This window comes from Brenneria izbisi (genome assembly GCF_025840185.1).
Classification (GTDB): domain Bacteria; phylum Pseudomonadota; class Gammaproteobacteria; order Enterobacterales; family Enterobacteriaceae; genus Brenneria; species Brenneria izbisi.
Map to the genome: position 1 here is coordinate 1 of NZ_JAMPJU010000017.1, position 52,679 is coordinate 52,679.

A 52,679-nucleotide genomic window follows, 5' to 3' on the forward strand; every position below is an offset into this window, starting at 1 on the left:
GCCGAACTCAGCAGTGAAACGCCGTAGCGCCGATGGTAGTGTGGGGTCTCCCCATGTGAGAGTAGGGAACTGCCAGGTTTCAATAAAAACAAAAGGCCATCCTTTTACTGGATGGCCTTTTGTTTATCTTATTTTCAATGTCTACTGATTAAAATAGAAAGCCCCGGCGTTGTGATTCAACGCCGGGGCTTTCTATTATATTAATATCGCAGCAATATCAGAGAATACGGCTAATTAACCTGTCTATGCGAATGCGGCGCAAGCGTCGAATGAGTTTACGGACTTTTACCGGATATTGCGCAATGCTTTCCAGTTCCATATAACTTGTGACAACCTGAGTATGAACTCTGATTTTGTCCAGTTCTTCCAGGCGCTGTGCTAACAGAACCTGTTTGGGATCGTGAATCAATATCGCGTTTTCCAGATCCAGACGCCAGGCACGAGGATTGAGGTTATTACCTGTCAGCAACTGCCATTTATCATCTATCCACATGCCTTTCAGGTGGAAGCTATTATCGCCATCTTTCCATAATCTTACGACAAGTTGCTGAGCATCAATATAGCGCTGTAGCCTGCTCAGGAAACGGCGCAGGTTGATTTCATAAAGATAAGGCAAGGCACCAATAATTTTAAACGGTTGATTTTCCGGGATATAAAAATCATTAGCCGTCTTATCGCCAATAATGATTTCAACTTTCTTACCTTGCCGCAGTAGGCGGATAATATTCCGCACCAGTAGAGCAGGGAGATTAAAATACGGAGTACACATCACCAGATGGCTGTCTGTACAGTACATCAAATGGTGAATGGTTTTGTTCAGCGGGCTCTGTTTGCCCAAACCAACCAGCGGCGTGACAGTCAGTTCACCATCAGCGATATTACACTCGGGGATATTATAGCCTGTTGTGCGTAACGCCTGACGAAACTGTTTGGTTTCGTTTTTAATTTCCAGGCTCTTGGGGCGATCGATGTGATCCAATCGTTGGATTGCCGGTGCCGCCAGGATCTTGTGAATATATTGCGCCATGGTATCAGCCAGTATCGAGTTACGAATTATCTGATAGCGATCATAACGATACTTGTCATGCTGATGCAGGTAGACATCGTTCAGGCTGGCGCCGCTATAGATGACGGTGTCATCAATGATGAAACCTTTCAGATGCAGCACACCCAATGCTTCGCGGGTGTTGACCGGTACGCCATAGATAGGAAACTGGATCTCCGCATATTTATGCGCCATATCGCAATACCAGTCAGCGTTGGTATTTTCTGCCGCTGCCCCAATCCGCCCACGTTGGGCACGATGCCAGTCAACCAGAATGCGGATATCAAGTTCGGGACACTGCCGTTTCGCCTCATATAACGCAGACAAAATACCCATGCCAGCATCATCACGCTCAAGATACAGCGCCACCAGATAAATGCGTTTTCTGGCTCTCAGAATAGCCTCTATCAGCGTTGTGCGAAAAAGTTCAGGTGTGTGAAGAGTCTGAACATCATCTGCTGTCTGAGGGATTTTGGGCAATTGTGCAAGGTGTTGTTGGTATTTATTGCGTTTAAATTTTGACAACATCACAGTGCGTTTCTTCTCTCATCAGTGTATGGCCCTGAGGCCATTATCAAAAGTTAAGGAATAGCCGAATCGGGCGATAATACCATTACTTCCCAGCTGTTGTGAGCAAGTTTTACCATTGAGTGGTAGAACATATCCTGACAGCGGGAGCGATATCATGAAGTATGATTAATTTTTCAACGGCAATTCCAGCGCCACAATGCCTTCTTCCAGTTGAACATTGATGCTAAACCCCAGTTTCTTTGCCAGCGCGATCATACCTTGGTTGTAAGGCATAGTGATACCATTCAGCCGTCCCAATCCGTGAGCCTGAGCATACCGGATAAGCTTTTCCAGCAATCGTCTGCCCAACCCCAGTCCTTTCAAATCCGAGCGTACCAAAACGGCGAATTCAGCGTCAGTATTGTCGGGGTCTGAAATCGCACGTGTCACACCGATTATCTCCGGCCCTGCCACGGTCTGGCGTATGGCGACAAACGCCATCTCGCGATCGTAGTCAATCTGGGTCATATTGGCTAAATCTTCATGATTAAATTCATTAATTTCGCTGAAATAACGGTAATAGAGGTCTTCTTTCGTCACTTTTGCAATGAATTTACTCAGCAGCGGTTCATCTTCAGGAAGGATGGGACGGAACAGACAAGCAGTATTATCTTTGAGTGTCACCGTCTCTTCCCATTCCTGCGGATAGGGCCGGATCGCCAACCTTGACTGGGGATCGCCGCTAAAAGGCGACAGGTGCAGCGTGACATCCAATAAGGTGAATTCACTTCCTGAAGCCAGCAGCGGATGGATATCCAACCGGGAGATTTCCGGGCAATCAAGGATCAGGTTGGAAACCTGTACCAGCAAACGGCTGAGGGCCGGAATATCCAACGGCTGTAGCGCACTGCTGGCACGAATTTTATCGCCTTTGACGGCCTGTAGCACCAGATAACGCGCCAGCGTCATATTGAGTGGCGGCAGGGCAACGGCAGCCTGTTTTTCACGCCATTCGACGCCGCCTTCTCCCAACATAATCAGCGGTCCAAATACCGGATCCTGTTCGACGGCGATACGCAATTCCTGAGCGCCGGCGCGGTTTGCCATCCCCTGAACCAGCAGGCCGTGGATTCTTGCCTGAGGATAAGTTCGCTTGACACGATCGAGGATGGCATCCGCCGCTTGTTGAACGTCTCCGGCGGTTTGCAGGTAGAGCATCACGCCCTGAACTTCCGACTTATGAGAGATATCGGGGGAACGTAGCTTGATGGCGACCGGATAACCGATTTGTTCCGCGATATGCACTGCTTCTACGCTGTCATTGGCAATCCAGGTTGGCAAGGTATGCAAACCGTAGGCTTGCAGGATGGGCTGAACTTCATGGGTATCCAACTGAGTAACGCCATCTGACAGCGCCTGACGGATCAGTTCATGCGCCTGGCTGGTATTGATGGCCAGATCCAGCGGCAGCGCTGGCGTTTCCATCAGTTGTTTTTGGTTACGCCGATACTCGACAATATGCATAAACGCGGTGACAGCGCCTTCGGGCGTGCGGTAGGTGGGAATACCCGCGTCGTTGAACAAACGCCTGGCTTCCAGAGAAGAATATTCACCGCACCAGTTCGTCAGCAGCGTAATGCGTTTGCCGCGCGGATGGTGTTGAAACAGGTTGATCAATTGTTCCGCGTTTTCGGTGCCTGGCGCCGCCGCGCTGGGCGCATGAATAATCAGCAATGCATCGGCATCATCGCTATCGAGCAGTATCGATAGCGCATCCTGATAATGTGCTGCCGTAGCGCCATCACGCAGGTCGAGCGGATTGCCGATGGCGACATGCGCAGGTAATTTTTCCCGCAACAGTTTTTGCGTTGATTCGCTGAGTGTCGCAAGTTTTCCTTGTCGGCTGAGCAACTGATCCAGCGCCTGTGCCGCGGGTGACGCTCCGTTGCTGACGATGATGAGTCGTTCGCCGCGTAATGGGCGCAAGTGGCTCAGGGTTTCCACCGCTGAAAATAGTTCATGGGTATCACGTACCCGCAACAAACCGGCACGTTGAATGGCCGCATCGTAGGCGGCATCCAAACCGTGGCGCTGGCTGTTCAGTAGCCGTTGCGCCTGCTGGCTGCGCCCGCTTTTTATCACCAGAATCGGCTTGTTTCTTGATGCGCCGCGCGCCGCGGAAAGAAAACGGCGAGCATCGCTGATATGTTCGAGATGCAGCAGAATGGCGCTGGTTTTGCCATCACGCGCCAGAAAATCGAGCACGTCATCGACATCAATATCCAGGCTGTCGCCCAGCGCGATAAAGTAGGAAAAGCCAATCCCTCGTTGTTGCGCCCAGTCCAGGATCGTATTGGATACTGCGGCGGATTGGGAAATAAAAGCCAGTTTGCCTTTCATGATCGGAACAGGGGAAAAGCTGGCGTTAAACCCTTGCCAAGGTGCGAGCAGACCCAGACTGTTCGGACCTAATAAACGCATGTGGTAGCGAACCGCGCAGGCTTTCAAATCGCTGAATTGCGACGGCTGGGCCGAAAGAATAATGACGGTTTTACAGCCGCATTGTCCCAGTTCTTCCAGCAACGTCAGGTTGCGGCTGGCGTTAGTGCAGAGCACAGCCAAATCGGGTTTCATTGGCAGGCTGGCGACATTCGGATAAGCCAGAACACCGCAGACGGCGCGATATTTCGGCGTGACAGGGAGCACCGGACCGCTGAAGCTACCATCAAGCAGGTTCCGCATCATCAGAAAACCTGCCCGTCCCGCTTTTTCCGATGCCCCTAAAACAGCTATCGATCGCGGACGCAATAATGCTTCCAATCCACGTTGGCTCATAAGTCACTCCTGTTGGATAAGACTATTTGATACTAAACGTTTTCTGGCGATTATGCTGTGACGGTGGGTAAAGTTTCCCGTAAGGTATGATGCGACTTCCCGGCCAGATAATGTTTTCTAAAACGGTCAAAGTGAGTGGACAGACCGTTCGCGGCCATATGATCCCCAGCCTGTGTGAGTAAGGCGATCGCAATTTCGGCGGTACAATGCTGTCCGGCGCCACTGGCCTCACGTAACTGGTAGCGGGATAGCGCATCCACATTCAGCGACAGAATAGGCAAAGCATCCAGATACGGGCTTTTGCGGAACATTTTGCGAGCTTCCGGCCAGGTGCCGTCCAGCAGCACAAACAACGGCGGTTTCCCCTGAGGAGGTAACTGGCGCAACACCTGACGTCCGCTTTCGGCTTCATCGGCCAGAAAGACCAGATAAGGCTGATAATCCGGGGCGTTCAACACTTGCAACAGTTGTGGGGCCGGTGACGTGCGTGACCAGAGAAAGGCTTGCGTGTCCGGTAAAATATCGGCGATTAATCGTCCGGTATTGCTTGGCTTAAGCGGTTCGGTATCAAACATCACCAGACAAAAACGACTGCGTGAGTCAAATGACCGAATGGTGTGACACAGGCAGGCCTTAACCGGCAGCAGGCAGTGTTGGCAGCGCACCACGCGGCAACCACGGGCGCGAAATGGTTTGGTTGACTGCTCAAGACGTTGCTGGCGCAGTTGGAGCACGGCGTTATTGGTCATCACGTATTCGACACGGTTGAGTGTTGCCGGGAGCCGGTCAAAATTCGGCCTTCATGGGCAAAACAGATTTAGAAGTTCGTTATTCTAATCGACTGCGCATCCGACCAAAAGAGCCGGGGCGATAATGCCCCGGATTAACGTGATTTTTTACAGCGATTCATCCAGCCAGGCTTCAAAAGCGGCTTTCGGCAGCGCGCCATTGAGCATATCCACCAGTTGACCTTGTTTGAACAGCATCAGCGTTGGGATGCTGCGAATGCGAAAGCGGGCGCTGAGTTGCGGTTCCGATTCGGTATTCACTTTAATAAAGCGTATTTTTTCGCTGCGCTCTTGTGCGACACTTTCAAACACGGGGGCAAAGTTGATGCAAGGTCCGCACCAGGGCGCCCAGAAGTCGACAACGATCGGTAAATCGTCCTGTAACAGCTTGTCCAGCGTCTCTTCTGTCGCATTCACCACGTCGCCGGTGAACAACGGATCGCCGCAGCGTCCGCATTTTGCGTGGTCGTCAAGACGTTCTGCCGGCAGACGATTGGTTGTGTGGCAAGAGCCGCATACCGTATTCATAAATAGGGCCTCAAATGGAAAGGGGCTAAAATAAGGATGTTGTTGAGTAAACGGATTGCAATGCCGTAATAAAAGGTCAACAACCGTGCGTTAAGTATGGTGGGCCGCGGGATTGTCAACAATGTGGTTTACTCAATAGCTACAATAGCTACGGACTTTTAGCCAGCGTAATGACAAGTTGGTAGCTAAGCGGGTGTACATGAGGTAATCTTCGCGCCCAGCGCGTAGGTGGAGAGAACGATGAGCGATTCATTCAATAGTAAGAGCGGCAAAGTCCGAGTGATGTACGTCCGTAGCGAGGATGAGGGCGAGAAAGATAACAAAAACAAGCGTCCTGAAAGTAAAGATCGCCGTAGTGAGAACCGTGGTGGTCGAGGCGCAGTGAGTGGTTCACGCGATAATCGTGTAAAACCTCCGCATCCGCGTGATACCAACCCACGTTATGCTCGTGAAAACCCGTCGCGTGATGGCGACGCGCGTGAAAAAAGTCCCTGGGGCAAAGCGCGTAATGATCGTGCTGGCGAGGTTCCTCGTCGCCCGCACAACGAAGATGTCGCCCATGATTCCCCTTGGAAAACGGTTTCTCGCGCTCCTGGCGAAGCCTCTGAACCCGATCACGGCGGCATCAGCGGTAAAAGCCAGATTGATCCCGCGCAAATTCGCCGCCAGCGTCAGGAAGAGACGCGTGTTTACGGTGAGAACGCCTGTCACGCGTTGTTCAAGAGCCGTCCAGAGGCGATTGTCCGCGCGTGGTTCCTGCAAGAAGTGACGCCACGTTTCCGTGAGGCCTTGCGCTGGATGGCGGCAAATCGTAAAGCCTATCACGTGGTTGAAGATGAAGAACTCATCAAAGCGTCTGGTACGGAACATCACGGCGGCGTTTGTTTTCTGATTAAGAAACGCCAGGGGATGGATGTCCGTGAGTATCTGCAAACGGCTGGCGAGAGTGATTGCGTGTTGGCGCTGGAAGATGTCGGTAATCCGCATAACCTCGGCGGGATCATGCGCAGTTGCGCGCATTTTGGCGTGAAAGGCGTGTTGATGCAGGATGCGGCGCAACTGGAGTCAGGGGCGGCGGTGCGTACCGCGGAAGGCGGTGCTGAGCATGTGAAAGCCATCAATGCGGATGATTTTCTGTCGGTATTAGGCGAATTCCGCCAGGCGGGTTACACCATTGTGACCACCTCCAGCCATAAAGGTGCGGCACTGTCGAAAACCACGTTCCCGGCTAAAACGGTGATCGTGCTGGGACAGGAAAGTGATGGCTTGTCTGACAGCGCGTGGCAACAAGGCGACGTCAACGTTTCGATCGGCGGCACCGGTAAGGTGGAAAGTCTGAACATTTCTGTGGCCACAGGCATTCTGCTTGCTGAGTGGTGGCGGCAGAATCAAGCCTGATGTACAAACGTTAGAGGCATTCCCGGATGCCTCTTTCTGATCCTGCACAGTGGACAGTGGAATACATTTTTAATCAGCGGACGACCGACTGGCGAGCATAAGCCGATCAGTGCGCACCGCCGCCGCTGGCGGAGTTAAAGGGCGGACGGGCGAACCACACCAGGACCACCAATATCAGAAATATGCCGGCGGCGGCCCAGAAGATTTCATTAGCGGAAATAATCAGCCCTTGTGCGGTAATTTCCTGTGCGATATAGGCGGAAGCCTGGGATTGGCTCATCCCCATCGCCTGCAACTGCTGATAGGTTTCTTGCGCCAGCGGATTGTAAGGCGTGACCGATTCCGTCAGATGCGCGTGGTGCAAGGATTCACGTTGCGTCCATAAGGTCGTGGTGATGGACGTACCGATCGATCCGGCCAGCGTTCGGGCAAAGTTGGACAGGCTGGAAGCTGCGGCCAGTCGTTCCGGCGGCAATCCCGACAACGTGATGGTGGTCAGCGGCATGAAGAAACAAGCCACGGCAATCCCCTGTACGAACTGCGGCCACGCCGATGCGCCAAAATCCATACCCGGCTCAAAGGTGTAAGCGCGCCAGTAAAAACAGACGGCATACACGATAAAACTGAAGCTGACCAGCTTGCGCATGTCCAGATGCGGCGCGAAGCGGCCAATGAGCGGCGACAGCACCACCGGCATCAATCCCACCGGGGCGGATGCCAGACCAGCCCAGGTTGCGGTATAGCCGTAGACCTCTTGCAGTAATTGCGGCAGCAACACAATCGCGCCGAAATAGAACATGTAGGCCAGACTGATACACAAACAGCCGATAGTGAAATTACGCGATTTGAACAGCGACAAATCCACGACCGGGTGATCGTCCGTTAGCTCCCAGACGATCAGAAAGGCCAGCGAGATAACGGCGACCACCAGTAGGATAATGATTTCGCTGGAGTTGAACCAGTCGAGTTCTTTGCCTCTGTCGAGCAGCATCTGCAAGCTGCCGATACCGACAATCAGCAGCGCCAGTCCAATTGTATCAATGGGTCTGATTTCGGTTTTGGTTTCCCGCCCGCGCAAGGTTTGCAAGGTGAGCAGGACAACCGCGCCCCCCAGCGGTACGTTGATGAAGAAGATCCAGCCCCAATGATAGTTATCACTGATCCAGCCACCCAGAATCGGACCGCAGATCGGCGCCACCACCACCGTCATAGACCAGAGCGCCAGCGCAATGCTGCGTTTGGCTGGCGGGTAATTGTTGAGCAACAAACTTTGTGACAGCGGGATAAGCGGCCCGGCGGCAATCCCCTGTAAGACGCGGGCAAAAATCAACATTCCCAGACTGTTGGATAGGCCACACAGCCAGGAAGTTAGCGCAAACAGGATGGTAGACCAAAGAAACAGGCGAACCTCACCGAACCGTTTGGCCAGCCAGCCTGTAATCGGGATGGAGATTGCGTTGGCGACTCCGAACGAGGTGATCACCCACGTACCCTGCGAGTTAGATGCCCCCAGATTACCGGCAATAGTCGGAATGGCGACGTTGGCGATAGTGGAGTCCAACACCTGCATGAACGTCGCCAGTGATAAGGCGATGGTCATCCAGGCCAGACTCGCACCTTTAAGTGGCTCTCTCGGCACGTTGCTCTCCTGACGGATTAACCCGCGTTGGCCTGGATGATGCTGCGAATCATTTGGTTGACCGGCGTGAGATCCAGCGACAAGGCATCACTGAAATAGGCTGGCGCGCCGCGTGGCGTTTCGGCTAACGCTTTACCGTCGGTATTCGCGGTATCGACATTAACCAACGTTGATAAACCGATACGCAGCGGGTGTGTCGCGATTTGTTGCGGTTCCAACTCAATACGTACCGGCAGACGCTGGACAACCTTGATCCAGTTGCCGGTGGCGTTTTGTGCGGGCAGTAACGAGAACGCGCTGCCGGTTCCCATATCCAGGCCAACCACCTTGCCCTGATAAACCACATCGTCGCCATAGATATCGGCGATAACGGTGGCCGGCTGGCCGATACGCATATTGGCGAGTTGGGTTTCCTTAAAGTTGGCATCAACCCACAGATGATCGGCTGGGACCACGGCCATCAATGCGGAAGTGGGAGAAATGCGGGCGCCTACCTGAACGCTACGGCGTGAAACGTAGCCGTTAACCGGGCTGACGATTTTGGTCCGCTGCAAGGTCAGCCAGGCATCACGCATTGTAGCGGCGGCTTGTTGCACTGTGGGCTGCTGTTCCAGCGGAGTATCCCTCACCATAGCCTGATTCGCGAGATATTGCTGTTTGGCCACTTCCAGCGATGCTTTGGCGCTGGCGACGGCATCACGGGCATGCTGGACTTCTTCACGACCAATGGCGTTGGCGTTGCCCAGGGCCTCCCGGCGAGTTAAGTCGCTTTGCGCTTTGTTCAGTTCAGTCTGGCGCAACTCGATATTGGCCTGATACTGCTTGCTGTTAATGATTAACTGGCGTGTTTGACGCACGCTGCTGGCGAGCGAGGTTTCCGCGCGTTCAAACGCCTGTTGCGCATCCGTCGGATCCAGTTCGACCAGGACGTCGCCTTGTTTAACAAAATCGGTATTATCGACATTCACGCGGGTGACGCTGCCGCTCACCTGCGCCATCACCTGAACCTGATTACCGGCAACATAGGCATCGTCCGTGCTTTGATGATGTCTGAGAACCAGAAACCAGTAAATAAACCAAACCGCGCCAAGCACAATAAAGATAAAGGCCAGCAGAGTCATTATCCATTTACGCTGTTTTTTCCTGCTTTTCCCCGCAGGTTGTTGAGGCGTCTGATTTTCCACGTTTTCACTCATGGGGGTTCTCTCTTGATTTCTTTTTTGCCGGGTATCGCGGTTGCCGCCTCTGGCAATCGCCTTGTCATGGTTGAAATTTCACATCGCGTCACGATGATGCGCTGGTAACAAAATCAGCGGTTACGTTAACCGACCGCAACCTGAGCTAAGGAAATGCAAATCGATCTTTTCGGCGGAAAATATGACCGCCCGATGAAACTGTCATCGGAAGTATCAGATACGATGAAGACGTGATATCTTTATTAAAATTAGTTAGTTATATTTTTTTATTTCATCCATTTCATCCAGTCTGGTCAGGAGTTTGCGCATCAGCACTTCCAACTGTTTTTGTTCGTCACCACTGAGCGCCGACCAGAGAAAATGGAGACTTTTATGTTGTGGAGGCAGCAACTGCTCAAGGAACGCTTTACCGGCTTCCGTCATATGCAAATGCAGACAACGACGGTCGTTATGGCTTTCACGTCTCTCTATCCAGCCTTTTTTCTCCAGATCGTCAGCGATGCGCGTGGCATTGGTGCGCGATGAGCCCAGCGCGGCACTAAGTTCGGAGGGTTGGATACTGTAAGATTCCTGGGATTGCAGCGTAATTAATGCCATAAACAAGGTTTCATTAATCCCTTGCTCTTTAAGCATTCTGTTTCTGTGCTCCAGGATTTTGCTCTGCATGTGCATACACAGACGCAACAACAGGACTTCCTGGTGGGGGAAGTCGGGTTTACGTGAAGCTCGCAGGCTTAGCATTTGTTCGATGGGAGTGAAGGAACTATCCATTTTATATAAACCTCATTAATCACGGTCCGTATAGTAACTAATGTTACTAAATGGGTAAACGAGAAAGCGCGTTTAATTCTGTGTCAGAAAGTAAGAAAAAGGCATCCAGGAAACGGATCAATCCCCTGTAATGTCATCAATATTGGTACATTGGTCGGCTATTTCAAAACCCAACAGACTGATAATTGGATCAGCGCATTATCGGGAACTCGCGCTTTGCCGACGCTTTAATATACGTGTTTACCGACCTGAAGGCGCAGCGGTGATCGGGTGTTCATCATGGTTACCTCGCCACCAGACCAGCAGATTCAACAGACTGGTCACACAGCCTGCCGCACATACGCCCAGCCACCCCCAGTGCTGATAGGCTGAGGCGGAAATCATCGATCCCAGCGCGCCGCCGATAAAATAGCTGGTCATGTACCCGGCTGTCAGGCGGTTACGTGCTTCCGGCATCATGCGATAGATCACGCTCTGGTTGGTGACATGAACGCCTTGAACGGCAAGATCCAATGCGATGATGCCGATTAAGAGCGCGATGACTGATTGAGCACCAAACGCGACAAACAGCCATGACAGTAATAATAGTAGCAGACCGGCGAACGTGGTTTGTCGGGCTTTCCCCTGATCGGCCAGACGTCCCGCACGTGATGCTGCCAATGCGCCAGCGGCGCCGACCAGACCGAACAGCCCAATCTTCCCTTCGGAATAATGATAGGGTGGGGAGGCCAGCAGAAAAGCCATGGATGTCCACAAGATGCTGAAGTTGGCAAAAGAAAAACAACCCAGCAATGCACGGGTACGGAGCAGTGACGACGTGGCGAACAACCGGAATATCGAGGCTAAGAGTTGCGGATAATTCAGCTTGTTCTCTTGCGGGACGCGCGGTAACGCCCGCCAGAGTATCAACGCCATGATGGTCATCAATGTACTGGCGACCCAGTAGACGGTGTGCCAGTCGCCCAATGAGGCCAGCGCCCCGGCGACGGTTCGAGCCAGCAGGATACCCAGCAGCAGGCCGCTCATGATGGTGCCGACCACCTTGCCTCTGGTTTCTGGCGTTGCTAGCGTGGCGGCGAGCGGCACCAGAATTTGCGCGACGACAGAGAATAGCCCGGTTAACGCGGTGCCGGTGATCATCAGCCAAAGCGTGCTGGCGGAGGCGGTAATCAGCATGCCGCCAGCGGCGAGCAGCGTCATACTGACAATCAGAGTCCGCCGTTCAAACATGTCTCCGAGAGGAACCAGAAACATTAAACCCACGGCGTATCCTAGCTGAGCGGCGGTAACGATAAAACCCGCCTGATTGACGGAGAGTTCAAATGCTCTTGCGATGGTTTCCAGCAGTGGTTGAGCATAGTAATTACTGGCAACGGCGAGGCCGGTTGCCACGGACATGGTAAGAGTCAGAGGCAGGCTGAGGCCCGATTTTTTCGGCTGAGATGACATAGTTTGGTGGTTAATGTAATGTTAATAATGCTAATGGTTGCGGGCAGTATGAAACAGGTGGTAACGAGATACCAGAAGATATTGCGGTTGCGGTAGGACTTGGGGACGCTGACATGGGTTAAACGTTTTTAGCGTCTATCTGTCATTATTTATACTAAGCATATAATTAAGCGTCTATCAAACTAATATTTGGTTCGTTCAGTTGGAAAATATAAAATTTTTAACCATCTTGATATTAAAAATGAAAAAGCGGTAAATAAAGAAATAATAAGTAATTTGAATTTAACTTGTTTACTTATTGCACACAGGCAAGAAACCATTTCGATGGCAGACCGTGTTATTAAATTAGAACAAGGTAGGATAACTACAGACACAATGCAAAATTGTCAAATGGAAATGATTAACAAAGAAGCAGGCCATATACCATGTAAATCTTTATAGCGGATCACTATCAGGCCGAAGATCCTTTTTTTATCTAATATAGGCAGACAAGCAGTGAATCTTACCTGAAAAAAGGCCGCTCGTTCTTAAGCAAGCGACATTAACTCCAACTATCCCTGCACAGATATCATGAACGGGGCTATTTTTCAATTTTACCGATATTCGATATTTGCCCAGGTCGCAGAACGCGATTTCACCAGCAATGAATAGCGCTTGTATGCGATCTTCATAGTCACTATTTTCCCTGATACCTTGCAGTTGACCTCAGGGCAGCGGCCTACGACTAAGACCTCAATATAACGAGATGTACAAGAACGCGAGTTGGGGGTGGACAGGCATCTGATAAGATATTTTCTTCCACATGCGGCGCCATTATCCCAAAGACCATCTGAGACAGTGACTACTCTATAGTCCATACGAAGAATCTGGTCTGTGGATATATTACATCCCTGGATAAGATCGTTAACGTGGGTGCCATTGTTACCATAGAAACTGGTCGTTCCAACGTCTGCAAATGCAGGCACAGACATTGTCAAAATTGTCGAAAAATATGTAATGGCGAGCAAATTCCTTGTTTTCATTTGTCTATCCTCTTTTGTGCTTATACTCTGTATTAGGTTGTCTAATTGATAGCTGGTTATTTATTTTCCAGTAATCAAATTTAGTTCCGTCCATGAAAAACCAGATAACCCACATGACCTCTCCATCCTCAAGCGTTATGTAGTCGTGTGAGGCGTTGAGTTGAGAATCGATGTAACGTTACCTACAGGCAAAAGTGTGGCGTTTCATGTCAGATTAATCAATCAGTTTTCTTTCTGATATCTATCATTTAACTGAAACATGCGTGAAAGGTGAAGCGGAGGGCTTTTACTGCCTAACCAATGTGCTCGCGATTCAGGGAGGGGGCAAGCTCACTGCGCTTCATGGGTAGCTGTAGTTAACCACCACATGGCTATTACATACAAGGGAAGGGGAGGACATTAGCGCCTCCCCTGGCAAGGTGGGTATGAATGAAAAATCGCTTATTTTGCTGCTTCGGCTGCGGTTTTTACCCAACCGTCAAACTGCTGCTGGTGGGCTTTGATCCAGCCGTCCACATGACGTTCGATATCCTGCTGGGAGCCTTCGCCCTGATGCATACGCAGGTTCTGCGCATTGATATCAGCCAGTGGTAATTTCATGATGGAAAACAGTTTTGCCGCCGCCGGATTCTTTTCCGCCCATTCTTTATTGGCCGCAATCTTCATGTTGTTGACTGGGAAGCCATAGTCAGCGCCATTAGGCAGTTTGGTACTGCTTCCTTTCATATTGCCCGGTTGAGAAGAGAAAGGCACCTGTAGCCATACCACGTCACGTCCCGGAACCAGCACATCGCTGACCCAATACGGTGTCCAAGTGTAGTAAAGAATGGGTTTGCCTTCTTTATAGCGGGTAATGGTATCGGCAATCAGGGCGGCGTAGTTCCCCTGATTATGCTCGACGGTGTTAGTCAGGTCATAGGCGCTGATATGGTTATTGATCGCGGCTTCACAGCCCCAGCCTGGATTACAGCCAGTTAAGTCAGCTTTTCCGTCGCCATTGGTATCAAACAGTTTGGCGATATTCGGATCTTTTAACTGCGCGATATTGGTGATCTTATATTGGTCGGCGGTTTTTTTATCGATCAGGTAACCCTGAGCGGCGCCGGAAACATATTCACCCTGACGATAGAATTTAGCGTCGCCGCCAGCGGAAGTATACATGTCAGCCTGAAGCGGATCCCAGTTTACGGCAATAAAGGTGGTATCACCGGAGGCAATCGAGGTGTAAGCGACGTTGTAGTCGACTTCACGAATGGGTTGTACCTCATAACCCAGTTTTTCCAGTGCTCGGCTGACCAGCAGTGTCTGGAATGTTTCTTCCGCGATGGTGCTTTGCACTGGAATGACCTGGACGCCTTTGCCGGGGAGTTCGTCAGCGGCGGCATAGAACGATGTACTGAGTAGTGCGGTGGTCAGGGCGGCTGCCCAGATTTTTGTTTTATGCATTATGGTTCCCTCTTTTTTGTGTAGTGTGAAGCGGGCGCTAAATCTGGTATTGGGTATTGCCGGTTGCCAGGCAACCGGCATACACGCATTACTGCTTGATGAAAGGGCGGGCGATCAAGCCGACGGGACCGGTGGTATACCAGCTTTTGTTGCCCTTGGCGCGTCTGTCACGACCTAGTGATTGAGTGAGGCGGTCGAGAATGATGGCCAGAATAACGATACCGACGCCACCGACGGCGGCCAATCCCATATCCAATCGACCGATACCGCGCAGCACCATCTGACCTAAACCGCCTACGGCGATCATGGAGGCAATCACCACCATCGACAGCGCCAGCATCAGCGTCTGGTTTACGCCCGCCATGATGGTCGGCATCGCCAGCGGCAACTGGACTTTAAACAGCATCTGACGCGGACTGGCGCCGAAAGATTCCGCCGCTTCAATCAGATCGGCCGGTACCTGACGGATCCCCAGAATAGTCAGACGAATAATCGGCGGCAGGGCAAAAATGATGGTCACCACCACGCCCGGCACATTACCGATACCGAACAGCATGACGATCGGCACCAGATAGACAAATGCCGGCGTTGTCTGCATCGCATCCAATAGCGGACGAATCACTCTGGCCGCGCGTTCGCTACGCGCCAGCCAGATGCCCATCGGCAAACCAATCAAGATGCAGAAGAATAACGCCGTCAGCACCAATGCCAACGTAATCATCGCTTGCGACCACGCGCCGATGGCGCCGATGGCGATCAGGGAAATCAACGTCGTCACGCCCATGCCCAGACTGGACATTTGCCAGGCGAGCAGCGCGAACACCAGAATGGCGATCGGCGCGGGCATGCCGAGCAGCAATTGTTGAAAACCACTCAGAATGAAATCGACAGGGACGCGCACCCCCTGAAAAAGCGGTCTGAAATGCAGCACCACCCAGTCGATCCCGGTTGTGACCCAGCTATCGAGCGGGATCAGCGTATCCTTGAACGGATCGAGCAAGTTGAAATGTTCCGGTGTTGCCGACGTAGTGTTGTTCAGCCAGTCGGTGCTTGGCGCTGCCGCGTCCGCACCGTCTGGCGTCGGCGCGCCGTTCCATGCATTGGCGTCGCCGGAGGCATTCTGCGTAGACCAGGGATCGGCTTGAGGCGCGGCATCCTGTCCGGTTGGCGCGTCTTGCGTGGTGGACGCCCAGGGATCGCTCGGTGCCGCGGCGTCGTTCTGACTCTGATTTGTTGTCTGATCGACGGGCTGTTCCTGTGGGGCGTTGGTGTTTTCCCACGGGTTCGATGTTGATTTACTCATTGGTCACTCCTTCCTTATCCAGCGCCTGTAGCAGCATTCCTTTGGAAATGATGCCAATGTACTCGTCGTTTTCACCAATGACCGGCACAGCGCAGGGCGCTTGCGCCACCTGAGAAATCAGTTCATTGAGCGACATATCGGCAGGCACTGGGGCCGGAGCGGAAAGCAATGCCTGCTCCAGCGGCTGTTGCGCTTTCAAGGCTTGTTTCAGCGAATCAATCGACACGATACCAATAAATTTTTGTCCGCGTTCCAGCACATAACCGTAATCACGGTCTTCATCCTGAAGGATCTTCAGGGCGGATCGCGGGCCGACGCCTGGTGTTTTACGGATCAGCGTCACCGGACGGCGGCGGGCGATATCTTTGGCGCTGAAGACATGACTGATGTCCACGCCGCGGAAGAAGGTGCGAACATAGTCGTTCGCCGGATTATTCAGAATTTCGTCTGGGGTGCCAACCTGAATGACTTCACCGCCATGCATGATGGCAATGCGATCGCCGATGCGCATCGCTTCATCCAGATCGTGCGAAATAAAGACGATTGTACGCTGGTTGCGAGACTGGAGTTTAATCAACTCATCCTGCATTTCTGTACGGATCAGGGGATCCAGGGCGGAGAACGCTTCATCCATCAACAGGATATCGGGATCATTCGCCAGAGCGCGGGCCAGACCAACACGCTGGCGCATCCCGCCGGAAAGTTCATCCGGGTAGGAACCGGCATAGGCTTCGAGCCCGACCTGTTGCAGCGCATTCAGCGCTTTCTGTTCACGCTCCGCTTTCGGCATTCCAGCAAGCTCCATGCCGAACGCGGTGTTGTTGAGAATATTCAAATGCGGCATCAGCGCGAATGACTGGAATACCATACTGATTTTCTTGCGGCGAACTTCGCGCAACGCGGTATCTGATATCTGTGCGATATCCTCACCATCAATCAGAACCTGGCCTTTGGTCGGCTCTATCAGACGATTGAGAAGGCGTACCAATGTGGATTTGCCGGAACCGGATAATCCCATGATGACAAATATTTCGCCTTCTTCAATGGCCAGATTAGCATTTTTCACACCGAGGGTGAGCCCGGTTTTTTCAAAAATCTGATCCTTACTCAAGCCTTTGTCGATCAGCTTGAATGCGCGGTCAGGATGCTCGCCAAATACCTTGTAAAGGTTTTTTACTTCAAGTTTTATTGCCATGAAATTATTGTTTTCCTATGGTCATTTATAATTCTATAACATCGTCCTGGTAATGGTTAAACGCGATCTACCCTACCATAATGAGATTCTGAGACAACCCCTGGCAGTCTGATTAACGTGGGGAAAGGGGCGATGATTAATGTGATTCTCATACCCTTTTCCGCTTTTTTTCTTGGTGATATTTCTAATTTTATGGTTGCAGGTTTTTATTTAAAATGTATTTATTTTCAATGGATTATGAATTTTCATTTTTGTGAAATAAATAATTTTTCTTGGCCGGAATTTACGCGTGGATTATTCATCGATTTAACGGAGGAATATAAGTTTGAATAATCGATGAATAACAGGTTACAGACAACAGAATAGCGCGATTTATGTGCATAAATAATTGTGCAGAACATCGCCATACTGATTGAGTATATACCCAAATAATTCGAGTTGCAGGAAGGCGACGAGGCTGACGGTGATTGTCTGGGAATAGCCGGGCATGGTTGATAGCGACACGACGCCTGAGCCGGTTTGATAACCGGCTGGCGTCGAGTAGGTATTCGCGGGATAGAGCGCGGTGAGGCTATTCGCTCATCAGGCTGACGTGGGCGGCAACGATGCGCCAGCCTTCCGGCATTTTCACCCAGGTTTGCATCTGACGTCCGGTTTTGGCGCTGCCTTCTCGCTGAAACTCTGTGCTTGCCACCGCCATATGCTGGCCGTAGGTGGTGATAACCGTATTCTGTAACTGGCGATCCAACCCGGCGGAAGGACGGGCCAGACGAAAGGCGCGGATTTCCTCAATTCCGTACAGATTTTCTCCCGCGCCATAACGAACGGTGCGCGCATCGTGCCAGAACAACTCATCCAAGACGTCGATGTCATTACCGGTCAGCGCTTTTTCATAACGATGGAAGGCGAAAGTGACTTCAGCCAGTACATCGGGCTGATTAATATCATCATGTAACATTAACGTGACTCCTGAGAAAAAGAACCAATAGCGGTGATGCCGCGTTGCTCCAGCGTCCAGGCGGCACGCAGGCAGAGATCTTCACGCCACGGCGCGCCGATAAGCTGAATACCGATTGGTAAGCCGTTGGCGGTCATGACCGGCACGGTGACTACCGGTAAACCGACGAAGGAAATCGGCTGCGTCAGCATACCCATGCTGGCGCGCACCGGCAGATCGACGCCGTTGATGCGCATCGTCTCTTGCCCAATCAGCGTCGCGGTGCAGGGCGTGGCCGGCGCAATCAACAGGTCGGTATGTTCAAACAAGGATAAAACGTGTTGACGGAAATGATCGCGGAAACGCTGCGCCTGTACGTACCAGGCAGCCGGGATCATGGCGCCCGCCAGCAGACGTTCACGGGATAGCGGTTCAAACAGTTCCGGGCTTTGACGCAGGGCGGGGAGATAGTGATTACCCCCTTCGCTGGCGGACATGATAAAGGCGGCGGTTCGCGCCAGATCTGCATCAGGTAAGGTGAGGCTGGTTGGCGCATTCAGGGCGTCGGCGATTTTTTGCACGGCGGTTTTCGCCTCAGTGCTGCTCCACTCAGCGAAATAACCCGCCAGAACCGAGCAGCGCAGACCGTCACCGCCCGCTTCCAACAGAGGAGCGCAAGGCAATGGCGCACGTTCTGACTGGAAACGGTCTGCGTGGTCGCGCCCTTGTAGCGCATCGAACGCCAGCGCCAGATCTTCCGTGCTGCGCGCCAACGGCCCAATATGGTCGAGGCTGGCGACAAACGGCTGGCTGCCGCTGCGCGACAAACGGCCAAAGGTGGGTTTCAGGCCAAAGATCCCGCACAAAGAAGCCGGAACGCGGATTGATCCATTGGTATCGCTGCCGAGGGTAAACGTCACCAGACCGGCGGCAACCGCGGCGGCGGAACCGCCGGATGAACCGCCGGCGACGCGTTGCTGGTCAAGGGGGTTGCGGGTGGCGCCGTAATAACTGTTCTCCGTGGTAAAGCCATAGGCGTAGGCATCCATATTCAGCATGCCGGAAAGTAACCCGCCCTGATTAGCCAGTTGCCTGATGGCGAAAGCATCCTGTCCGGCAGACGCGCGCTGACTGAATAACTGTGCGCCTGCCAGCGTGGTTGCGCCTGCGACGTCAAACAGATTTTTTACCGCGTACGGCACGCCTGCCAGCGGCGGCAACGTTTCGCCGCGCATCCGCATCCGATCCACACGGTCCGCCTCATCCAGCATGCGTTGATGGGTGATCTGCGTATAGGCATTGATATCGGGGTTGGCTTGCTCAATGGCATGCAGGGTTTGTTGCGCAATGTCTCTGGCGGAGAACTCGCCAGCCAACAACCCCTGTCGCGTTTGTTTAATGGACTGCGACAGAAATTCACTCATAGTTTATATACCCCGGCGATTTCCTGTCGATCATCCAGCGGGAAATTCATCAGCGGTTGCGCCATCGCATGAATGCGGCTGAACTGGAGCAATAGTTCCTGATGCCGTTCGTGGCTGAGTTGCAACGAATGCAGCGTCGCCATTTGTTGCAGATAGGCCGCCAGTACTTCGTTATCGATCGGTTTGGTTGACATCATATGTTCTCCCGGCAAATAAAATTAAAACCCTACGGCGCTGCCGTTGCTACGGGGATCGCTCGCCCCTTCCAGCATGCCGCTGGTATGGCGGACGATCGCGCCGGCATGCCCCACGGTTTCGCTGAAGTTGCCGAGTAGCTCAACGTCGTGGCCGAGCGAACGCAGCGCGTCAAGCGTCGCGGGTTTGAAACGATCTTCAAGTTTCAGGGTATCGGACGACTGGCCCCAGGTTCTGCCCAGCAGCCAGCGCGGTGCGGTGATGGCCTGTTGCAGCGGCAAGCCCTGAATCACATGACGAATAAACAGCGCGGCCTGAGTTTGAGGTTGACCATCGCCGCCCATCGCGCCATATACCATGGTGCGGCCATCGGACAGACGCGCCGCTGCGGGGTTGAGCGTGTGGAACGGCTGTTTGCCGGGCTCCAGCGCCAGCAGATGATGGGGATCGAGGCTGAATGACGCGCCCCGGTTTTGCCAGAGTACGCCGGTGCCTGGCAGAACGATACCGCTGCCAAACTCATGATAGATACTCTGGATGAAAGAGACGCAAAGCCCGCTGCTGTCGCACACGCCCATCCATACGGTGTCGCCGGGGCCTTTCCCCGCGCCCCACGGCGCCGCCTGACGGGTATTGATTTTTTCGGCCATGGCGCGGAGCGCGTTGGGCTCCAGCAACGCCTGGATATCCTGCGTGATCAACTGCGGATCGGTAATAAAGCGATCGCGTAGACCGAAAGCCAGCTTGGTGGATTCGACGATACGGTGGATCGTCTGGCTATCGCTTAAATCTTCCATCCCCAGGTGATCGGTCAAACCAAGAATGGCGAGGGAAACCAGCCCTTGCGTCGGCGGCGCAAGATTGTAAATATCCCCTTTGCTGTGTTTGAGGCACAGTGGCGCGGCGCGTTTGGCGCGATAGCTCGCCAAATCCTCAGCGGTCAGCGGCATACCCAGTTGCGCCATCTGAGTGGCGAAGCGCTCTGCCAACGATCCCCGGTAAAAGCTGTCCAGTCCTTCCAGCGTCAGCAGCGTCAACGTATCCGCCAGATCGGGTTGGGTGAAACGGCTGCCTGCGCGCGGGATCGCGCCCTGCGGCATAAAAATGCGGCTGAATTCCTGAAAATCCGCCAGTTCGTGGTAGCGCTGCGTCAGCGCATCTTCCTGCGATTGGGTCACCGGGATACCGTCTGCGGCATAGCGGATCGCATCAGCCAGCAAACTGACCAACGGCAAGGGGGAACCGCCAAGTTCCTGTGAGAACGCCAGCGCTTCCTGCCAGCCGCCGACCGTACCGGCAACCGTTAAAGCGGCTTTAGGGCCGCGATGCGGGATGCGCGCTTCTCCCTGATAAAAATCTCGGCTGGCGAGGGAGCCCGCCGCACCGCTGGCATCAATGGCGATCGGCTCGCCATGCGGGGGTAAAATTAACCAGAATCCATCGCCGCCGAGTCCATTCATATGCGGATATACCACGGCGATGGTGGCCGCCGCCGCAACCATCGCTTCGATGGCATTGCCGCCTTCACGCAGGATGGTTTGCGCGCTGGCACTGGCCAGATGATGCGGGGTAACTGCCATACCCAGCGGTGCGGTATTACTTTGTATCATGCCGTTATTCCTTTTCTCTGTTCGGCTGTAGGGAGGAAGACGTTAAAACGGCTGGTTATGTCATTTTCGGTTATCGCCGTTTTTGTTCTGCATCGTGACGCGTTCTCACTTTTGCTGTAGAGCTTCCAAGCAAACCCTGTTCCAGTTTTTTCATCACGAATGCCTATGAGGATAAAAATAGCCTGCCTGTGTTATGTTGCGATGAAATAAATGGTGAAGCTGAAACAAAAGTTGCAGACTGAGCCGGTGACAGACGGGCGGTACAGGTGATAAGGCATGAAACAGATTGATGAACGGTTACGCGGACGCTACAGCGAACTTTCTCCTCAGGAGCAGCGCGTCGCGGATTTTATTTTCGATCACTTCGATGATTTGATTAGCTACAACAGCGCGGAACTGGCGCGGCTCAGCGGCGTCTCCAAGGCCACTGTCAGCCGTTTATTCAAACGCCTGGGCTACCCCAGTTATCGTGAGATGCGCGAGGAATTACGCACCTTGCGTCAGAGTGGCATGCCGCTGGCGGATAACCGTGATGCGGTGCAGGGCAATACCTTGCTGGCGCGGCACTATAAACAGGAAATGGCGAACCTGACGCAGTGGATGCAACACATTGATCCGCTACAGTTCAGCGCGGTGATTGAGGCAATGATGAAAGCCCGGCGTCTGTGTATTGTCGGTTTACGCAATAGCTATCCGGTGGCGTTGCACCTGCGTCAGCAACTGGTGCAGATCCGCCAACAGGTGATATTGCTGGCCCAACCGGGACAAACGTTGTCGGAAGAGTTAGTGGACTTGAACGCGCAGGATGTGGTGGTGGTGGTGGCGTTCCGCCGCCGTCCACGGCTTATCCAGCCTTTGCTGGCGCAATTGCACAAGCAAAAAGTCCCAACCATTGTGCTTTGTGAACCACAGGCCAATGCCCTGTTGCCGCTGGCAAACTGGTCCTTGAGCGCGCCGCTGGATAGCGTCTCCGCCTTTGACAGCTATGCTTCCGCCATGAGCCTGGTGAATTTGCTCAGTAACGCATTGCTGCATGAAATGCTGCGTGATGGGCGTCAGCGGATTCATCATATCGCCGATCTTTATAGGGAACTGGATGAACTGGAACAGCGATAACGGGGCGCAATAATGGTGCTTTTGCACTTTTTTAGGGCGAAATAGATCAGCTTTTTTGTTTTTGTCCGCGCCGCCAAGAGAAGAGCCATCGGTAGCCCCCCTTTTCATTTTCTCAATGATAGACCACAGATAGCGCTAAGCAGGAATGACGGATCGGCTCTGAGGGTGAAAAATCCACTTATCTTTGATTCTGGCATACTTTTTGCTTTATTTCTGCAACTATAGTTTCAGTATTTGCTAATAAAGAATCTTTCGTTTCAATGTAACTTAACCGGGGACAGATACGATGTTGATCAATAAGCTGGGCATCAAAAAACGTTTACTGGCAATGGCGGCGGCTGTGCTGTTGATGGCACAGGCGGGCAGCGCGATGGCCGACCAATTACAAGATATTGAAAAGCGCGGCGTGCTGCGCGTTGCCGTACCACAGGACTTCCCGCCATTTGGCTCCGTGGGAACCGATCTCCAGCCGCAAGGTTATGACATTGATATCGCGCGCTATCTGGCGCAGGAGATGAAACTAAAGTTACAACTGGTCCCCGTCACCAGCGCCAACCGTGTGCCTTATCTGCAAACCAATAAAGTGGATCTGGTGATCTCCAGTCTGGGCAAAAATGCCGAGCGTGAAAAAGTGATCGATTTCAGCCGCGCCTACGCACCGTTCTTCCTCGGCGTGTTTGGGCCGCAGGCAGGCGAAGTCGGCGCCCCGGAAGCATTAAAGGGTAAAAGCATTGGCGTAACGCGTGGCGCGGTGGAAGACATGGTGTTAACGGAGATCGCCCCGAAAGAGGCGCAAGTTAAACGTTACGAAGATAACAACACCACGCTGTCGGCCTACCTGTCCGGTCAGGTGGAGTATATCGCCACCGGGAATCTGGTGGTGGCGGCCATTGCCGAGCAGAATCCCGCTAAAGCCCCGGTTGCGAAATTTATGCTGAAAGATTCGCCGTGCTATATCGGCCTGAAAAAGAATGAACCCGCCCTGAAAGCCAAGGTCGATGCGTTGATTGAGCAGGCGTTAAAAGACAACACCCTCAATAGTCTGTCTGAAAAATGGCTGAAAGCGCCGCTGCCAGACAGCATCAAGGCATAAGGGAGGCGCGCCATGACCTATCAGCTTGATTTTGCGGCGCTATTGCCGTTCTGGACAGAACTGCTGGCAGGTTTGTGGGTGACCATTAAGCTGACGGTGATGGCGACCATCGGCGGTATTGCCATCGGTATCTGTGGCGCGGCGTTGCGCAGCGGCAAGCCCTCTCTGGTCGGCAAACTATGGGGTATCTATGTTGAATTGATACGCAACACGCCGTTTGTAGTGCAATTGTTTTTCATCGTGTTTGGTTTGCCGAGTCTGGGCTGGAAACTCACCGCCGGAGAAGCCGCGTTACTGGCGATGCTGATAAACCTGGGCGCTTACAGCACGGAAATCATTCGTGCCGGTATTCAGGTTACGCCGAAAGGCCAGTGGGAAGCCGCCCGGGTGCTTGGGCTGACGCGCAGCCAGACCTTTTTCCGGGTCATCCTGCCGCCGTCGTTGCGGCGGGTTTACCCGGCGCTGGTAAGCCAGTGCATCATTGTGATGCTGGGATCGTCGGTAGTGTCGCAGGTTTCCTACGAGGAACTGACCTTTGCCGCCAACCTGATCCAATCACGAACTTTTCTGAGTTTTGAGGTGTATCTGGTGACCACGCTGTGCTATCTGGCGCTGTCCATCCTGATGCGACAACTGTTACTGCTGGCGGGCCGGCGCTTTCTGGGGATGGCAAAACAATGATGACATTCACTGACTGGGATATTGTCCGCAACTTGCTGCTGGCGGCGCGCTGGACGCTGTTGTTATCGCTGACGGCGTTTATCGGCGGCGCGGTGGTGACGTTTCCGCTGATGCTGCTGCGTCTGACCAGACGCAAATGGCCGACGCGATTCATTCGGGTTTACTCCGAACTGTTTCAAGGCACGCCGCTGTTGATGCAACTGTTCCTCGCGTTCTTCGGTCTGGCGCTGTTCGGTATTGACGTCAGCCCCTGGACGGCGGCGGCGCTGGCGCTGACGCTGTTTACCAGCGCGTTTCTGGTGGACATCTGGTGCGGAAGCATAGAGGCGCTGCCGAAAGGCCAATGGGAAGCCTCGCGCTGTCTGGGACTGAGCTTTGGACAAACCCTCTATCGGGTGATTGCGCCACAGGCGATGCGCATCGCCATTGCGCCGACGGTGGGATTTTCCGTGCAGGTGATTAAAGGCACGGCGCTGGCGTCGATTATCGGTTTTATCGAGTTGACGAAGGCGGGAACCATGCTGAACAACGTGACTTATCAACCTTTCAAAGTCTTTGGCCTGGTGGCGCTGGGCTACTTCCTGATGTGTTATCCGCTTTCCTATTACAGCCGCTATCTGGAGAAGAAATTCAATGCCGCTCATCACCATTAATCAGGTACAGAAATATTACGGTCAGAATCATGTCCTGAAAGGCGTCGATCTGGATATTGAAATGGGTGAGGTGATCTCCATTATCGGCCGCAGCGGTTCGGGTAAAAGCACCTTGCTGCGCTGTATGAACGGCCTCGAAGGGTATCAGGAAGGCAGCATCAAGCTGGGCGGCATGACCGTGACCGATCGTGACTCGCAGGCGCGGGAGATCAGCCGCTCCGTAGGCATGGTATTCCAGAATTTCAATCTGTTCCCGCATATGACCGCGCTGGAAAACGTGATGCTGGCCCCACGCCGGGTACTGGGGAAAAGCGCCGCGGAATGCCGCGAACTGGGCGAACAGATGCTGAACAAAGTCGGGCTTGGCGAGCGTATCGACTATTACCCGGCTAATCTGTCCGGCGGTCAGCAGCAGCGGGTGGCGATTGCCCGGGCGCTGGCGATGACCCCGAAAGTGTTGCTGTGCGATGAAATCACCTCGGCGCTGGATCCTGAACTGGTAGGCGAGGTGTTGAAGGTGTTGGAGCAGCTTGCCGCAGAGGGCATGACGCTGATTCTGGTCACCCATGAAATGAACTTCGCCAGAGAAGTCGGCGATCGGGTGGTATTCATGCATCAGGGCAAAGTCTGGGAGCAGGGCGACAGCAAAACGCTGTTCACCCACCCGCAGACCGCCGAACTCAAGCAGTTTATCGCTTCTGTACGCGGGCTTTCCGAGACTTAAAGATTGATTAAAAAATAGCTGTCTCAGGTGGTGAGATTATTTCTCTGTTTTGGTTTTTCCCGGCGTAAGAAATCATGCTGAGGGGACAGTGAACGCCGAGTGAGCGACAGGACGTCGCGAAAGCCCGTGCCGCGCCGGGAGCGCGTCACGGGCGGCTCGACGAGCGTTCGCTGGTCCCGAAGGCACCGCATAGCGGCATGATTTCAGCCACCAGCCTGGGTTCATAGGGCGGCGGCGATTGAGCCGCCCTATGTCGGGCGTGGCACAAGAGCCGCATAGAAAATCCACTATTTATCACGCACGAAATTTTCTCGTCACCGATATAGTTTTTCTGATTAATTCAGGGAACCAAGGTTCTCTGGGAAAGGAGCAAACTGCAATGAACCATGACCTGTCCGCCCAGATCAATCCACCTCATCGCCTGCTGATGGGGCCGGGCCCCATCAATGCCGATCCGCGCGTGTTACGGGCGATGGCCAGTCAACTGATTGGTCAGTACGACCCGGCGATGACCAATTATATGAATCAGGTGATGGCGCTTTACCGTCAGCTATTCCGTACTGAAAACCGCTGGACGATGCTGGTGGACGGCACGTCGCGCGCCGGAATAGAAGCGGTTCTGCTGTCGGCCATTCGTCCCGGCGACAAAGTGTTGGTGCCGGTGTTTGGGCGTTTCGGTCACCTGTTGTGTGAAATCGCCCGTCGGTGCCGCGCGGAAGTGCATACCATCGAGGTGCCGTGGGGCGAAGTGTTCAGCCCTGAACAGATCGAAGACGCGATTAAAGCGGTACGTCCGCGCATTCTGCTGACGGTACAGGGCGACACATCCACCACCATGCTGCAACCGTTGGCCGAACTGGGCGATATCTGTCGTCGTCACGACGTCTTGTTTTATACCGACGCCACCGCCTCGTTCGGCGGAAACGAACTGGAGACGGATGCCTGGGGGCTGGATGCGGTATCCGCCGGGTTGCAAAAATGTCTCGGCGGGCCGTCCGGCAGCGCGCCGGTTACGCTCAGCCCACAGATGGAAGCGGTGATCCGCCGCCGTAAATGCGTTGAGCAAGGCATTCGCACCGATGCCCATCAGGATGGCGATGACGAAATGATCTATTCCAACTATTTCGATCTCGGCATGGTGATGGATTATTGGGGGCCGGAGCGTCTGAACCATCACACGGAAGCCACCAGCATGTTGTTTGCCGCCCGCGAGTGCGCCCGCATTATTCTGGAAGAAGGTCTGGATCAATGTATCGCTCGTCATGCCTTGCACGGCAAAGCGCTGCTCGCCGGTATTCAGGGCATGGGGCTGAACACCTTCGGCGATCTCAATCACAAGATGAATAACGTGTTGGGCGTGGTGATCCCTGATGGGATCCACGGCGAGCAGGTGCGCAAAATCCTGCTGGATGACTTCGCCATTGAAATCGGCACCTCATTCGGCCCGTTGCAGGGCAAAATCTGGCGCATTGGCACGATGGGCTATAACGCGCGTAAAGATTGCGTGATGCAAACGCTGAGCGCACTGGAAGCGGTGCTGAACCGTCTGGGATTCCGCTCGGTTCAGGGCGCGGCGCTACAGGCGGCCTGGAATTGCTATGCCAGCGATGAGGGATGTGCATGAGTCATCCCCTGATGCCGGAGTCCGTTGCTTTTGCGGCGGCGGAACAGATTATGTCGCGTTGCGACGCGCTGGCGGAAATCAGTGAAACCGCCGGTCAACTGACTCGCGTGTATCTGTCCGCGGAGCATCTGCGCGCCAATGCGCTGGTGGGGACGTGGATGCGGGAGGCTGGCATGCGCGTCTGGCAGGATAGCGTCGGCAATATTTGCGGCCGTTATGAAGGGCTGGCGCCGGATGCGCCCGCGCTATTGATGGGATCGCACCTTGATACGGTACGCAATGCCGGACGTTATGACGGTATGCTGGGCGTGCTGACCGCCATTGAAACGGTGCGTTTTCTGCATCAACAACAGATTCGCCTGCCGGTGGCGCTGGAAATTGTCGGATTTGGCGATGAAGAAGGCACCCGGTTTGGCATTACCTTGTTGGGCAGCCGTGGTCTGACGGGCGCCTGGCCGGATAACTGGCTGCGTTGTCAGGACAATCAAGGCGTTAGCGTGGCGCAGGCGCTGGATGCCGCCGGTTTCGATGCGCAGGCTATCGCGCAGGCGGCCAGGCCGGTCAGCGACATCGTCGGCTATCTGGAACTGCATATTGAGCAGGGGCCTTGTCTGGAACAGGCGGATCTGGCGTTAGGTGTGGTGACGGCGATTAACGGCGCCCGCCGGCTGAATTGTACCTTTCAGGGCGTGGCCGGACATGCGGGAACGGTGCCGATGACGCAGCGTCAGGACGCGCTGGCGGCGGCGGCGAACTGGATGGTGCAGGCGGAAACGCTGACCAGAGAAAGCGATCCTTATCTGGTGGCGACATTCGGCACGTTACAGTGCTTGCCGGGGGCGGCTAATGTGATCCCCGGCGAAGTGCGATTAACGCTGGATATTCGCGGCCCGGAAGACGCGCCGCTGGATGCGTTGCTGCAACGCCTGCTGACATCGGCCAATGAGATTGCCCGTCAGCGCGGATGCCGGTTCGAGGCGGAAGAATATTACCGGATTGCCGCCACCCGCTGCGATCCGGCATTGCAACGGCAGTTGAGCGCCGCGGTGACGCAGATACAGGGGCGCAGCTTGCTGCTGCCGAGCGGTGCGGGACACGACGCGATAGCCATCGCCGAACGCTGGCCGGTCGCTATGCTGTTTGTGCGTTGTCGGGGCGGCGTGAGTCATCACCCTGATGAGTCGGTGATGACGGAGGATGTGGCGCAGGCATTGAGAGCATTGTACACGATGGTGCGGCAAAGCGGGGCCGGGGCTGCGGGTTAATCGCTATTTTATGCGGCGGCGCTGTAAGGGTTCTCCGCCGACTCTCGGCATTACAACGAAAAACGATCCGCGTCACGCCATGCCGGGAATGCTTCCCGATAGCTTTGCAGCGCTTCCAGCGACAACTCCGCGTCCAGACGAGCGGGTTGATTGGCGGGCGCGGACGCCAGAATCTCACCCTGTGCGTTAATGATCAGACTGTCGCCGCGATAGCTGTGTCCGTTGCCGTCGGTGCCGACGCGGTTGCAACCGGCGACGTAAGCCTGATTCTCAATGGCGCGGGCCGCCAGCAGCGTCTGCCAGTGTGCGGCGCGTGGCGCCGGCCAGTTGGCGACATACAAGGCCAAATCATAATCCTGGCGGTTACGCGACCATACTGGGAAGCGCAGGTCATAGCAAATCAGCGGACAGATGCGCCAACCGCGCCATTCAAGGATTAGACGTTCCGCGCCAGCCTGATAATATTGGTGTTCATCCGCCATACGGAACAGGTGACGCTTGTCGTACTGGTAAACGACGCCATGCGGATCAATCAGCAAAAAACGGTTGACCGCGCCTTTGGGCGTTTGCACGGCAATGCTGCCGCCGATTAGCGCGTTGGTTTTCTGCGCCCACCGATGCAGCCACTGCTCGACCACCGACTGCGCCAGACTGCGCTTTGCCGCTTCCATCGCAAAACCGGTGGTGAACATTTCAGGCAACACGATCAGATCGCGATCGTTGAGGTCGGTCAGCAACGTATCAAAATGACTTAGGTTGGCAGCGCCATCCAGCCACACCAACGGTTGTTGCAGCAATGAAATTTTTAAAGTCGACATAAACGCTCCGCGGCGGCATCCAATGTAGCTTCCTGTTTGGCAAAGCATAGCCGAATTAATTGATGAGGGAACGGCTGGGCGCAGAATACGGAAAGCGGAATGGCGGCGACGCCCACCTGCTCAGTCAACCAGCGGCAGAAACTGACGTCATCCAGATCGGAGATGGCGCGGTAATCAGCCAGCAGGAAATAGGTGCCTTCGCAAGGCAGAAGTTCAAAGCGGCTGGCGGACAGGGCATGAACGAAACGATCGCGACGGGCGCGATAAAAATCCGGCAGTTCGCGCCAGTGCTGCGGCTGCTCGCGCAGCATGTCGGCGATAGCTAGCTGGGCTGGCGTGTTGACCGAAAAAGTCAGGTATTGATGAATTTTGCGTACTTCGGCGCTCAGCGCTGCCGGCGCGACGCAATAGCCCACTTTCCAGCCCGTCATATGAAAGGTTTTACCAAATGACGACACGGCAATCGCGCGTTGGCGTAAAGCAGGATGCGCCAGCACGCTGGCATGGCCTTCCGGCGCGAAGCAAATGTGCTCGTAGACTTCATCGCTCAACACGTAGATCTCATACCTCGCGATGGCCTGCCACAGTTGTTGGAAATCGTCTTTGCGCCAGACGGTGGCTGACGGATTGTGCGGCGTATTCAGGATCACCAGCCGGGTGCGATCGCTCAGCAGGGCGGAGAATTCCGCCCAGTCGACGCGAAATGCGGGCGGTTGCAGCGCCAGACGTTTTAGCTCGCCGCCAGCCAGCGCGACGGCAGGCGCATAGCTGTCATAGCTGGGATCGAAACAGATCACTTCATCGCCGGGACGCACCAGCGCCGCGATGGATGCGAACAGCGCTTCCGTCGCGCCGGCGGTGACGGTGACTTCCGCATCGGCATCCGGTTTCCAGCCGTACAGTTCGGCTGTTTTCCCGGCGATAACCTCACGCAATGGCGCCACGCCGGTCATGGGCGCGTATTGGTTCGCCCCCTGGCTGACATGATAGGCCAGACGCTGTTGCAGATAAGCGGGGCCATCAAAGTCAGGAAAACCCTGTGATAGATTAATGGCCTGATGTTGCTGGGCCAGCGCGCTCATTTGGGTAAAAATGGTGGTGCCCAGGGACGGTAATTTACTGTCGGGAATAAGCGTGGCGCTCATGACGGGATCGGACTCCTGCAAACCTGTATTGCCTGACAATATAACACGATGCTAGTATTTGGCAATCAAGACGCTTGGACGTTTAAACGGCTAAATACCGTTAAGTGCTAAGTCATAACCAAAGGGACTAAGTACCCGTTAAACGAGAGGCATGATGACTGAGGATCAGCAACTTACAGCACTGCTTGCCGCCTGTCACTGGATAGGGCAAAAAGGCTGGTGTCCGTCGACCGGGGGCAATATGTCCGTGCGCCTTGATGCGCAACGGTGTCTGATTACCGAATCGGGCAAGGATAAAGGCAGCTTGCGGCAACAGGATTTTCTGCTGGTGGAGATTGCCGCCAATCACGTTCCCAGCGGCCGTACGCCATCGGCGGAAACCGGCCTGCATACGCTGTTATATCGCACTTATCCGCAGGTTGGCGCGGTACTGCACACTCACTCGGTGAATGCGACCGTCCTCTCGCGGGTAGAAAAAAGTGCAGAACTGGTGTTACAGGGCTATGAGATGCAAAAGTCGCTGGCCGGTCAGACAACCCATTTGGCTTCTGTGACGATCCCGATTTTCGATAACGATCAGGATATTGCGGCGCTGGCCGATCGGGTGGCGACGTTCGCCAGACATCAGCCGCTGCGCTACGGTTTTCTGGTGCGCGGCCATGGTCTTTATTGCTGGGGAGAGACGGTGACGGAAGCGCGTCGTCATTTGGAAGGGCTTGAGTTTTTGTTTCAGTGTGAATTACAACGCCGACTGCTGGAGGCCAAATGAGTCAGGTTGACGGCATTAAAGCGATAGTGACGGACATTGAAGGCACCACCAGCGATATTCGTTTTGTACACAACGCGTTGTTTCCTTATGCTCGCGCACGTCTGGCGGATACCGTGCGCCAGCAGCGCGACAATCAGGAGATCGCACAGGCTTTGGCGTTGTTGCGTCAGGAACTGGCTAGGCCCGATGCGGATGAAGAGACATTGATTGCCGCGTTGCATCGGTTTATGGATGAAGATCGCAAATCCACCGCACTCAAGCTGTTGCAAGGCATCATTTGGCGTTCGGGTTATCACCACGGCGATTTTCGTGGACATCTCTACCCGGAAGTGGCCCGGCAACTTGCCGACTGGCATCAGCAAGGCATTGGTCTGTATGTCTATTCGTCGGGTTCGGTTGAAGCGCAGCAACTGCTTTTCGGTTACAGCGAAGCGGGGGATTTACGCCCGTTGTTCCGTGATTATTTTGATACCCGCGTCGGCGCAAAACGTGAAACCGCCGCTTACCACGCCATTGCGCGTTCCATTGGTGTACCGGCGGCGCAGTTACTGTTTCTGTCGGATATTCATCAGGAACTGGATGCCGCAAAAGAAGCGGGCTGGCATACCTGTCAGCTTATTCGTCGTGATGCCGATGACGTGAGCCGTCACCCTCAGGTGGCGAGTTTTGATCAGATCGATTTACAGGAGTATTCCCAATGAGCGCACTGACTATCTTTAGTGACAGCGATGCAAGCCAACCAATTTGGCACAGCCGGGATGGTGAAGCCATCCGTCAGCGACTGGCCGATATCGGCGTGCGTTTTGAACGCTGGCAGGCCAATAAGACGCTGAGCGACGCGCCTTCTGCCGAAGAAGTGCTGGCGGCTTACCAGCATGAGATCGACAAACTGGTAGCTGAAAAAGGTTATCAGAGTTGGGATGTGATCAGTATGCGCGCGGATAACCCGCAGCGTACGGAACTGCGCGCCAAATTTCTGTCTGAGCACACGCACGGCGAAGATGAAGTGCGTTTCTTTGTGGAAGGGGCGGGGTTGTTCTGCCTGCATCTGCAAGGCAGGATTTTCCAGATCTTGTGTGAGAAAAACGATCTGCTGTCCGTGCCGGCAGGCACGGCGCATTGGTTCGACATGGGGCCGGAACCTCACTTCACCGCGATCCGCCTGTTTGATAACCCGGAAGGATGGATCGCGCATTTTACCGGCGATAAGATCGCGGATGCTTACCCGAAATTAGCGGATTAACATATTTATGGGCGCCAGTTTGACTGGCGTTTTTTCCCGCGATGGTATCCGGCTGCTTAACGCCAGAAGCTGAGCCGCATAAAAACCGCATGGGCCAATCTGTCGCATAGCGCGGCGATCAATCACGTTTTCCTCTCACCCAACGCTGAGCGAAATATCCCTTCTTTCACCGCCTGCGGCGTCACCACGCCGGTATCCAATACCCAACCGCTGATAAGTTGCGCTGGCGTGACATCAAACGCCGGGTTGTAGACTGGTGCGTTTTGCGGCGCCCACTGGCAGTTGCCGAAACTGCCAGAGACACCGGTCACTTCCGTTGCGGCGCGTTGCTCAATCGGAATGGCGTGACCGTCCGGGCAGGCCGGATCGTGTGTGGTATGCGGCGCGGCGACGTAGAACGGGATCTGATGATAGTGCGCTAATACCGCCAGACTGTAGGTGCCTATCTTATTGGCGACATCCCCATTGGCGGCAATACGATCCGCGCCAACCCATACGGCATCGACTTTACCTTGCGCCATCAGGCTGGCGGCCATCGAATCGCAAATCAATTGATAAGGGATCGCTAATTCACCCAATTCCCATGCGGTAAGGCGTCCGCCTTGCAGCAATGGCCGGGTTTCATCAACCCATACCTGTTGGATTTTCCCCTGTTGATGCGCGTGCAGCAATACGCCGATCGCCGTGCCGATCCCGGCGGTCGCCAGTCCGCCGGTATTACAGTGAGTCAGCAGCCGACTATTGGGTTTCACCAGCGTAACGCCATGAGCGGCAATCTGTTCGCACAGCGCACGATCTTCCGCCACCAGCCGCAACGCTTCCTGCTCCATGGCGTTGACGAATTGCGGTTGCGCCAGCGCTTGCTTCATGCGGTCCAGATTATTCATCAGATTTACCGCCGTGGGGCGGGCTTTCCGCAATGTTTCCAGCGCCAGCGCCAACTGTGGTCGGGGTAATCCGCCTTCTGCCAGCAGCACCAGCAACAGACTGGCGGATAAGCCAATCAACGGCGCGCCGCGCACGCGTAATGCCTGGATATGTTCCACCAGCGACGCCACATCCGGGCAGGGACACCAGCGTTTCTCCTGTGGCAGCGCCTGTTGGTCGAGGATCCACAATTGATTATCAATAATTTTCAGGCTGGTTGTGTTAAGTGTCTGCATGAGTGGTTAAATCCATGTTGCGTTATTGCACTGATTTTCTTATTCTGCCAATATGCGTGATGGATGTATAGACGTCCGCACGCTTTTATGTCTAAAAAGCTTTTCTCACCATGAGGTGAGCGCACAAGAATAAGGGGTTGGCAATGTCTGTTTACCGCACCTTTACGGCGGATGATGCCGTAGAATATGCCCGCCAGTATGGTGGGGTGAGCGATCCGCACTCGCTGGTCGCCGCCGAGGAAATTGGCGACGGTAATCTGAATCTGGTGTTTAAAATTCGCGATACGCGCGGCGTAAGCCGGGTGATTGTCAAACAGGCGCTCCCGTATGTTCGTTGCGTTGGCGAGTCGTGGCCGTTGACGTTGGATCGCTCGCGCATTGAGGCGGAAACGCTGCTGGCTCATGCGCAATTCTGTCCGCAGCATACGGTGGCGGTATTACATCACGATGCGGAACTGGCGGTGATGGTGCAGGAAGATCTTTCCAATTATCGCATCTGGCGCGGCGAGTTGATTCAAGGGGCCAACTACCCGCAGGCTGCGACTCAATTGGGCGAATATCTGGCGCAGGCGTTGTTCCATCACTCTGATTTTTATCAATCACCTCATGATAAGAAAGCAGCGGTAAGCCGGTTTACCAATCCTGAATTGTGTCAGATCACCGAAGATTTGTTCTTCACCGATCCTTATATTGACCATGAAAGAAATCAGTTTGAGGCCGCGATAACCGCGGATGTACTGGCTTTACGCGATGATCATGCATTGAAGCTGGCGGTTGCCGGACTAAAACATCGCTTTTTGAGCAAGGCCGAAGCATTGCTGCATGGCGATATTCATAGCGGCTCGATATTTGTAGCGGAAGGCCGCCTGAAAGCGATTGACGCCGAGTTCGGTTTCTATGGGCCGATGGGATTTGATGTAGGAACCGCAATCGGCAATTTGTTGCTGAACTATTGCGGCTTGCCGGGCCTGCTGGCGCCGCGTGAAGCGGCAGCCAACCGCGAGCAACGGCTTGCTGATATCTGCGCGCTATGGAATACCTTTGCGGCGCGTTTCCTGTCGCTGAGTGAGCGCCATAGCCGTGAACCTTCGCTGGCGCAGTCGGGCTATGCCGAACTGTTTTTACAACAGGTATGGCAGGATGCCGTCGGTTATTGCGGCACCGAACTGATTCGCCGTACCATTGGACTGGCGCATGTCGCCGATCTTGATAGCATTCAGGATGATGAATCCAGAGCGGAATGTCAGCGTCAGGCGCTGGCGCTGGGGCGGACGCTGATTCTGGCCGCTCCGCATATTGTCAATGTGGAAGCGTTGTTGGCGCGGATACGACAAAGCGGCGCCTAGGATTGATGGCATCGTGTTGGCGAGGTAGCTATTTCTTCCCTTTCGCCAGCATCGCTTTCAGATCGGCAAAAGGATTGTGGGTGGCGAGGCCGATCTCTTTCTGGGCATCCTCGCCAGCTATCACGGTTGAACCGTACATATCCGCGTCAGTATATTTTGAATGCTCATGATCGTGGCAATACAGACACAGCATTTCCCAATTGCTGCCATCTTCCGGGTTATTGCTGTGATCATGATCGATATGATGCACGGTTAATTCACGCAGATTGGAATAAACGAATTCACGCGAGCAGCGACCGCAAACCCACGGAAAGAGTTTGAGGGCTTTTTCACGATAGCCGCTTTCGAGCTTCGCATAGTTTTTCGGGATGTAGGCCATGATGTGGAGTCTTTGGGTCTGAAAAACCGATGGTGTAAGAAGTGGTCATTTTAACCCGGTTGGCACACGGTATAAATGGGTAGATGAAAAAAGGCCGCAATCGCGGCCTTTGACAGGAAGATATTTAAGTGTTCGATCATGCCGCCTCTGTTTTCTTCTGTGGTTCCGGTGCCGACAGCGGCTTGTCTGCAGCCAGTTCATCCGCCGCGAAATCGTCAACGTTAATCGAACGCAGGCGGCTGGCTTCGGCTTTGATCAGGAGGTTGGCTTCCTCCTCCGTGATATTGCCTTCCGTCAATGCCTGCTCTGCCAACTGATCCAATTTCATAAACGGCAGATGTTTACCGCTGGCTTTCGACAAGCGCTGATAGATCGGCTCGGCTGCGATAATGTCTTTCAACGCTTCTTCTAACAAACCAATCGGATTATGTTCACTGGCAGCCAGATATTGCCCACGACCCAGACGACTGCGCGTATCGGATGGTATCTGCAACAGTTTTGCAACTTCATGATCCAGACGGTCGGATGGGGCATCGCACGTGCGACCGAGCGGGAAAATCATAAATGTCAGCAGCCCTGCAATGGCACGATTTGGGAAATTACGTAATAGGTCAACCAAGGCCTGTTCCGCCTGATGGAGACTGTCCTGCACGCCCCAGTGAACCAGCGGCAAATCGGCTTTCTGCCGGCCTTCATCGTCGTAGCGTTTCAGCGTCGCCGAAGCCAGGTAAAGCTGGCTGAGGATATCGCCCAGACGTGCCGAAATACGTTCCCGACGTTTCAGGCTGCCGCCCAGCACCGCCATGGCAATATCCGCCAGCAACGCCAGATTCGCGCTGAGCCGATTCAGACGTTGATAATAATGTCGCGTTTCGTCACTGACCGGCGCCTGACTCAGACGACCGTTGGTCAGCCCTAACCAGAAGCTACGCACCGCACTGCCGCCCACATGCCCGATATGTGCAAACAGCGCACGGTCAAAGCGTGGAATATCCTTATTCCGCGCGGCATCCATCTCTTCAAGCACATACGGATGGCAACGGATCGCGCCCTGACCGAAGATGATCATACTGCGGGTCAGAATATTCGCGCCTTCCACGGTGATGGCAATCGGTGAGCCCTGGTAGCAGCGGGCAAGGAAGTTGGCGGGGCCGAGGCAGATGCCTTTCCCGCCGGCAATATCCATGGCGTCCATCACTGCCCGCTGACCACGCTGGGTACAGTGATATTTCACGATAGCGGACAACACGGCGGGTTTCTCGCTCTGCATAATGCCGCAGGTAATCAGTGTCGCGGCGGCATCCATGACATACGCATTACCGGCGATACGCGCAAGTGGTTCTTCAATCCCTTCCATTTTGCCGATGGACACCTTGAACTGACGACGAATATAGGCATAGGCGCCGATACCCAGCGCGATCGATTTCAGGTTGCCGGTCGAGTTGGAGGGTAGCGTAATGCCGCGTCCGACGGAGAGGCATTCCATCAGCATTCGCCAGCCTTGTCCGGCCATTTTCGGGCCGCCAATGATGTAATCCAGCGGAACGAAAATATTTTCGCCTTGCGTTGGCCCGTTCTGGAAAGGAATGTTTAGCGGGAAATGGCGACGGCCAATCTTCACGCCGACAGTGTCGGTGGGGATCAGCGCACAGGTAATACCCAGATCGTCGGTTTCGCCCAGCAGATGGTCTGGATCGTACAATTTAAAGGCCAGACCAAGCACTGTGGCGACCGGAGCCAGCGTGATATAGCGTTTATTCCAGGTCAGGCGCATTCCCAGCACCTGTTCGCCGTGCCAGTCGCCATAACACACGACGCCGATATCCGGGATTGATCCGGCATCCGAGCCTGCTTCGGGGCTGGTCAGGGCAAAGCAGGGGATTTCCTGGCCCTGCGCCAGACGCGGCAAATAATGATCTTTCTGCTCGTCGGTGCCGTAATGTTGCAACAGTTCACCGGGGCCGAGTGAATTCGGCACACCGACGGTAATCGCCAGAATGCTGGAGACGCCAGCCAGCTTTTGCAGCACCAGCGCTTGCGCATAAGCGGAAAACGCCAGTCCGCCGTACTGCTTTTTGATGATCATGGCGAAGAAGCGGTGCTGCTTGAGAAATGCCCATAATTCCGGCGGCAGATCGGCGCGTTCGTGGGTGATCTCAAAATCGTTGGCCATGCGACAGGCGTCTTCCACCGGGCCGTCAAGAAAGGCTTGTTCTTCAGCGGTCAGCCGCGGCTGCGGGTAGTTGTGCAGTTTTTTCCAGTCTGGGACGCCGCGGAAAAGGTCACCTTCCCACCAGGTGGTGCCCGCATCAATCGCCTCTTTTTCCGTGTTGGACATCGGCGGCATGACCTTCTGGAACAGGCGCAGCGCGGATGCAGAGAACAGCCGACGGCGAAGCGGCAATAGGTTAACGGCGATCAACGCGATAACCAGCGGGATCACTGTCCAGACCGGCCACAGCAGCATGACGGACATGGCGGCGAAGTAGGCAACAAGTATCGCGCTGCTGATAATCAGGCTGATACGGTGATAGAACATGGCACCGATAATAATCAGTAAAAGCAAAATACTGATAGCAACCATAGTGCGTCTCCAGAATTGTCGTCGACTGAAGGAACCTTTTATCCGCATTTGACGCTGTATTTTCAGGCAAAATAGCGGTAGAAAAGGTGACTCAGTCATAAGAGGTCTGACCTGTTTATCTGTATTTGTTGTAGTTTATTTGCTTATTTTTATCAATTTATTTACATCATAATTACAACTTGATTCACAAATTCCGCAACCGCTCAGGGTTTTCTGATTGCCGTCAGCGATCCTGCTGATCGTGCGATTGCGCGCTTCTCGCTGTTTCTTCGATCCGCTACACTGCATGGCAGAATAGAATGATGCCACCCTACATAATGAGAGGATCCCATGTATCAGGACTTAATCCGTAATGAACTGAAAGAAGCGGCATACACGTTGAATAGTTTTTTGAGCGATGATGCGAATATTCAATCAATTCAAAACGCAGCGGTGCTGCTGGCCAATGCGTTTAAAGCGGGGGGGAAAGTCATTTCCTGCGGTAATGGCGGTTCACACTGTGATGCGATGCATTTTGCCGAAGAACTGACAGGCCGTTACCGTGAAAACCGCCCTGGTTATCCGGCTATCGCCATTTCTGATCCCAGCCACCTTTCTTGTGTCAGCAACGATTTCGGCTATGACTTTGTGTTTTCTCGTTATGTTGAATCGCTGGGACGTGAAGGCGATGTGTTGTTGGGCATCTCCACATCGGGCAATTCAGGCAATATCATCAAGGCCATCGCCGCCGCGAAATCCAAAGGCATGAAAGTGATTACGCTGACGGGTAAAGATGGCGGTAAAATGGCGGGAATGGCGGATGTCGAAATCCGCGTCCCTCACTTCGGTTACGCGGATCGTATTCAGGAAATTCATATCAAGGCGATTCATATCCTGATTCAGTTGATTGAAAAAGAGATGGCTGGTAAATAAGCGCAACAAACACGCGGGAGCGGGCAGGAGAGTCAAAATGTGTGAACTGCTTGGGATGAGCGCGAATGTACCGACGGATATCTGTTTCAGTTTTACCGGACTGATTCAGCGTGGCGGTCGCACCGGGCCGCACCGGGATGGTTGGGGCATTACGTTTTATGAAGGGAATGGCTGTCGAACCTTCAAGGATCCGCTGCCAAGCTACAACTCGCCGATTGCCCGGTTAGTGCAGGATTATCCCATCAAGTCTTGCTCGGTGGTGTCACATATTCGGCAAGCCAACCGGGGCGCGGTATCGCTGGAAAACACTCACCCTTTTACCCGCGAGTTATGGGGCAGAAACTGGACGTTTGCCCACAACGGACAGTTGAAAGGGTATCGCTCGTTAAAAACGGGGATGTTTAGGCCAGTGGGACAAACTGACAGCGAGTTTGCTTTCTGTTGGCTGTTGCACCAGCTATCGCAGCGCTATCCCCGGACGCCGGGGAACTGGCCGGGGGTATTCCGTTATATCGCGCAACAGGCGGATGTCTTGCGTCAGAAAGGCGTGTTCAACATGCTGTTGTCGGACGGTCGTTTCGTCATGGGATATTGTTCAACCAAATTGTACTGGATCACGCGGCGGGCGCCATTTGGCAAAGCGACGTTGCTGGATCAGGATGTGGAAATCGATTTTCAGCAACAGACGACGCCGAATGATGTGGTGACGGTGCTGGCAACTCAGCCGCTGACCGGCAATGAAACCTGGCATAAAATCATGCCAGGCGAGTTTGTCTTATTCTGTTTTGGTGAACGCGTAATCTGAGGTTGACTGGCTGGCCATCAGCGGCGGATTAACGACATATTGTCCATTAAATACCGTGACGCTCGGCGGTTGATAGTGCTGATTGAAATATGTGTAACCCGGCTGTAACTGGCGCCAGAAACGGTAATAGGTTGAATTGCGATGGCGCCGCATGTTTTGTTCTGTCATGCGAAACGGATAAATAGCGATATCGATTTTCATCTGACCATTTTGAAACGCGCGTTCGGCGTAATGATAGATTTCTTCCATATACTGGTTGGTCATGGCATAGCAGCCGACGGATACGCATTCGCCGTGGATCATCAGATATTTGCCGGAGTATCCCTGCGACTTATCATACTCGTTGGGAAAACCGATGTTTATCGCCCGGTAATATTGGCTGTCTGGCTTAAGGTGCCGAACGTCAACCTGATAGAATCCTTCAGGACTTTTAAAATCACCTTCGATACGCTTCGGCCCCAACCCGCCCGAATATTTACAAATTGGATAATTATCCAATAAGCGATAACTATTTCCGACTTTGGCATAGAGTTCTAATACTCTCTCTTCCTTAAATATTTGAATATAAATCGGAGAGCCTGATAATTGCTGTTTCAATTCTTTTGCTATGGCTATCGGCGCGAGTTCACTGGCTGCGCTGGTAACAACAATGGCGGGCAAAAAAAACAACATCGCAAAAGATAACGCGATTTTTTGCATTATGGATCCTGATGAAATAAATGCTGTGTTCTTATACGGTGCATTTCGTCCCGTATTCCTATGCCTTTAGGCGAATGAAAAACAAATTCACATTATCATTGCTTTCATTTTAATCAAGCATGAACGGCTTTTTTAATACGTTAAGGCTGAAAATTCGATGAGCAGGAAAGGCATGACGGTTGTGGCAATCCACACTCTGATGGGCTTCATAGCTTGTCTGATTTTTGATTTAACTGTATATTTGTACAGTCTTGTTGGGGGTGTACATGCGGAAAATTATTCATGTGGATATGGATTGCTTCTACGCGGCCATTGAGATGCGTGATAACCCGCGTCTGCGCGATATTCCGCTGGCGATTGGCGGCAGTTCCGAACGCCGTGGCGTAATCAGCACCGCGAATTATCCTGCACGTCGCTATGGCGTGCGTAGCGCGATGGCTACTGCCACGGCATTACGTCTCTGTCCCCATCTGACCTTGCTCTCCGGCAGAATGGAGGTTTACAAGGCCGCGTCCCGCCAGATCCGTGATATTTTCGCTCGCTACACCTCGCTTATTGAACCGCTTTCTCTCGATGAAGCCTATCTGGATGTTACCCACAGCACTCATTGCAATGGTTCCGCGACGCTGATGGCGGAAGAAATCCGGCAGACGATTTTCAGGGAGTTGGGCCTGACCGCATCGGCAGGCGTAGCGCCAATCAAATTCCTCGCTAAAGTCGCTTCCGAGATCAATAAACCCAACGGTCAATATGTGATCCCGCCCGACCAGGTGGATGCCTTTATTTTGCAACTGCCGCTGGAGAAGATCCCCGGCGTCGGTAAGGTCACCGCCAAACGCCTGGAGGAAAAGGGGATGCTGACCTGTGCTGATGTGCGTCGCCATGAACTGGCGCAACTGCTGAAAAGCTTCGGAAAATTTGGCCGTATCCTGTGGGAGCGCTGTCATGGCATTGATGAGCGGCCTGTCTCGCCTGATCGGTTGCGCAAGTCGGTGGGGGTTGAGAAAACGTTGGCGAAAGATATCCATCACTGGCATGAATGCGAAGGGCTGATTGAACAGTTGTATCAGGAACTTGAATTGCGGTTAAAACGGGTGAAACCCGATCTGCATATCGCCCGACAAGGCGTTAAACTGAAATTTGATGATTTTCGGCAAACGACGCAGGAACATGTGTGGCCGGTATTGAACAAACAGGATCTCGTCAGACTGGCGCGACAAACCTGGGAGGAACGGCGGGAGACGCGTGGCGTGCGGTTGGTAGGGTTACATGTCACGCTGCTTGATCCGCAGATTGAACGACAACTGGTGCTGAACTGGGAATAAGCAACCGCCGCTGCCTGCGGCAAAGAGGCGGCCTTTGCAGTCGCCTCTTATCACCTGATGATTACGTGCGTTCAGGAATGGCTTTCAGCAAGGCCGTAAGCAGCTGCCAGTACTGGCCCACGCTGGCGATATGAACTTGCTCGTCGGGTGAGTGCGGACCAGTAATGGTTGGCCCGATAGAAACCATGTCCATATCTGGATAGGGCTTTTTGAACAGGCCGCATTCCAGTCCGGCATGGATCACCATGATGCTCGGCGTTTTATTGAACAGCTTCTGGTATGTTTCGCGCGCCAACTGCATCACTTGTGAGTTTGCATCCGGCTGCCAGCCAGGATAGCCGCCTTTGGGCGAGGTATGCGCGCCCGCCAGTTGTCCCAGCGCAGTGAGCATGCTCACAACGTAGTCTTTGCCGCTATCGACCAGTGAGCGGATCAGACAGACGATTTCTGTTTCCCGCTCGTTCATGGTGACGACGCCGAGATTTAATGAGGTTTCCACTACGCCTTTCACGGCATCACTCATGCGGATCACGCCGTTTGGCATGGCGTTCAGCAATGCCAGCAGCCGATCGCGGCTATCTTTGGTTAGCGCCAGTGCTGGAGTATCACGGGTTTCCACCAGGATGTTCAAATTTTTCTCGACGGCAGCCAGTTCATTTTTCAGCGTAGACAGATATGCCTGCGCTGATGCTTTCAGGTGACCGACGTTAGCTGCCGGCAATGCCAGCGTGACAAAGGATTCGCGAGGAATGGCGTTACGCAGCGTACCGCCGCTCAAATCAAGAAGACGGAGATCCAGTTTTTCCGCCTGTTCAAACAGGAAACGGGCCAGCAATTTGTTGGCGTTACCCAGACCGAGATGAATATCACAGCCGGAATGACCGCCTTTCAAACCTTTGATAGTCAGTTTCAGCGTCTGATAGCCAGCCGGCAGCGCTTCACGCACTAACGGTAAACGGGTAATGAAGTCAATGCCGCCGGCACAGCCCATGTAGATTTCGCCTTCTTCTTCCGAATCGGTGTTGATCAGGATTTCACCTTGCAGCCAGTTCGGTTGCAGGCCAAAAGCGCCATCCATACCGGATTCTTCGGTCATGGTTAGCAGAACTTCCAGCGGACCGTGTTTGACGCTGCTATCCGCCAGCACCGCCAACGCCGACGCCATACCGATGCCATTGTCGGCGCCCAGCGTGGTGCCGCGGGCTTTTACCCATTCGCCATCAATGTATGGTTGGATGGGATCGGTGGTGAAATCATGCACGGTGTCATTGTTTTTCTGCGGCACCATGTCCAGGTGCGCCTGTAGCACCACCGGTTTGCGATTTTCCATACCCGCGGTAGCCGCTTTGCGCAACAGGATATTGCCAACCTGATCGCGTTCGGCATGGATGCCTTTTTCTTTCGCCCACTCAAGGATGTGTGCCGCCAGCGCTTCTTCATGGTAAGACGGATGAGGAATAGAACAGATCTTGGCAAAAATGTCCCACAACGGTTGCGGGGCAAGTTGAGACAATTCAGACACTTTTTGCGTCTCCTTTATCAGCGAGCCTGTTTTCGGCGTCTGGTGTTCAGGCGCGACAGGTGGAAGGTTAATCACGATCAGCCATCCGATATGGCGTGTCGCGACAGAATATCACTTTCTGCCGGGCGCGGGGAAAATTGGCGACGCGCTTACCGCCTCCCCTTTTTGTACTGACGTAACGCTGAATTTTGATTTGGACAGCATGGATAGTGCGAAAACCTGATTCTCAGGCTGAGAAATACTGGTTTTTATGGCTTTGGATATCTATAATCTCGCGCAACCTTTTTTCCCCCTCAGACTCAAATTAAGCCAATTACCTTCGATTCGGCTGGGATATATTTTATGAGCGAAAAGTACGTCGTAACCTGGGATATGTTGCAAATCCAGGCCCGCAAACTGGCACAGCGTTTACTGCCTGCCGAACAATGGAAAGGCATCATTGCCGTTAGCCGCGGCGGGTTGGTTCCCGCTGCGCTGCTGGCGCGTGAACTGGGGATTCGTCACGTTGATACCGTTTGCATTTCCAGCTATGACCATGATAACCAGCGCGAAATGAAAGTGCTCAAGCGTGCAGAGGGTGATGGCGAAGGTTTTATCGTTGTCGATGATCTGGTTGATACCGGCGGTACGGCCAAAGCGATTCGCGATATGTACCCCAAAGCGCGTTTTGTCACCATTTTCGCTAAACCTGCGGGCAAACCGCTGGTTGACGACTATATCGTCGATATCCCGCAGGATACTTGGATCGAACAGCCGTGGGACATGGGCGTGGTGTTTGTGCCGCCGTTGTCTGGCCGTTAATCGCTATTTATTGTTTGTTTTAATGCCCGGTTCCGCCGGGCATTGTTGTTTATGAAGATTATTGTTTATGTGACTGTCGAATTGTTGAATGCATCATGCATGAGACAACGGGGACGCTTTGAGTGGCGTGCATTTCTGCGCTGCGCTGTTTGTCTTCATCACCATGAGTCCGTTACACTCGGTGTGTATTAATTCTGGTATTGTTAATACGGTAAAGGTCTGTTGGTCCGCTAACGGCGGTTTACATTAATGGAGGTCGCTTTGGCGCAAGCTAATCTGTCTGAAACCCTCTTCAAACCCTCGTTTAAACACGCGGAAACTTCCACGCTAGTCAGGCGGACGCGTCATACATCGGAAGCGTTGGGTGTGCATTACACGCTGGAAGGCGAGAATACCCGTAACTGGTATCGAATGATCAACCGGTTGATGTGGATCTGGCGCGGCGTCGAACCGTGGGATATTGAAGCGGTATTGGCGCGTATCGCCGTGAGCAATGAGAAAAGAAGCAGCGAACATTTGCTGGATACCGTGATTGGTTACCGTAGCGGCAACTGGATTTATGAGTGGGCTAAGCAGGGCGCAAATTGGCAGCAGCAAGCCATGGACGGAACCGATTGCGCGCAAAACGGCCAATACTGGCTGAACGCCGCCAATCTCTACAGCATTGCGGCTTATCCGTATATTAAAGGCGATGAACTGGCTGAGCAGGCGCAGACCCTGGCTAACCGTGCTTATGAAGAAGCGGCGAAATATCTTCCTTATGAGTTAAAAGAGCTCACTTTTCCAATTCAGGGAGGCGGATCACTGACCGGCTTCCTGCATTTACCTCAGCAAGGCGAAGCGCCTTTCCCGACCATTCTGGTGTGCGGCAGTCTGGATACGCTGCAAAGCGATTATTATCGCCTGTTTCGTGATTACCTGGCGCCAGCGGGTATGGCGATGTTGACCATCGATGTTCCCTCTGTAGGATTTTCGTCTCGCTGGAAGCTGGATCAGGATTCGAGTTTCCTGCATCAACAGGTTTTACGGGCGTTACCGGATGTGCCCTGGGTTGATCATTGTCGCGTCGGCGCGTTTGGTTTTCGCTTCGGCGCCAATATCGCGGTGCGCCTCGCCTATCTCGAATCGCAGCGTTTACGCGCGGTCGCCTGTCTGGGACCGGTGGTACATCACTTACTGTGTGATACGCAGCGCCAGCAACAGGTGCCGGATATGTTTATGGATGTGCTGGCCAGTCGGCTGGGGATGCCATTCTCTACCGATATGGCATTGAAAACGGAACTGGGGCGCTATTCCCTGAAAACGCAAGGATTGCTGGGCCGCCGTTGTCCCACGCCCATGCTGGCCGGATACTGGGATAATGATGTGGTGAGTCCGAAGGAAGAGGCTGCCTTGATCGTCAACTCGTCCGTGCGGGGGAAATTGTTGCCGGTTAATTTTTCACCGGTCTATCAAAACTTTCATCGGGCATTGCAGGAGATCAGCAACTGGCTGGGCAAACAATTAAGTTAGTGCATGCGATTGTCTTTGCAGCATTATTTCGCCAGTGAGTTGATAAATTGCCATTCTCTGCTAAAAAGAAGATTCAACCTGAGGAGATTGCTGATGATGTTACCGAGTGGACACCCGAAAAGCAGGCTCATGAAGAACTTTGCATCGTTGGGACCCTACTTGCGTGAAGGGCAGTGCGAACACCAACATTTTTTCTTCGATTGTCTGGCCGTTTGCGTCAACGTCAAGCCTGCGCCTGAGAAACGGGAGTTCTGGGGCTGGTGGTTGACTCTGGAAGATCAGGGGCATGTTTTTACCTATGACTACCATTTTGGTCTGTATGATAAAAGCGGCAACTGGTGTGAAGAGAAAATCAAAGATAAAGAGGTGATGGCTCAACTTGAAAAAACCAAACAAGCATTCCATGTTCGTCTGGAAAAATTGCTAAAATCGTTGGAACCCGCCTGTGCATTAACCGCACGACCGTGATATTTCCCATTTGATCCCCGATTTTATTCACAGGTTTTCGCGTTGAGCCTGTTGGCATAACGCGTCTGTCCTGTTACAACGTTTCCCTGATTTGTCTTTTTTATGACGACTAACGGTAGAAAAATTATGAGCGGCAGCCAGACCTTGGTTGTGAAACTTGGCACCAGCGTGTTGACAGGCGGTTCACGCCGTCTTAATCGCGCCCATATTGTTGAATTGGTTCGTCAATGCGCGCAGCAACATGCGGCGGGGCACAAAATTGTGATTGTCACGTCAGGGGCAATTGCCGCCGGTCGTGAGCATTTGGGCTACCCTGAGCTACCCGCAACCATTGCGACCAAACAACTGCTGGCAGCCGTGGGGCAAAGCCGCCTGATCCAACTCTGGGAACAGCTATTTTCCATTTATGGTATCCACATCGGACAGATGTTGCTGACCCGTGCGGATCTGGAGGATCGCGAACGCTTTCTGAACGCGCGTGACACCATGCGGGCGCTGTTGGATAACCACATTGTCCCCGTCATCAATGAAAATGATGCGGTGGCGACAGCTGAAATCAAAGTCGGCGATAATGATAACCTTTCCGCGTTGGCCGCCATTCTCGCTGATGCGGATAAATTGCTGCTGTTGACCGATCAGGCCGGGCTGTTTACCGCCGATCCGCGTAAAAATCCGGCGGCGGAATTGATCCGTGAAGTAACCGGCATTAACGATGCGTTGCGCAGCATTGCGGGCGATAGTGTATCGGGACTGGGCACCGGAGGCATGTCGACCAAGCTTCAGGCGGCGGATGTGGCTTGCCGCGCGGGGATCGATGTCGTGATTGCCGCAGGCGGCAAGCCGGGAGTGATTGGGGATGTGATTGCCGACGTTTCTGTCGGCACGCGTTTTCATGCGCTGGAAGCGCCATTGGAAAGACGCAAACGCTGGATCTTCGGCGCGCCGCCAGCTGGTGAGATCACCGTGGATGATGGCGCATTGTCAGCCATTCTCGAACGTGGCAGTTCATTGTTGCCCAAAGGTATCCGCGATGTGACGGGGAATTTCTCCCGTGGTGAAGTTATCCGTATTCGCAGCCTGATGGGGCGCGATATAGCCCATGCGGTCACCCGCTATAACAGTGATGCGCTACGTATGATTGCCGGGCATCACTCCCAGCAGATTGACGATATTCTCGGTTATGAATACGGCCCGGTGGCGGTTCATCGGGACGACATGATTATCAATTAAGGAGCAAGCCATGCTTGAACAGATGGGCAAAGCGGCAAAAGCGGCGTCTTATCAGTTAGCGGTGCTGAGCACGGCTGAAAAAGATCGCGCGTTGCTGATGATAGCGGATTTGCTCGAAGAGGAGAGCGCGATAATACTGGCCGCCAACGAACTGGATCTGGCCGATGCGCGACAGAACGGCATGAGCGACGCACTACAGGATCGGTTGCTGCTGACGCCCGCGCGTCTGACGGCTATCGCCAACGACGTACGCCAGGTGTGCCGCTTAACCGATCCGGTCGGGCAAATCATTGATGGCGGCATGCTGGATAACGGCCTCAAGCTGGAGCGTCGGCGTGTACCCCTCGGCGTGGTTGGCGTGATTTATGAAGCGCGGCCCAACGTAACGATTGATGTGGCTTCCCTGTGCCTGAAAACAGGTAATGCGGTCATTCTACGCGGTGGTAAAGAGACTTATCGCACCAATGCGGCGACGGTAAAAGTCATTCAACAGGCGCTGGCACAATGCGGCCTGCCTGCCGCCGCGGTTCAGGCGATTGAAAGTCCCGATCGCGAACTGGTGAATCAGTTACTCAGACTGGATCGTTATGTGGACATGCTCATTCCTCGCGGCGGCGCGGGCCTGCATAAACTGTGCCGTGAGCAATCGACCATTCCGGTGATTACCGGGGGCATCGGGGTATGTCACATCTACGCGGACGAAAGCATTGATTTCGACAAAGCGCTGACGGTAATCGAGAACGCCAAAGTTCAGCGCCCCAGCGCCTGTAACAGTTTGGAAACCCTGCTGGTTCAGCAAAGCATTGCCGCCACCTTCCTGCCGGCACTGAGCAGGAAAATGGCGCAGGCTGGCGTGACGCTACATGCCAGTACATCGGCGATGCCATATCTGAGCGACGGACCGGCGAAGGTGGTTACGGTGGAAGACGCTGACTATGATGACGAATGGCTTTCCAACGACCTGAATGTCACGCTGGTGGACGATCTGGAACAGGCTATCGCCCATATTCGCCAGCATGGTACGCAGCACTCGGATGCAATTCTGACGCGCTCCCTGAGCAATGCGGAACGCTTCGTTCAGGCAGTGGATTCCTCGGCGGTGTATGTCAATGCCAGCACTCGCTTTACCGACGGCGGACAGTTTGGTCTAGGCGCGGAAGTCGCGGTCAGCACGCAGAAACTGCATGCTCGCGGCCCGATGGGATTAGAAGCGCTAACCACCTACAAATGGATTGGTTACGGCGAGGATCTGGTGCGTCCATAACCGCTCTTTTAAATCTGAAAGTTATAGGATCCTCTGTTATTAGCTTGGAAAATTATCAGAGGATCCTTATCGAGCTCAAGACGATTATAAAACCATCAGACGATAGCCAAACGCTTGACTTGATGTGTCGTTTTCACTAGTTTGTCACCCCGTAGCCCACGTCTGGCGTTCGCCACGACGAGTCTTAAGGCCGATATAGCTCAGTTGGTAGAGCAGCGCATTCGTAATGCGAAGGTCGTAGGTTCGACTCCTATTATCGGCACCATCTTTTATCGTAAAATCATCAAGTTACTATTGCAGTGTTTTGCTTTGTTCAACACTAATGTGCAATTTTGCGCGTTGTAGGTGTGGCAAAATTGTGGCAACAATAATTGTTTAATTTAGCACTACAAAGCGAAAGCCTGTATGAGTTCAATATTTGAAATTTCGTGGAAGAAGGCGTAAAATGCCAATGCTCTTTAGCGTATTATGGATTTACCACCTGATTGGTCAAATCTAGTTGGGCGTTGCGCCAAACTCTAATTTATTGATTACATTTACAGTTGCGGAACAAACTTTTTGAGCCGCAATCCAGTAGGTTGCGGATCAAAAAGTTTGTTCCGCGGCTTCAAGTAAAGAGCCTGGACCTTGGGATGGACAGGGAACTTAGAGCTCCTTGTTCATCTCTTGGTACTAGTTATTGATTGGTAAACGGAACAAGCTGGTAATGAGCATCGACATTGAAACGACACTTCAAAAAGCTTACCCCGATTTTGACGTACTTTTAAAATCAAGACCAGCGACACACTACAAAGTATACAAAATTCCAAAGCGTACAATTGGCTATCGTATCATAGCTCAACCCACGTCACGAGTAAAAGCAATACAAAGGGATATAATTGAAATACTCAAACAACATACTCATATTCACGATGCCGCCACAGCGTATGTTGATGGGAAGAATATATTAGATAACGCCAAGATACATCAAAACTCAGTTTATTTATTAAAGCTGGATTTGGTCAATTTTTTTAATAAAATAACACCGGAACTTTTATTCAAGGCATTAGCTAGAAAAAAATTAGATATTTCAGACACCAATAAAAATTTATTAAAACAATTTTGTTTTTGGAATAGAACAAAAAGAAAAAATGGTGCATTAGTTTTAAGTGTAGGAGCACCAAGCTCTCCTTTTATATCGAATATCGTTATGAGTAGCTTCGATGAAGAGATAAGCTCTTTTTGCTTATCAAATAAAATAAATTATTCAAGATATGCTGATGATTTAACTTTTTCAACAAATGAAAGAGATGTTTTAGGATTGGTACATCAAAAGGTAAAATTAACCTTGCTTTATTTTTTTGGCTCACGGATTATAATTAACAATAACAAAATTGTATATTCATCAAAAGCTCATAACCGTCATGTCACTGGAGTAACTTTAACTAATAATAATAAGTTATCAATAGGAAGGGAAAGAAAACGATACATTGCTTCTTTAGTATTCAAGTTTAAAGAAGGCAAGCTTTCTAGTGTTGATATTAATCACCTTAGAGGCTTAATCGGTTTTGCTCATAATATTGAGCCAACGTTCATTGAAAGACTTGAAAAAAAATATGGAAAATCAACAATAGAGTCTATCAAGAAATATTCTGAAGGAGGATAAAATGGAACAGAACTTACCGACTAGAATAACTAAATTAATTAAAAAATCGGAAAGTGGTGATTTTGCAACTTCTTATCAACTTTATAAGATATTTGGCTCAAATGAGTACGGGGTTGAGCCTGATGAGAAAATGTCTAATTACTTTAAAGAGTTATCAGCAAAACAGCTAGAAGGTGGTCAACTGAGAGTTGCTGCTATTCGTTTGGAAAACTATAAAGGGTTTGAGTCCCTTATAATGAATTTTTCCCTGAAAAAAAACTCTACAATTTTAGTAGGAAATAATGGCTGTGGGAAGTCGACGATTCTCGATGCAATTCAGAAGGGAATGACGCATCTCTCCTCAAGACTATCTACTCGCTCACATAATGGCGATAGTATTGAAAAGCATGAGTTAAAAAAAGGTCAAAACTATGCTTCGATCGTAATAAATTACGACTATATGGGAGTATCCTTCCCTATGACCATAGCTATGACCGAACCTGGTTATGAGGATAGAGCAAAAAGTAACTATAGCGGAATTAATGAGTTAGGTAATATTTTCAAAACAGCCAATTCAATAAATCAAAATACTTCATTTCCTTTAATTGCAATGTATACAGTTGAAAGAGCTAATGATGTTTCAACTAAAGACATTGAGAATTCAGCAGAAATTAAAGAAGCTCAAATCTGGGATAAATTCAAAGCATATAATAAGAGCCTGACAGGGAAGGCTGATTTTAAATTATTCTTTAGATGGTTTAAAGAACTTATAGAAATTGAAAATTCTGATAATGCTGATATAACAGCATTAAGGGCAGAAATTCGAGCTAAAGAAAAGGATTTAGACAATCCATTATTAAAAGCTCTACTAGCAGAAAATAAAGATTCTCAAACTACTAAAAAGTTGCTAGAAGATCATAACAACACTCTAAAGATTTTAAAGGATAAATTAAATAGCTATTATTCAATCAATAGTAAAACATTACATACGGTTGAAGATGCAATTTATTCTTTCCTCCCGGGATTTAGTAACCTTAAACTTCAAAGAGCTCCTCTTGATCTGATTGTGGATAAAGAGAATGTTTCTCTAAGTGTTTTGCAATTATCGCAAGGTGAAAAATCCATTTTAGCATTAATTGCTGATATTGCTCGTAGATTGACATTGTTAAACCCTAATAGCGTCAATCCGTTAAATGGCACTGGAGTTGTGTTAATTGATGAAATAGATCTTCACTTACACCCATCATGGCAGCAAAATATTATTCCGCGACTTGAGAGAACTTTTAAAAATATTCAGTTTATAGTTACAACTCATAGTCCTCAGGTTTGTCATACTATTGATAGCCAAAACATATGGTTATTAAAGAATGGCCAAAAGTTTAAGGCACCGAAAGGAGTTAGAGGAGCAATATCTTCTTGGGTATTGGAGAATTTGTTTGAGGTTGCTCAAAGGCCGCCAGATGATAAGTACACCAAACTCTTACAAGAATATAAAGATTTAGTATATTCAGAAGAATATGCTAGCGATTACACAAGAAAGCTAGGTGCTACTTTATCCCAACATTTCGGTCCGGATGATGAAACCTTAGTAGAGTTAAAGCTTGAAATTGAAAAAAGAATTTGGGAGGATGACTTTGAAAAGGATCAATAAAACTTCGGAGGATCAATTCTTTAGCAACTTCAAAGCTCAAAATCCAAATGGAACTTGGGATGATTTTAGGAATCATGAACAAGGTGTTTTGTATAAGAGGCTCAAGCAACATATTTGCATTGATCAAATGTACCTTTGTGCGTATTGTGAGATAGATTTAGATTGTGAAAATGAACATGAAATAAAAGTGGAGCATTTCAAATCCAAATCTGGTTCACTCCCAGGTGGTATTAATTGGCATTTAGAATGGTCTAATCTCTTAGCTGTATGTCTAGGTGGTACAAATGAAGGTGATGATTATCAATTACCGGTGAACCTTAGTTGCGATTCATATAAATCTCATTATGAAGACAAAAATAAAATTATTGACAAAGACTGGACAGGGAAAATTCTCCTTCCCCTCACGCTTCCAGATGCGCATAATTTATTTATTTTTGACAAAGGTACAGGTAAATTGCTACCTAATGAACCATACTGTAATAGCATTAGCATAGATGGGAAGCCTGCTGCAGAAACACTCGACATTGTTAATAAAACAATAGAGGTTTTAAATTTAAATTGTAGCAGACTAAATAACGCTAGAATGAAATTGCTATTTCTCTTCAATAAGTGTGCACGAGAAAAAGATTTAAGAAAAATGCATAAGTTACTGATACAATGGAGTCAAGGTAAACCTAAGTTTTTTCAGACGACACGAGATATAATTATTCGTGAAAGCAGAATTTGCCAAGGATTATTGGACGGAACGATAAAATATTAACAGTAGAGGGACATGCGCAGATTCCATTTATTGTTATTCTAAATGATAATGATTTAAATATTTTGCGCATGATTTCTATTCTCATCAAAGAATATTTTTACGCTGCATCCAATTATTATAGTTATTATGTAGGTTTGTAGTCCCCCCTGAATTTAGTCTTACCGCTTAATAGAGTTCTCTGGTTAAAATACAACCAACGGAGGCTCATCATG

At 52.2% G+C, this 52,679-nt stretch carries 45 protein-coding genes, 1 tRNA gene and 1 rRNA gene; 25 read left to right on the top strand and 22 right to left on the bottom strand.

Going from position 1 to position 52,679, the window contains the following annotated elements; translation table 11 throughout:
- Nucleotides 1-78, top strand: a 5S ribosomal RNA gene (rrf, locus tag NC856_RS17890); the annotation flags it as partial.
- Nucleotides 79-217: 139 nt separating this feature from the next.
- Here rrf and pssA read toward each other — a convergent pair.
- The 4 genes from pssA to trxC form a co-directional block, all read right to left on the bottom strand.
- Nucleotides 218-1,573, bottom strand: a complete 1,356-nt coding sequence (gene pssA, locus NC856_RS16270; protein ID WP_264091499.1) for a CDP-diacylglycerol--serine O-phosphatidyltransferase — start codon at nt 1,571-1,573, stop codon at nt 218-220.
- A 168-nt stretch (nt 1,574-1,741) separates the two neighbouring features.
- Nucleotides 1,742-4,390 (bottom strand): bifunctional acetate--CoA ligase family protein/GNAT family N-acetyltransferase, encoded by a 2,649-nt coding sequence (locus NC856_RS16275; RefSeq protein WP_264091500.1) that lies wholly within the window; start codon nt 4,388-4,390, stop codon nt 1,742-1,744.
- A gap of 50 nt (nt 4,391-4,440) precedes the next feature.
- Entirely contained in the window at nt 4,441-5,139 is a 699-nt protein-coding gene (locus tag NC856_RS16280) for a tRNA-uridine aminocarboxypropyltransferase (RefSeq protein WP_264091501.1), read from the bottom strand.
- A 147-nt stretch (nt 5,140-5,286) separates the two neighbouring features.
- Nucleotides 5,287-5,706: a thioredoxin TrxC gene (gene trxC, locus NC856_RS16285; protein WP_264091502.1), complete on the bottom strand. Its 420-nt coding sequence runs from the start codon at nt 5,704-5,706 to the stop codon at nt 5,287-5,289.
- A gap of 240 nt (nt 5,707-5,946) precedes the next feature.
- Between trxC and NC856_RS16290 the strand changes: the two genes are divergently transcribed.
- On the top strand, nt 5,947-7,104 hold the full coding sequence (locus tag NC856_RS16290) for a tRNA/rRNA methyltransferase (RefSeq protein ID WP_264091503.1): 1,158 nt from the start codon (nt 5,947-5,949) through the stop codon (nt 7,102-7,104).
- A gap of 106 nt (nt 7,105-7,210) precedes the next feature.
- Here NC856_RS16290 and emrB read toward each other — a convergent pair whose 3' ends face one another.
- From emrB to NC856_RS16345, 11 genes are all read right to left on the bottom strand, one after another.
- Entirely contained in the window at nt 7,211-8,743 is a 1,533-nt protein-coding gene (gene emrB, locus NC856_RS16295; RefSeq protein ID WP_264091504.1) for a multidrug efflux MFS transporter permease subunit EmrB, read from the bottom strand.
- Between the two features lie 17 nt (nt 8,744-8,760).
- A complete protein-coding gene (gene emrA, locus NC856_RS16300) occupies nt 8,761-9,939 on the bottom strand; it encodes a multidrug efflux MFS transporter periplasmic adaptor subunit EmrA (protein WP_264091505.1) in 1,179 nt (392 codons plus the stop codon).
- A 252-nt stretch (nt 9,940-10,191) separates the two neighbouring features.
- The gene (mprA, locus tag NC856_RS16305; RefSeq protein WP_264091506.1) at nt 10,192-10,710 is read right to left on the bottom strand and encodes a transcriptional repressor MprA; all 519 of its coding nucleotides are present in this window, start codon (nt 10,708-10,710) and stop codon (nt 10,192-10,194) included.
- Between the two features lie 240 nt (nt 10,711-10,950).
- Nucleotides 10,951-12,159, bottom strand: coding sequence for an MFS transporter (locus NC856_RS16310; RefSeq protein WP_264091507.1), 1,209 nt, complete (start codon nt 12,157-12,159; stop codon nt 10,951-10,953).
- 1,463 nt (nt 12,160-13,622) lie between these two features.
- On the bottom strand, nt 13,623-14,627 hold the full coding sequence (gene proX, locus NC856_RS16315; protein WP_264091508.1) for a glycine betaine/L-proline ABC transporter substrate-binding protein ProX: 1,005 nt from the start codon (nt 14,625-14,627) through the stop codon (nt 13,623-13,625).
- 88 nt (nt 14,628-14,715) lie between these two features.
- On the bottom strand, nt 14,716-15,930 hold the full coding sequence (proW, locus tag NC856_RS16320) for a glycine betaine/L-proline ABC transporter permease ProW (protein ID WP_264091509.1): 1,215 nt from the start codon (nt 15,928-15,930) through the stop codon (nt 14,716-14,718).
- The gene (gene proV, locus NC856_RS16325) at nt 15,923-17,125 is read right to left on the bottom strand and encodes a glycine betaine/L-proline ABC transporter ATP-binding protein ProV (RefSeq protein ID WP_264091510.1); all 1,203 of its coding nucleotides are present in this window, start codon (nt 17,123-17,125) and stop codon (nt 15,923-15,925) included. Before proV ends, proW begins: the two co-directional genes overlap by 8 nt.
- Nucleotides 17,126-17,696: 571 nt before the next feature.
- The gene (gene hpxZ / locus NC856_RS16330; protein WP_264091511.1) at nt 17,697-18,083 is read right to left on the bottom strand and encodes an oxalurate catabolism protein HpxZ; all 387 of its coding nucleotides are present in this window, start codon (nt 18,081-18,083) and stop codon (nt 17,697-17,699) included.
- The gene (locus NC856_RS16335) at nt 18,083-19,486 is read right to left on the bottom strand and encodes an AtzE family amidohydrolase (protein WP_264091512.1); all 1,404 of its coding nucleotides are present in this window, start codon (nt 19,484-19,486) and stop codon (nt 18,083-18,085) included. The genes hpxZ and NC856_RS16335 overlap by 1 nt, the downstream gene beginning before the upstream one ends.
- Nucleotides 19,483-19,680 carry an oxalurate catabolism protein HpxX gene (hpxX, locus tag NC856_RS16340; protein ID WP_264091541.1) on the bottom strand — a complete coding sequence of 66 codons (198 nt, stop codon included), beginning with the start codon at nt 19,678-19,680 and terminating at the stop codon, nt 19,483-19,485. Before hpxX ends, NC856_RS16335 begins: the two co-directional genes overlap by 4 nt.
- Before the next feature lie 24 nt (nt 19,681-19,704).
- Nucleotides 19,705-21,291, bottom strand: a complete 1,587-nt coding sequence (locus NC856_RS16345) for a gamma-glutamyltransferase family protein (protein ID WP_264091513.1) — start codon at nt 21,289-21,291, stop codon at nt 19,705-19,707.
- 276 nt (nt 21,292-21,567) lie between these two features.
- On the opposite strand from NC856_RS16345, the gene NC856_RS16350 reads away from it, so the two are divergent.
- The 7 genes from NC856_RS16350 to hpxK all read left to right on the top strand — a co-directional run bounded on the left by NC856_RS16350 (nt 21,568) and on the right by hpxK (nt 28,447).
- Nucleotides 21,568-22,407, top strand: coding sequence for a MurR/RpiR family transcriptional regulator (locus NC856_RS16350; protein ID WP_264091514.1), 840 nt, complete (start codon nt 21,568-21,570; stop codon nt 22,405-22,407).
- A gap of 307 nt (nt 22,408-22,714) precedes the next feature.
- On the top strand, nt 22,715-23,500 hold the full coding sequence (locus NC856_RS16355; protein ID WP_264091542.1) for a transporter substrate-binding domain-containing protein: 786 nt from the start codon (nt 22,715-22,717) through the stop codon (nt 23,498-23,500).
- Between the two features lie 12 nt (nt 23,501-23,512).
- Nucleotides 23,513-24,181, top strand: coding sequence for an amino acid ABC transporter permease (locus tag NC856_RS16360; RefSeq protein ID WP_264091515.1), 669 nt, complete (start codon nt 23,513-23,515; stop codon nt 24,179-24,181).
- The gene (locus NC856_RS16365; protein WP_264091543.1) at nt 24,181-24,834 is read left to right on the top strand and encodes an amino acid ABC transporter permease; all 654 of its coding nucleotides are present in this window, start codon (nt 24,181-24,183) and stop codon (nt 24,832-24,834) included. Before NC856_RS16360 ends, NC856_RS16365 begins: the two co-directional genes overlap by 1 nt.
- The gene (locus NC856_RS16370; RefSeq protein ID WP_264091516.1) at nt 24,815-25,558 is read left to right on the top strand and encodes an amino acid ABC transporter ATP-binding protein; all 744 of its coding nucleotides are present in this window, start codon (nt 24,815-24,817) and stop codon (nt 25,556-25,558) included. Before NC856_RS16365 ends, NC856_RS16370 begins: the two co-directional genes overlap by 20 nt.
- A gap of 379 nt (nt 25,559-25,937) precedes the next feature.
- On the top strand, nt 25,938-27,182 hold the full coding sequence (locus NC856_RS16375) for a pyridoxal-phosphate-dependent aminotransferase family protein (RefSeq protein WP_264091517.1): 1,245 nt from the start codon (nt 25,938-25,940) through the stop codon (nt 27,180-27,182).
- Nucleotides 27,179-28,447, top strand: coding sequence for an allantoate amidohydrolase (gene hpxK, locus NC856_RS16380; protein ID WP_264091518.1), 1,269 nt, complete (start codon nt 27,179-27,181; stop codon nt 28,445-28,447). Before NC856_RS16375 ends, hpxK begins: the two co-directional genes overlap by 4 nt.
- 50 nt (nt 28,448-28,497) lie before the next feature.
- Here the strand turns inward: hpxK and NC856_RS16385 are convergent, their stop codons facing one another.
- Both NC856_RS16385 and NC856_RS16390 read right to left on the bottom strand, forming a co-directional pair.
- Entirely contained in the window at nt 28,498-29,265 is a 768-nt protein-coding gene (locus NC856_RS16385) for an amidohydrolase (protein WP_264091519.1), read from the bottom strand.
- The gene (locus NC856_RS16390; RefSeq protein WP_264091520.1) at nt 29,253-30,410 is read right to left on the bottom strand and encodes a pyridoxal phosphate-dependent aminotransferase; all 1,158 of its coding nucleotides are present in this window, start codon (nt 30,408-30,410) and stop codon (nt 29,253-29,255) included. Before NC856_RS16390 ends, NC856_RS16385 begins: the two co-directional genes overlap by 13 nt.
- A gap of 154 nt (nt 30,411-30,564) precedes the next feature.
- Here NC856_RS16390 and NC856_RS16395 point away from each other — a divergent pair, with 154 nt between their 5' ends.
- Genes NC856_RS16395 through NC856_RS16405 form a run of 3 tightly spaced genes read left to right on the top strand, consistent with a single transcriptional unit; the run spans nt 30,565 to nt 32,422 of the window.
- Entirely contained in the window at nt 30,565-31,179 is a 615-nt protein-coding gene (locus tag NC856_RS16395) for a methylthioribulose 1-phosphate dehydratase (RefSeq protein ID WP_264091521.1), read from the top strand.
- Nucleotides 31,176-31,880, top strand: coding sequence for an acireductone synthase (gene mtnC / locus NC856_RS16400; RefSeq protein ID WP_264091522.1), 705 nt, complete (start codon nt 31,176-31,178; stop codon nt 31,878-31,880). The genes NC856_RS16395 and mtnC overlap by 4 nt, the downstream gene beginning before the upstream one ends.
- Nucleotides 31,877-32,422 (top strand): 1,2-dihydroxy-3-keto-5-methylthiopentene dioxygenase, encoded by a 546-nt coding sequence (locus NC856_RS16405; protein WP_264091523.1) that lies wholly within the window; start codon nt 31,877-31,879, stop codon nt 32,420-32,422. Before mtnC ends, NC856_RS16405 begins: the two co-directional genes overlap by 4 nt.
- Before the next feature lie 122 nt (nt 32,423-32,544).
- Here NC856_RS16405 and mtnA read toward each other — a convergent pair whose 3' ends face one another.
- Nucleotides 32,545-33,585, bottom strand: coding sequence for an S-methyl-5-thioribose-1-phosphate isomerase (mtnA, locus tag NC856_RS16410; RefSeq protein WP_264091524.1), 1,041 nt, complete (start codon nt 33,583-33,585; stop codon nt 32,545-32,547).
- Between the two features lie 143 nt (nt 33,586-33,728).
- Here mtnA and mtnK point away from each other — a divergent pair, with 143 nt between their 5' ends.
- Nucleotides 33,729-34,931 carry an S-methyl-5-thioribose kinase gene (gene mtnK, locus NC856_RS16415; RefSeq protein WP_264091525.1) on the top strand — a complete coding sequence of 401 codons (1,203 nt, stop codon included), beginning with the start codon at nt 33,729-33,731 and terminating at the stop codon, nt 34,929-34,931.
- A 28-nt stretch (nt 34,932-34,959) separates the two neighbouring features.
- On the opposite strand, the gene yajD is transcribed toward mtnK, so the two are convergent.
- Together yajD and fadE are read right to left on the bottom strand one after the other, a co-directional pair.
- Entirely contained in the window at nt 34,960-35,310 is a 351-nt protein-coding gene (gene yajD, locus NC856_RS16420) for an HNH nuclease YajD (protein WP_264091526.1), read from the bottom strand.
- A 136-nt stretch (nt 35,311-35,446) separates the two neighbouring features.
- Nucleotides 35,447-37,894 carry an acyl-CoA dehydrogenase FadE gene (gene fadE, locus NC856_RS16425; protein ID WP_264091528.1) on the bottom strand — a complete coding sequence of 816 codons (2,448 nt, stop codon included), beginning with the start codon at nt 37,892-37,894 and terminating at the stop codon, nt 35,447-35,449.
- Between the two features lie 330 nt (nt 37,895-38,224).
- On the opposite strand from fadE, the gene lpcA reads away from it, so the two are divergent.
- Both lpcA and NC856_RS16435 read left to right on the top strand, forming a co-directional pair.
- Nucleotides 38,225-38,806, top strand: coding sequence for a D-sedoheptulose 7-phosphate isomerase (gene lpcA / locus NC856_RS16430; RefSeq protein WP_264091529.1), 582 nt, complete (start codon nt 38,225-38,227; stop codon nt 38,804-38,806).
- A 37-nt stretch (nt 38,807-38,843) separates the two neighbouring features.
- A complete protein-coding gene (locus tag NC856_RS16435; protein ID WP_264091530.1) occupies nt 38,844-39,611 on the top strand; it encodes a class II glutamine amidotransferase in 768 nt (255 codons plus the stop codon).
- On the opposite strand, the gene dpaA is transcribed toward NC856_RS16435, so the two are convergent.
- Nucleotides 39,582-40,310, bottom strand: coding sequence for a peptidoglycan meso-diaminopimelic acid protein amidase (dpaA, locus tag NC856_RS16440; RefSeq protein ID WP_264091531.1), 729 nt, complete (start codon nt 40,308-40,310; stop codon nt 39,582-39,584). The genes NC856_RS16435 and dpaA overlap by 30 nt on opposite strands.
- 266 nt (nt 40,311-40,576) lie before the next feature.
- On the opposite strand from dpaA, the gene dinB reads away from it, so the two are divergent.
- Entirely contained in the window at nt 40,577-41,635 is a 1,059-nt protein-coding gene (gene dinB / locus NC856_RS16445) for a DNA polymerase IV (protein WP_264091532.1), read from the top strand.
- A gap of 61 nt (nt 41,636-41,696) precedes the next feature.
- Here dinB and pepD read toward each other — a convergent pair whose 3' ends face one another.
- The gene (gene pepD, locus NC856_RS16450; RefSeq protein WP_264091534.1) at nt 41,697-43,157 is read right to left on the bottom strand and encodes a beta-Ala-His dipeptidase; all 1,461 of its coding nucleotides are present in this window, start codon (nt 43,155-43,157) and stop codon (nt 41,697-41,699) included.
- 342 nt (nt 43,158-43,499) lie between these two features.
- On the opposite strand from pepD, the gene gpt reads away from it, so the two are divergent.
- The 9 genes from gpt to NC856_RS16495 all read left to right on the top strand — a co-directional run bounded on the left by gpt (nt 43,500) and on the right by NC856_RS16495 (nt 52,467).
- Nucleotides 43,500-43,958 (top strand): xanthine phosphoribosyltransferase, encoded by a 459-nt coding sequence (gpt, locus tag NC856_RS16455; RefSeq protein WP_113864841.1) that lies wholly within the window; start codon nt 43,500-43,502, stop codon nt 43,956-43,958.
- Nucleotides 43,959-44,219: 261 nt separating this feature from the next.
- A complete protein-coding gene (frsA, locus tag NC856_RS16460; protein ID WP_264091535.1) occupies nt 44,220-45,470 on the top strand; it encodes an esterase FrsA in 1,251 nt (416 codons plus the stop codon).
- Nucleotides 45,471-45,563: 93 nt separating this feature from the next.
- Complete coding sequence (crl, locus tag NC856_RS16465; RefSeq protein WP_264091536.1) at nt 45,564-45,938, top strand: sigma factor-binding protein Crl; 375 nt, start codon at nt 45,564-45,566, stop codon at nt 45,936-45,938.
- 126 nt (nt 45,939-46,064) lie between these two features.
- Nucleotides 46,065-47,168: a glutamate 5-kinase gene (proB, locus tag NC856_RS16470; RefSeq protein WP_264091537.1), complete on the top strand. Its 1,104-nt coding sequence runs from the start codon at nt 46,065-46,067 to the stop codon at nt 47,166-47,168.
- 10 nt (nt 47,169-47,178) lie between these two features.
- Entirely contained in the window at nt 47,179-48,432 is a 1,254-nt protein-coding gene (proA, locus tag NC856_RS16475) for a glutamate-5-semialdehyde dehydrogenase (protein WP_264091538.1), read from the top strand.
- Between the two features lie 189 nt (nt 48,433-48,621).
- Nucleotides 48,622-48,697 (top strand) — tRNA-Thr (locus tag NC856_RS16480).
- A gap of 441 nt (nt 48,698-49,138) precedes the next feature.
- Nucleotides 49,139-50,077 carry a retron St85 family RNA-directed DNA polymerase gene (locus NC856_RS16485; RefSeq protein ID WP_264091539.1) on the top strand — a complete coding sequence of 313 codons (939 nt, stop codon included), beginning with the start codon at nt 49,139-49,141 and terminating at the stop codon, nt 50,075-50,077.
- Between the two features lies 1 nt (nt 50,078).
- The gene (gene ptuA, locus NC856_RS16490; protein WP_264091540.1) at nt 50,079-51,707 is read left to right on the top strand and encodes a retron Ec78 anti-phage system effector ATPase PtuA; all 1,629 of its coding nucleotides are present in this window, start codon (nt 50,079-50,081) and stop codon (nt 51,705-51,707) included.
- Nucleotides 51,685-52,467, top strand: coding sequence for a retron system putative HNH endonuclease (locus tag NC856_RS16495; protein WP_264091544.1), 783 nt, complete (start codon nt 51,685-51,687; stop codon nt 52,465-52,467). The genes ptuA and NC856_RS16495 overlap by 23 nt, the downstream gene beginning before the upstream one ends.
- Nucleotides 52,468-52,679 lie beyond the last annotated feature (212 nt).

What these genes read in the sequence shown, in the direction of transcription:
- pssA (WP_264091499.1), bottom strand. Translation starts at nt 1,573, where the DNA reads ATGTTGTCAAAATTTAAACGCAATAAATACCAACAACACCTTGCACAA.
- NC856_RS16275 (WP_264091500.1), bottom strand. Translation starts at nt 4,390, where the DNA reads ATGAGCCAACGTGGATTGGAAGCATTATTGCGTCCGCGATCGATAGCT.
- NC856_RS16280 (WP_264091501.1), bottom strand. Translation starts at nt 5,139, where the DNA reads ATGACCAATAACGCCGTGCTCCAACTGCGCCAGCAACGTCTTGAGCAG.
- trxC (WP_264091502.1), bottom strand. Translation starts at nt 5,706, where the DNA reads ATGAATACGGTATGCGGCTCTTGCCACACAACCAATCGTCTGCCGGCA.
- NC856_RS16290 (WP_264091503.1), top strand. Translation starts at nt 5,947, where the DNA reads ATGAGCGATTCATTCAATAGTAAGAGCGGCAAAGTCCGAGTGATGTAC.
- emrA (WP_264091505.1), bottom strand. Translation starts at nt 9,939, where the DNA reads ATGAGTGAAAACGTGGAAAATCAGACGCCTCAACAACCTGCGGGGAAA.
- mprA (WP_264091506.1), bottom strand. Translation starts at nt 10,710, where the DNA reads ATGGATAGTTCCTTCACTCCCATCGAACAAATGCTAAGCCTGCGAGCT.
- NC856_RS16310 (WP_264091507.1), bottom strand. Translation starts at nt 12,159, where the DNA reads ATGTCATCTCAGCCGAAAAAATCGGGCCTCAGCCTGCCTCTGACTCTT.
- proX (WP_264091508.1), bottom strand. Translation starts at nt 14,627, where the DNA reads ATGCATAAAACAAAAATCTGGGCAGCCGCCCTGACCACCGCACTACTC.
- proW (WP_264091509.1), bottom strand. Translation starts at nt 15,930, where the DNA reads ATGAGTAAATCAACATCGAACCCGTGGGAAAACACCAACGCCCCACAG.
- proV (WP_264091510.1), bottom strand. Translation starts at nt 17,125, where the DNA reads ATGGCAATAAAACTTGAAGTAAAAAACCTTTACAAGGTATTTGGCGAG.
- hpxZ (WP_264091511.1), bottom strand. Translation starts at nt 18,083, where the DNA reads ATGTTACATGATGATATTAATCAGCCCGATGTACTGGCTGAAGTCACT.
- NC856_RS16335 (WP_264091512.1), bottom strand. Translation starts at nt 19,486, where the DNA reads ATGAGTGAATTTCTGTCGCAGTCCATTAAACAAACGCGACAGGGGTTG.
- hpxX (WP_264091541.1), bottom strand. Translation starts at nt 19,680, where the DNA reads ATGTCAACCAAACCGATCGATAACGAAGTACTGGCGGCCTATCTGCAA.
- NC856_RS16345 (WP_264091513.1), bottom strand. Translation starts at nt 21,291, where the DNA reads ATGATACAAAGTAATACCGCACCGCTGGGTATGGCAGTTACCCCGCAT.
- NC856_RS16350 (WP_264091514.1), top strand. Translation starts at nt 21,568, where the DNA reads ATGAAACAGATTGATGAACGGTTACGCGGACGCTACAGCGAACTTTCT.
- NC856_RS16360 (WP_264091515.1), top strand. Translation starts at nt 23,513, where the DNA reads ATGACCTATCAGCTTGATTTTGCGGCGCTATTGCCGTTCTGGACAGAA.
- NC856_RS16365 (WP_264091543.1), top strand. Translation starts at nt 24,181, where the DNA reads ATGACATTCACTGACTGGGATATTGTCCGCAACTTGCTGCTGGCGGCG.
- NC856_RS16370 (WP_264091516.1), top strand. Translation starts at nt 24,815, where the DNA reads ATGCCGCTCATCACCATTAATCAGGTACAGAAATATTACGGTCAGAAT.
- NC856_RS16375 (WP_264091517.1), top strand. Translation starts at nt 25,938, where the DNA reads ATGAACCATGACCTGTCCGCCCAGATCAATCCACCTCATCGCCTGCTG.
- hpxK (WP_264091518.1), top strand. Translation starts at nt 27,179, where the DNA reads ATGAGTCATCCCCTGATGCCGGAGTCCGTTGCTTTTGCGGCGGCGGAA.
- NC856_RS16385 (WP_264091519.1), bottom strand. Translation starts at nt 29,265, where the DNA reads ATGTCGACTTTAAAAATTTCATTGCTGCAACAACCGTTGGTGTGGCTG.
- NC856_RS16390 (WP_264091520.1), bottom strand. Translation starts at nt 30,410, where the DNA reads ATGAGCGCCACGCTTATTCCCGACAGTAAATTACCGTCCCTGGGCACC.
- NC856_RS16395 (WP_264091521.1), top strand. Translation starts at nt 30,565, where the DNA reads ATGACTGAGGATCAGCAACTTACAGCACTGCTTGCCGCCTGTCACTGG.
- mtnC (WP_264091522.1), top strand. Translation starts at nt 31,176, where the DNA reads ATGAGTCAGGTTGACGGCATTAAAGCGATAGTGACGGACATTGAAGGC.
- NC856_RS16405 (WP_264091523.1), top strand. Translation starts at nt 31,877, where the DNA reads ATGAGCGCACTGACTATCTTTAGTGACAGCGATGCAAGCCAACCAATT.
- mtnA (WP_264091524.1), bottom strand. Translation starts at nt 33,585, where the DNA reads ATGCAGACACTTAACACAACCAGCCTGAAAATTATTGATAATCAATTG.
- mtnK (WP_264091525.1), top strand. Translation starts at nt 33,729, where the DNA reads ATGTCTGTTTACCGCACCTTTACGGCGGATGATGCCGTAGAATATGCC.
- yajD (WP_264091526.1), bottom strand. Translation starts at nt 35,310, where the DNA reads ATGGCCTACATCCCGAAAAACTATGCGAAGCTCGAAAGCGGCTATCGT.
- fadE (WP_264091528.1), bottom strand. Translation starts at nt 37,894, where the DNA reads ATGGTTGCTATCAGTATTTTGCTTTTACTGATTATTATCGGTGCCATG.
- lpcA (WP_264091529.1), top strand. Translation starts at nt 38,225, where the DNA reads ATGTATCAGGACTTAATCCGTAATGAACTGAAAGAAGCGGCATACACG.
- NC856_RS16435 (WP_264091530.1), top strand. Translation starts at nt 38,844, where the DNA reads ATGTGTGAACTGCTTGGGATGAGCGCGAATGTACCGACGGATATCTGT.
- dpaA (WP_264091531.1), bottom strand. Translation starts at nt 40,310, where the DNA reads ATGCAAAAAATCGCGTTATCTTTTGCGATGTTGTTTTTTTTGCCCGCC.
- dinB (WP_264091532.1), top strand. Translation starts at nt 40,577, where the DNA reads ATGCGGAAAATTATTCATGTGGATATGGATTGCTTCTACGCGGCCATT.
- gpt (WP_113864841.1), top strand. Translation starts at nt 43,500, where the DNA reads ATGAGCGAAAAGTACGTCGTAACCTGGGATATGTTGCAAATCCAGGCC.
- crl (WP_264091536.1), top strand. Translation starts at nt 45,564, where the DNA reads ATGATGTTACCGAGTGGACACCCGAAAAGCAGGCTCATGAAGAACTTT.
- proB (WP_264091537.1), top strand. Translation starts at nt 46,065, where the DNA reads ATGAGCGGCAGCCAGACCTTGGTTGTGAAACTTGGCACCAGCGTGTTG.
- proA (WP_264091538.1), top strand. Translation starts at nt 47,179, where the DNA reads ATGCTTGAACAGATGGGCAAAGCGGCAAAAGCGGCGTCTTATCAGTTA.
- NC856_RS16485 (WP_264091539.1), top strand. Translation starts at nt 49,139, where the DNA reads ATGAGCATCGACATTGAAACGACACTTCAAAAAGCTTACCCCGATTTT.
- ptuA (WP_264091540.1), top strand. Translation starts at nt 50,079, where the DNA reads ATGGAACAGAACTTACCGACTAGAATAACTAAATTAATTAAAAAATCG.
- NC856_RS16495 (WP_264091544.1), top strand. Translation starts at nt 51,685, where the DNA reads ATGACTTTGAAAAGGATCAATAAAACTTCGGAGGATCAATTCTTTAGC.